Genomic DNA, 54545 nt, shown 5'->3' with positions numbered 1-54545 from the left:
GTTCCCAGCGACGGGCATTGTCGAAATAGGCCTTCAGGTCATCGGACCTAACCATGACGTGGCCTTTCCCCGCAGGACAGGAACGACCGCGAAATGTCGAAGGAGGACCAGGCAGAGGCAGTTTGTGCCACCTTGCGGACGGAAGGATGGCGATTAGCCTGGCCGAGCCGCTTGACCGCAGGCGCGTCAGGCTGCGGCGAAACCGGGGGCGTGGCCTCCCAGTCCCAAAGAGACCGGTTGAGCGGGCGCTTGGCTGAACCGTCGCAGGACGGTGCGCCCTTGTTCCAGCCGGCACAGCCTGTCACCGTCGTTGCCAGCAGGACGCTGAAGATCACGCGACAATTCATCAAAGCAAATCCTTCTCGGCATCCTTGCGCGGACGCGGTTGTTCCTGGCGTGGGTGGACTTAAACGCGCCTGATCTCGCCGCCCTGGCGACGAGCGCGGATGCGAGCGGCTGTCCGATTGGCGGCGGCATGGGCGCCGGCATAGGCGCCGACGGCCGCCGATGCAGCGTTCGCGGTGATGGCGCTGGTCACCACGCGGGCCGCGAGCGACGCACCGCCGCCGGCAAGCCCACCAGCGATCGCTGGAAGCTGCAGCGCGATGTAGGCCGCGAGACCGAGCACGGCGCTGATTGCGACAGCGCCCACCATCAGGCCGCCGCCGGTCGTCGTGCTGGCCCCGTACTTCTCGACGAAGCCCTGCACCGACGTCAGCATGAGCCCGATCAGCGCGACTACGAGTACGTGTAAAATGAGGAAGTTTGCGACCTGACGGGTCCAAGCTTCTGTGAATGGCCGCGTGGCATCGAACAATGCGAGCGCGATGAAGATCGGCCCGAGCGCGATGACGACCGCCAAACCGATCTTGGCATAGAGCAGGATGGCGAACTGCAGGAAGCCCGAGACGGCGGTAAAAACCGCAAGGATGGCCGCAATGAGGGCTGGCGCGATTGTGGTCAGGCCCGCCTGCTCATAAATCTTCTGCGACACTTCGATCCCTTTAGTGAGAAGGCGATCAAAAGGCTGGCCGGAGGACGTGTCGAGCGCGGTTCCGGCCAAAGCGTTCCCGATCTCTTTCGGCAACGACGTGAAGAAGAGGTTGGTCACGTACTGCTGAAACGAGCTTGCATTCGAGGCGAGGAGCACGATTAGGACGAGCCTCATGGCTCGCCATGCGAACTCCTGGATGGGCTCGGCGATGGCGCCGCGCATGACGGCAAAGCCGTACAGCACGACATAAAGCAGCACGGCGACCCGCAACGGGCCATCGACGAAAGACGCGAGATTCGAGACTGACGTCGACACGAAGGTCGTAATCGGTTGTTCGAACTCTTTCAGGAAGTCGTCGAAAATCGTGATGGCCATGTCTGATCACTGCTTCAAGGAACTGAGCGCACGCTCGCGGCCGAGCATCAGCACGCGTTCGTGTGCGTGGCCCGCGTTAATACACGCAGGTTTGGAGCCGTGATCGCCTGGAGTGGACCGACAGAGCTTCCACGTTCTTTCCAGCGCGTCCGGGTTTTCAAGAAACCAGACGACTGTCGGAGCCGTGGCGCGACTGACCAACTGCTCAGGACTGCTGTCGCTACTGATCGAAGTCTTGTCGGACTGCTCGTCGCATCCACCGAGCAGAAGTAAAACGGCCAACGAAACCGCCGGGAGGGCCTTCATTGCAGCGCCGCCTTCATCTCATCGACAAGCTGGCGCTCGCGCTCTTTCTGACGCTGGCCGTCCATGTCGCCGCGCGCCTGCTGGACCATGGCGAGGCCCTGCATGCGCAAGACCTCGTTCTGGAGGAGCGCCTGTTCGGCCTGAATTCGCGCGGACAGGTCCAGAACGTCCTTGGCGTCCTTGGCGGTGGTGATCTTTTGGCGCAGCTCCTCCAGGCCATCGATGCGCTTTGATGCCGTGTCGTAGACGCTCTGGCCGATCGAGTGCTTCGCGCCGGTCTGGCGCGCGATGCGGTCGAGCTCAGTTCGATAGAACGAGTTCGCGTCGCCGCCCTGGTAGGCGCGATTCTGATCGAGATAGCGATCGATGACGCCGGTAAGTGATCCGCTGACGTTGCCGGAGACCAGCTTTTCGATCTCGCTGAACTCCTTCGGTAGGTACTTGCGGAACTCCGAGCTGCTCAGCAGCGAGGCGATATCGTTGACGTCGGTCAGCTTGTTGAAGGACTCGTAGAGCTGCTTGGCCTGCGTGAGCTGCGCCTGCATCGTCTTGATCTGCTCGGTCAGCTTGCCGATCTGCTCGACATGTTTGGCGATCGCGCCGGCGTCGAACACAGGCACGCCCTGCTGGGCGATGCTGTTCGACGGCAGACCGACGATGGCGGCGGCAATCAGGAGCTGGCTGGCTCTCATTGGGCTGTCCTTCTCTCGGCATGGAATTTGGGCAGGAACGCTGCCGGGTCGTCGCCGACCTCGGCGCGGATGCGATCGAGCAGCTCGACGGTCTCGGTGCGGCCCGACAGCACAGCGAGCGCCTCATCCATCCCGCCAAGGTCGAGTTCCGCGACGACGGACTGCCCATTCTGCTTGACCAAAAAGCGCCGGCTCTCGACTGAGAGCTCCTCCTTGATCAGCCGGAACTCGGTCTCTGTGAGATGGAAGCCATCGACATAGTCGGAGCGCGTGCCGCGCGGGTTCGGCATGAAGATTTGCGTCGGGCACTGCTCGACGATGGTGTGGGCGATCGGGGACGCGAGCGCATCGCGCGGCGACTGCGTGCCAAAAACCATGACTCCGTTCTGTTTGCGGATGGTCTTAAGCTTGTCGTTTGCCAGCGCGCGAAAGGCGTCGTCGCCGAGCGCCTTCCAGAACTCGTCGATGTCGATGATGATCCGGCGGCCGTCGATGAGCTGCTCGACGCGATGGAACAGCACCATCATCAGCGGCGTGCGCACGACCGGGTGATCGAGCACGTCCGTCATGTCGAAGCCGATGAAGTTAGCGTCGAGCGCGATCGCATCCTCCTCGGCATCGAGCACCCAGCCGAGTGGTCCGCCATTGCACCAGCGCTCGAGCCTGGCGCCGATGCCCTCGCGATCTTGCTGGCCGAGAAAGGCGCGCAGCGCCGACAGCGAGCGCTCCTGCCGCGGCAAGGCCCGCATCGCTTCGAGAGCGGAGTCGATGCGCTCCTCATCGACGACGGACAGCGCCCTGCCCTCGATCGTGACGAGCTTGCGGACGAGCTCGCCGAGGAAGGCGAGATTGGTCGGTGTCAAGTCGAGTGCCTTCAGCGGCGCGCAGCCGGTGGAGACGCCATTCTTCAGCGTGAGATAGGTGCCGCCGGAGGCGCGCACGAAGATCTCGGCGCCACGATCCTTGTCGAACATGACACGCTGGCAGCCGAACTTTTCCGCCTGGGCGAGGAGGAAGTTCTGCAGCACCGTCTTGCCGGAGCCCGAGGGGCCGCAAATGAAGGTGTTGCCGAGATCGCCTGCGTGGAAGGAGAAGTGATAGGGCGAGCCCGACGCGGTCTTCAGCATCGCCACCGACGGCCCCCAGTGATTGCCCTCAGGCTTACCGGCCGGATGACTGTGAAACGGCGACAGGGCCGCGAGATTGCGCGAGGTGATCGCGCCCGAGCGAGCTCGGTGCTTGAACAGGCCCGGCATCTGCGCCCAGTAGGCGGCCTCAAGCCCGAGATCCTCGCGCGCTACGACCGCGCCAGCTTCAGCCAGAACCCGCCGAGCCTGCGCCATCGTCTCCAGAAGCGCTTTGGGGTTGTCGGCGCGCACCAGCAACGAAAGATGGTGATCGCCCATGACGAAGCGATTGGATTCCAGATCATCCAGCGCATCGTTCAGATCGTCGATCTGGGAGGCGGCGACATCCTGGGTCGAGACGAGCTGGTTTTGCTTGCGGGTTAGCACGGTCTTGGCGTCGGCCTTCGACAGGAAGGCAAAGCTCTGCGAGAGCACGAACTCGAATGGTGCTGAGAGCAGGCCGTTCAGCATGCCGGGCTTGGTCGAGGTCGGATACTCCTTCAGGCCGAACATGCCGGCGAACAGCGAACCGCCCGCCGCGCGAACCTCGATCGCCTCGCGGCCGAAGATGACGCGGTTGGTGTAGACCGCCGATCCGATGCGGCCTTGTGGCAGGGCTGTCGGCAAATCCTCGCTGGATGCCAGCAGGTGCAGGAGCCGCATCGGCTCAGAGAACAGAATGCCGTCTTGCTCGACGAGGCAAAGTTGTCTTGCATCGTAGCGGCCGAGCGCGGCCGTGATGTCGCGAGCCGCATCGTTCAGCCGCTTCAGGGCGGCGGCATCGACCTCCCCTCCCCCGCGGCGCGCCTGGCCCAACCGGGAGACGAACCCAACCGCAGCTTCCGCACGATCCCGGCCGGGATGAGCGACAATGGTGAGATAGAGCTCGTTTCGGAACAGCTTCGTGCCCTTAATCGTCCCTCGATACCCTTGGTCGAGATCGCGGGCGAAGGCGGACGAGAACTCACCCTCCGGATAGGAGCTGTCGCTGCGCCGGATCAGATGCGTCCAGAGCGCCAGACGATCATCGGCGAGATTGCGCAGGGTCAGATTGAGTTTTGCGTGCAGATCATTGAGATCGCCGATGTCAGCGGTCTCGAAGGCGATGCCGTCGAGACAAATCGTCGTCATCAGCGCCCGCGTCGAAAGACTGATCACGGTCTCGGTGGCGTGCCGGACATAGGGCAGATGAACGTCGGGCTCGATCTCGCGAGCCATCAGGCGGGCCGCGTCAGCCATGAGCGATCTCGCGAATGTTGAAGCGGCGCACGAGACGCAAGGGCGTCGGCGACGACCCGCCCCAAAGCGCGCCGTTGCGCGCGCGGCCGCGTGTTTCGAGCCAGGCGACGAGCAGGCGAAACTGGTTGGGATCGTGTCGGCATATCGCGCGGCAGATCAGGTGGATCGGCAAGGCGATCAGCCCGTAGACGATCGATCCGGCCATCAGGAACAGGATGCAGGACGCCATCACATTGATGGCCATCGCCTCCATGGTGACCCCCGCGATCATTGCAGGCCTCGTACAGGCCAGGAACAGCGTGTCCTCGGTCAGGCGCTCGGGTGCGCTCGTCATTGCGGCCGCGCCTCAGGTGCCGCCCGTCAGGGTCGAGACGATCTCGGACGCGCCAAACACGATGGCGACACCGAGCACGACATAGGCCGCCTTGCGCAAATCGAGATAGCCGAACATCCAGGCGATGCCGACGATGATGACTGCGAGCGTCGCCAGCAATCGCGCGACATTGCCCGTCAGCATCGTGACAATGTTTTGCAGGACGCCCTCGATATTGGCGGTCTGGGCCAGCGCGGGTTCCACCGCAACGAAAACAAGCACAGCCGCCATGGCTGCAGGCGCGACAAATGGACGAAGCGGGACAGACATAGCAAAAAGTCTCCAAGGCAAACGGGATCGATGCCGCACGTCACGTGCGGTGGGGGCAATGGAATTGGGCTGGGTTAGCGGCTGTAGATCAGCAGTGATGAGCCGGGCCGTGCGCCGTAGACGCTCCAGGACGGCGAGTCCTTGGCGGATGCAATCTCCTCTTGCCGAGAAGCAGGCTCCTTCGCCGGCTCAGCACTGACCCTGGGCTTGACCTCATGCGGAGGTGTCTGGTCCATCCGAGCTGATGTGAACGAGGCAACCGCCTTGTCGCCTGCGACGGTGTCAGGTACGCCGCGGGCGAACAGTTGTGCCCGGCGCGCTTGGAATACGCGCGCGACGCCGGCGATATGGGCGCACGGGTCGAACGCCGCCGTGAGAGTGAGTCCAGCCGTTTTAAGATCCGCGACATCAAGCTGAGCCATTCCGACCCGGACGGTGTTGCCTGCCACGGCAGCTTCGCTGGCAAGCGCGATCGCCTCAGGCTTGGTGTCGGCCAGAACCCGGATTGGCCGTTTGCCGGAGATTGTCACGAGCAAGGGTTCCACCACGCTCGCCTGGCGCATGATCGCCGCGACCGGTCGTGTGAGCGCGGGCTCTATGCAGCGCTCGATCAATGTCGTGATGTCAGCCGCCTCCATCAGAATCGCACCCGCGTGCTGGCGCCGTCGGCTCCGGTGACATCGATGAAATTGGGTTGGGCGCGATGGCGGACCGCCTGGATGTCATGCGGCTGGCAGGTTTCGTCCGCGCGGTTGCAGTCGCGAACTGGCTTGCTCGAGACGCAGGCCGGCTGCGGCGCGCCATCGCGCCCAAGCTCCCGCAGGACATATCCATCCTGGCATGGCTCGTAAGGGTCGTACCCAACCGGCGAGGTGCTCTGGCCTGCGGCCGAACAGGTCGGAAAGGCCCCTCCCCGCTTGAGATGCTGCCAAAGCCGAGTCACAGGCGGAACGCAGGCCGCGTATTGTGTCGGCCCGCCTGGACTGGCGAGGCAAAGCAGGACGGTGCAGCCCCAATCGTCGGCGCTGGCAGCGCCGGCCGAGAGGCCGATAAGTCCGGCGGCAAGAAGCGTGGTCCTGATCATGAGCGGCGCCGTCACGCGGCCAGCGGCAGCGGCGTGTCGACCGGCAGAACCGGTGACGCCAAGCCGCCATTGTGTCGGATCGCACCGATCACGCCATCCTCGATCGGCAGCAATCCTGCCACGGCGACGGTCGATCCAATGCGCCGTGGCTTGCCGAGGCGCTCGAGTGCCCACCCAGCCCGGCGCAGAATCCGCTCCATACGCAGATCGGTGACTGTTGCGATGGAAGCGATTCCCCTCGCCTCCCCCCATTCGAGCATGGCGGCGAACAGCATAAACGTTGCCCGCCGCAAGCCTCCATCCGTCGTGGCGTCGGTCAGCTCGGTATCAACGCAGAAGCGCGAGCTTTCCACGATCAGATCGGAATTTGGGGCATCTCCGCCGTCCAGAAGCTCCGGAAATGTGTCGGCCAGCATGTTCGGCCCAGTTGTCGGCAGCAGTCGCACGCAGCCGACCACCGTGCCGCGATCGGCAACGATGAGGTAGGTCGCATCTAGCGTGTCGTAGCTATCCATCTCAAGCTCGCCCGTGGTCCCAACCGACCAGTCGAGCCGGTCTTTGAACACTTTCCGGCGCAGCCGGTGCATGCCCATCAGCAGCGAGATGTTGGCGCCATATCCGGCGCGGCTCAGTTCGACGACCTGCATGGCCACCTCCGAATCGCGTTGATCTGGATGCCAATCAATCAGACACGGGCTCCAATCGAACCTGTCGGATCTGACAGGGTGGATTCGCTCTAAAGTTGTGGCCGCTATCTCGCCACATCTTCGCGGCAAAGGCCGTTCTCATCGATCGCAAGAGAATCATCAGGCGCGTGAAGCAAGGCGCCGCAACCCACGGAAACCGAATGAAATCAGTGGAAATGGCCTATCAGGAGCTCGTCGACGGTCTTCACTCGTCTGTTGCGGAAGCGGAATTCGGGCGCGTCGGCCAGCGCGTCGCCGAGAGCATGGGCTTCCGGTACTTTGCCTATCTCGGCTTCGGCGAAGCCGATCCGGTTTTGATCTCGTCTTATCCCAAGCGCTGGACCGAGCATTATTTCACGGAAGGCTACCAGGACGTCGATCCCGTGGTCGCCTTCGCTCGAAGCGGGCGCTCCACATTGCAGTGGACCCGCGAAGGCGCGCGTCAGTTTCCGCTGCGCGCCCAGAAGCGTCTTTTCGACGACGCAGACGAGTTTGGCATCCGCCATGGCGTCTCTGTCGCGATCGCCGGCGGCTTCAATCGTTTTGCCGCCTTCACCTTCGCTGTCGACGAAGTCAGTTCAGCCCATGGAAGGATGGTCACGGAAGCGAATGATATCGTCCAGTTGATCGGGTTAACGTTCCACGCGCACGCCGATGCGAAATTGGGGCTGCGGTCTCCGCGCAATGATGATGCGCTGCTGACCCAGCGCGAGCGGGAGTGCCTGACATGGGCTGCTCGCGGCAAATCGATGGAGGCGACCGCCATGATCATGGGTGTCACGCCACGGGCAGTGAAGTTTCACCTCGACAATGCGCGATCTAACCTCGGAGCCGAGACACTGCCTCAGGCGGTGGCGATCGCGCTGAAAGCGGGATGGGTTGCCTGAACCGATCTCTTAATGCGGGTGTCTAATATTGATGCCGCTCATGGTGGACAATAAACTATTTCCTAAATTAAATGCCAATCAAGCTCAGTCCTTCGTAGCAATAGCCAATCTGAACAGCTCTAATTTAGCTGCCATGTCTTTATCGGCCACAGGCTTAACAATTGTACCAAGGGATACTTGGCTAAATTGCGCCGCAATCTCGGCCTGTCCGGTAACAAAAATCGATGGGATACCTTTGTTCAGTAACCATTCCGCAGCTTGAGGTCCCGTCGGGCCGTCGGCAAGGTCGATGTCGACCAATGCGCAGTCCATCACGAACTCGCCAAAAGACGCTTTAAGTTCGGTGAAGCTACTCAAAGATCCCGAAAATATATGACCGAGATCTTCGATCATGGCCTCGATGTGAAAGACTATAAGTGGGTTATCTTCCAGATAGAAGACGCGAAGGGGGACAGGCGTGGTCATAGTCCCTCATGGCTTTTGCACCAGACGGGAGAGCGGCCCGCGCACAACGAAGCGGAAACCTTCGGGATCGAAGCTGAATTCGGGTCGCTCTCCGAATACGCTCGTCAACGCCGAGCGCATGTAGCGGGTTCCGTAGCCGACCCGTGCCGGCTCGACGACAGGGGGGCCGCCGCTTTCGGTCCAGGTGATCGTCAGGAGCGGGTCGGGACCGGTGGAGAGCTCCCATTCAAGGGAAATCTGGCCGTCGGGCCTCGACAAAGCCCCGTATTTTATCGCGTTTGTGGCAAGCTCATGCAGACAGAGAGCCAGAGTGGTGGCCACGCTGCGGGGCACCATGATGTCAGGGCCGCTGGATCTGATGTTCGAGCGCCCCTCGGCGCGATAGGGCGCAACCGTTGCATCGATGATGTCATTCAACCGGGCTTCGTCGCCACCGGCGTTGAAAACGACGGAATGCACATTCGAAAGCGCCGTCAGACGGCCAGCGAAATCCGCCGCCAGGCCATCAACCGAATCGGCGCCACGGCGCGTCATCTGGAAGATTGAAGTCACGCTGGCGAGGATATTCTTGACGCGGTGATTAAGTTCGAGCCGCAGCTCGGTTTCCCGTTCGAGATAATCCCGAACCTCACGTTGACGGAACCGCGTCAGGAGCGCGGACTGGATGCCGCTGACCAGTTCGAGCGCAGCGACCGGGCGTTGGTAGAAAGTCTGGCGCGAACGAGGCCAGGAACCGGCGAGCGCTGATTGGATCCGTGATTGAGGAGCTGCGCGGTCCAGCAGAATGACAATGGGAATTTCCGACCAGTTGGGCTGGTCCTGCAGAAATTTGGCGATGATCTTGATCGCGTCTGGGTTCAGGGCCTCGTGCGTGACGACGAGAACGCCTGGGAACTCTGCGATGCGATCCGCCAACTCGATGGCGGTCACTGCCTGAGCACGGATACTATGTTCGCTCAACAGCGAGGCCATGTAGGAGGCGTCTTTGCGATAGGGTGCCAGAATCAGCACCCAATCAAGCATCCCAACGCTGTTCTGCGCAGAAGCGCTCACGTGTCGGGAAGCGGATTATAGGAGACGACCGAGACACCGCCGGTTGCGATCAGAAGTTCCCGAACGTCAAGATCATGCGGCCCATGCCGCTTTTTAACGACGGTGATGCTCCGCCGGAGTTTACCCTCGTGTTCCATAATACGAAGCAAAAGCACGGTATCGCCTAGAAAGCTGACATCGACATCGATGCCGACATTTTGTCCGAGCAGCCCGTGCTGTGCGACGATCAGCATCGTCAAAACGTCGGCGCGAGCCAGATGTTTAAGCAGCGACTGGATATCCCGCACGGCCTTGTCGCGATGCGGCAACGAGTTCAGGTAGCCTGTGAAGCTATCGATCACAACCACGCGTGTCTTGTTTTCAGCGACAACCCGCTGAACGATCTGTCCGAATTCACCAGGCGAAATCTCGTTAGGGCTGAAATCGCAGATGACAAGTTGGCCATCCTTGTAAAACTGGCGAAGGTCCATCCCGAGACCTTCGGAGCGTCGGAAGAAGGTTTCGAGCCGCTCCTCGAACAGGAAAAGTGCAACGCTTTCACCTCGCTTCAGGGCCGCGGTCGCGTAAAGCGAGGACATCGTCGATTTGCCGGTGCCGGACTGACCGATGACCAGCGTGATCGTTCCTGATTCCTGCCCGCCGCCGAACATCTCATCGAGCGCCTCGACCCCGGACTTGATCAACTGCGGCTTGGCGACTTCAACGGCCGATCCCGGCACGATCCTGGGAAACACGACAACGCCCTGCCCCTCGCGAATGGCCATGTCATGGTAGCCATCCGCGATAGCCACACCCCGCATCTTGCTGACTTCGATGCGCCGGCGCACCGCCCCGTACTCTTCGAGCGATTTGTCAAAACGGATCACGCCGTGAGCGATGCCCTCGATTTCCTCGCCGCTGCGCTCGCCTCCGTTGGTTTGCGTATCGAGGAGCAGTGCTATGATCCCCTTCTTGGCCAAGAATGCCTTGAAGCCAATGAGTTCCCGCCGAAAGCGGGGAGTGTCGCCGGTGATAAGGCGGATTTCGAGCAAGGAGTCATACACCAGCCTATGGGGCTTATGCTCCTCTATTGCGCGTTCGATCGCCATGCGCGTTTCGTCCAGCCGCAGCTCAGCCGTTTGGAAAATCGTCTGATCCGCGGTGCCGTTAACCGCTTCGGAGGCCGAGAGCTCTTCCACGCGGATGCCATCCAGCGTCCAGCCGTGAGACAAGGCGATTGACTGAAGTTCGCCGGCCGTCTGCGAAAGGCTGACATAGATGCAGCGCTCTCCTGCCTCGACGCCGGCGCGCAAAAACTGCAGTGCCGCGGTCGTCTTGCCTGCTCCTGGCGCGCCCTGCACGATGTAGAGGTTCGACGCCGGTAGGCCGCCGCGGAGGATATCATCAAGTCCCGCAATACCCGAACTTACGAAGGTCTGCTTCTTCCGCTTCGCCATGACTGCCTGTTCGCATTTTGTGAGCATCAGCGCATGGTGCAGCGCCGAAGGATGACGTCTGGCCGTCGCGCACACCCACCCCAGAGATTGTCGCAGCCTCACAGCATCAAATTCAGATTGTACCTATGTCTTTTGACACGATCAGGATAGCGGCGTCCATTTTTGCTCCGAGAAGGCAATTGGCCGTCTCGGACGCTGCCTGACGTCCCTTGAAAAGGCCTAGCTCTGGCTTGCATTTGGTCTCCCGCGAGGGGTGAAAGTTTTGCCCCTAAAATGTCCGAGCCAACTCTGCGCTTAGCCTCGCGCGCTAGGAGCGAGTTGCCGGCCGGCAACTTTGCCAAACGAGGCCAAATGGGCGTTAACCACTCGTTAACCCTTAATCGCTTGCCAGACTCAGGGAATCGGGTGATCTTGTCACGGTATTCGGCGCAATGCGCGCCACTTTCCGTGTTTACGCGAGACGCCCGTGGAACCCGCCCTTAGTCTTGCCCATCCCAAGAAGGCGATCCACGAGCTGGTCGGCGCACATGCGCGAGAATTGTCGTCGAAATTGCAAGCCCATAGGCTCCAGCTGTTTCCGCCGGAAGCCCGCAAGACGCTTCGGCGATTTTCGTCGATCGAAGCCGCAAAGCTGATTGGCATAAACGACGGCTACCTGCGGCGACTTTCTCTTGAAGGCAAGGGCCCGCAGGTCGATGTCGGCCGGCAGGGTCGGCGGTCATACACGGTCGAAGATATCCAGGCGCTGAGGGAATTTCTCGATATCGGCAGCAAGGCAGATCGACGATACGTTCCGCGCCGTGACCGCAACGAGCATCTCCAGGTCATCACCGTTGTCAATTTCAAGGGTGGCAGCGGCAAGACGACGACTGCAGCGCATTTAGCCCAATATCATGCGCTGCGGGGATACCGCGTCTTGGCGATCGATCTCGACCCCCAGGCGAGCCTGTCGGCGCTTCACGGCTTCCAGCCAGAGTTCGACGTCGGCGACAATCAGACGCTCTACGGCGCAATTCGTTATGACGATCAACGCCGCGACCTAAAAGAGATCATCAGGAAGACGTACTTCGCCAATCTCGATCTGGTGCCGGGCAATCTTGAGCTCATGGAGTTCGAGCACGAAACTCCGAAAGCTCTGATGGGTCAGAAGCAGATGGAGATGATGTTCTTCACCCGGATGGATGCGGCGCTGGCATCGGTTGCCGACGACTACGACATCGTAGTTGTCGACTGCCCTCCCCAACTCGGCTTTCTGACCCTGTCAGCCTTGTGTTGTGCTACGGCGGTTCTCGTTACGGTTCACCCTCAGATGCTGGACGTCATGTCGATGTGCCAGTTTCTGATCATGACATCCGATTTGCTCGGCGTTGTCGCCAATGCCGGCGGCAACATGGGATATGATTGGATGCGCTATCTTATCACGCGATATGAGCCTGGTGACGGCCCTCAGAACCAAATGATGTCCTTCATGCGCTCCATGTTCGGAGAACATGTACTGAATTACCCGATGCTCAAGAGCACGGCCATTTCGGATGCCGGAATCACCAAACAAACGCTCTACGAGGTCAGCCGCGATCAGTTCACTCGAGCGACATATGATCGAGCGCTTGAGGCATTGGACAACGTCAATGGCGAGATCGAGCAACTTATCCTCTCAGCCTGGGGGCGAGGCTGATGGCTCGCAAGAACCTCTTGGCCGGACTGCTCGATGAAAAGTTGCCGGCCGGCAACTCCGCAGGCGCGCCTCAGCCGACGGGTCCGATACAGCCAATCCAGGGCCTGCAGTCGAGCGCATTTGGGCCGCGAGGCGGCGCTATCGGCGCGGTGACGCGTTCGATTGAGCAGATGAAGGCGCACGCGGTACTCGATCTCGCCGCCGAGATAATCGACGCGTCTCTGATCGCGGATCGTCTGGCTGACACAAGCGATGACCATCATCTCTTAGTCGCATCCATCCGGGAGCATGGCCAGCAGGTACCCATCCTGGTTCGCCCTCATCCGAGCCACGAGGGGCGCTATCAGATCGCCTATGGTCGGCGACGTTTGAGAGCTTTGAAGGAGCTCGGGCGGACTGTTCGCGCGATAGTGAAGCCTCTGTCGGACGAGCAGCTGGTCGTTGCGCAAGGACAAGAAAACAGCGCCCGGACGGATCTTTCGTTCATCGAAAAAGCTCTTTTCGCAGCTCGCCTGGAAGAGAGCGGTTTCACTCGTGATACGATCATGTCGGCTTTGTCGGTCGACAAGTCGGGGTTGTCCCGTCTCATCTCCTCAGCCGTCAAAATCCCCTCCGACATCATCGAAGCCATCGGGCCTGCGCCGAAGGCAGGGCGCGATCGTTGGATTGAGTTGTCGACACGGCTCGACGGTGCGGCTCCCCTCGAAAAGGCGCGTAAGGCGGCAGGCGGAGTACACTTCTCGGCGCTAAGTTCAGATGAGCGCTTCGGCAAGATTTTCGAGGCTGTAGCGCCGAAGAAGCCCAAGACCCAGCGGCCAACAATTTGGAAATCCGAAGACGGCCTTCAAGTCGCGAGCATCCGTGATGACGCAAAAGCAGTGACCGTTACAATCGACAAGACGGTGGCTGCCGATTTCGGCGCTTATCTCGTCGAGACGATTCCTGAGATCTACGCGGCCTTCAAGCGCCGTGCAGATGCCTGACCCACGTAACTGACCATCAAAAAGGAGCGTTTGAAGCAAAGAAAAAGGCCCCCGAAACGGAGTTCCGGAAGCCCTTCTCATACCTGGCAGTCTGAGAATCGCACTTCCACGAATCACCGTCAAGAGTCTCTTGCGAGATTTAGCGCCGTTTCGGCGAGCCGATTTCCTTTGCCCTAAACGAGGCAAGGATCATGGAACCACGACTCTCGACGACGCCCTTTGGGCGGCGATCGCTGACACTTGCCCATGTGGCAAGCCAGGCGAGCGCGAAAACGCGACCGCCGGAGAAAGCGGTCCACAAATGGAATATCTTCCGAGCGATCTGCACGGCGAAGAACGCCCTCGGCGTGCCCGAGCGCGCATTGGCTGTCCTAGACGCGCTGCTGTCGTTTCATCCGGAAACCGTCCTGACGGGCGAGGGGTTGATTGTCTTCCCCTCGAACCACCAGCTCGGACTGCGGGCGCACGGCATGCCGATGGCAACGCTCAGGCGTCATCTGGCGGCTCTGGTCGACGCTGGGTTGATCGTCAGACGCGACAGTCCCAATGGGAAGCGCTACGCCCGCAAGGGCAGGGGAGGGGAGATCGAGTTCGCCTTCGGCTTCGACCTGGCCCCGCTCGTGGTGAGGGCGGAAGAATTCGAAGCGCTTGCGGACGAGGTCGAGGCGGAAGCACGGGCTTTGCGCCTGGTCAAAGAGCGCATCACGATCTGCCGACGCGACATCGTCAAGATGATCGCGACAGGTCTCGATGAGAGCGTCCCCACGCAACAAGCCGGGCATGGGCCGGCCGGCTGGGCTGATATCCACGAGCTCTACCGAGGCATCATGGCGCGGATTCCGCGCAGTCCGACGCGCTTAGCACTGGAGCCGATCGCCGAGGAACTCTCCCTGCTTGCCGACGAGATCCTCAACCTCTTGGAAACTCATATTAAAACTCAAAATATGAGCGGCAATGAGTCTCAGAATGAGCGCCACATACAGAATTCAAATCCAGACTCCCCTATTGATCTTGAACCACGCTTTCCAGAAAGCAGGGTCGGCGGTTTGGAGATCGTGCCGGAACCGAAGCGGATGCCGGAGGGGACGTTCCCACTCGGGATGGTTTTGGACGCATGCCCCGATCTCATCGACTACTCGAAGGGTGGGATCTTGAACTGGCGCGACTTCCTGGCGTCGGCGGCGGTGGTCAGACCGATGTTGGGCATCAGCCCGAGCGCCTGGAACGAGGCGACGGGCATCATGGGCGAAGTTCAGGCTGCGATCGTCGTGGCGGCTATCCTGCAGCGCGGTGAGGCGATCAGCAGCGCTGGCGGATATCTGCGGGGGCTGACGCGAAGGGCCGAGGCCGGCGAATTCTCGCTCGGACCAATGCTGATGGCGCTGATTGGCAGTCGCAAGCGCGACAAGAAGCGAGCGTAGTGGCACGGATCAGGTCGACCTTCGTCAAGTTTAACGTGCAAAATCAGTCGACAGGGATCTCTCGTTTCGCTTTGCTGTAGGGAACGGACTTCATAGTTCTTCGGTCGGGTTGTTTTGGGGGCGGTCATGAATCAGCGTCGTGTTTCAGAGGCTGTCGAGGCAGCCGCAAAGGCTTTGCACGAGTCCGTCCGCGATCCCCATCAGTTTCGGTGGGAGACCATGACTGAACATTGGCGGGCCGAAATGCGCGCTTATGTTCGTCCGTGCGTCGTGGCGGCACTGAAGGCGTCAGATGATTTCACCGCACGCCCGACCGATCGTCGCGTGCTTGCCAGCCGGCCTCGCTTGGACACAGTTTCACGCTGAAGGGCCGAGCTGCTGATCCGACGAGGGTTTCCCGGGCAAGGAGATCAATATCGTCGTTTTCAATCGTGCTTTGGGCGTTTTCCAGGATTGGGCTTGGGCGGGATTGCCGCCGCCGCCTCGCGCGCTTGCATCTCCTTCTGCAGGCGTAATTCTCTCAGCCGGGCCGTATTGGCGTCTCGCATCTGGGCGATGGTGTCGCTTTCCGACAAGATGCGATCGCGCACCATCGATTGCGTCTGGGTCCTCAGAAACGCATTATCGGCGTCGACACGCTGCTTCGATTTTTCATTCATGCGGTAGCCTTCGGGACATTGCAGTGATCGCGCGCGTCGGGGTGAGGCGACAGCGCGACGAGGATAGACCGTTTCACAGCCTGCCGTCCCGCTGGTTTGGTTAAAATGGCGCGGACCTGGATGCGAGAGGTAGCTCGGGCATCTCCCACGAGCACCTTCGGGGATATTGCCGAAACCGATTGCCCTGGAGAGAGCGCCACGGGCTCGGCGCCGATATGGGCGACGTATCACCGGTCTGAATCAATGCGGGCTGATCGATTCAGGCTTTGCGTTGGACCGATCCTGTCACGGCGCGCGAGATGTCGTGCATGGATGTCGCGCGCGAGACCACCACGGGTAAACTGCAGATGCTAGTGCTGGAGCGCCGGGACGAGGGCTGCAACATGGCGCGCTTCTATGTGCTGGCGATCGAACCGACGTTGTTTGGCGACACGGCTTTGATCCGCGAATGGGGGCGCATCGGAGCCAATGGGCGGCGTCGCCTCGATCTTCACGCCGATCATGCTGCCGCCGCTGAATCGCTCGACGTTTGGCTGACGCGTAAGGTGGCGCGAGGCTACCGACTTCGCTGACTGCGGCCTATGCGGAATAGGACTGCGAGGGGTACGGACCGTCGATTGCGATCCGGCATAATCGCGTGAATGCTTGCCCTCTGGCCAGTTTCAGATATTCGGGGCGCGATTTCCCCTGAATCAGCGAGATTTTCAATGACGAAGAACGAACTCATTGCAGCGGTTGCCGAAGCCACCGGCAAGACCAAGGCTGATGTCGCCGCCGTGCTGGCGTCCCTTGCCGAGGTCGCAGCGAAGACCCTGAAGGAGGGTGGCGACGTCACGCTTGGTGGTATCGGGAAGCTTGCGGTCGCCAAGCGCGATGCGCGCCAGGCCCGCAATCCCTCGACCGGTGCGATGATCGACGTGCCCGCAAAGACCGTCGTCAAATTCAAGGTTGCCAAGGATCTGGCCGATACCGTCGCCTGATCTGATTTCGACACACGTGAGGTGCAGAATCGGACGCGATTATCGCTCCGGTTCTGCACGGCTATTGCGTCTTACACGTCGAATTTAGGTAGACCCTGCTCGGGGTTATAGATATCCCGGAGTTTGAGGAAATATCCCAGAACACTCCGGCGGCCTTGGAGAGAACAATGTCCGAAATCACAGAAAATGCCGAGCTTCTTGAGCTGACGACCTCGATTGTTTCTGCCTATGTCTCGAACAATAACGTTCAGCCGGCCGACCTCGTTAACTTGATCGCGAGCACCTATTCGGCGCTTGCGGGCCTTGGCTCGGAGGCGGCCCCTGCTCCTACCGTCGCTCTCATTCCAGCGGTTCCAATTCGGAAGTCGGTCACGCCAGATGCGATCATCTGCCTGGAAGACGGCAAGAAGTTTAAATCCCTGAAGCGTCACCTCAACACCTCCTATGGCCTGACGCCTGAACAATATCGCGTAAAGTGGGGCCTGCCTTCGGACTACCCGATGGTCGCTCCCGCCTATGCAGAAGCGCGCTCTGCGCTCGCCAAGTCGATGGGTCTGGGTCGCAAGGCTGCGGCCGGCCCCGCGCCGAAGCCGGCACCTCGCGCAAAAACAACCCGCGCCAAAGCATCGGCGTGAGTTTCTGAGCAAGGATCTGGGTTGGAGAGGCGCTCAAGCGCCAGCGCTCATCTGTTATTCGGTCACCGACGCTTGCGAAAAGTGGTGACTTAGATCGCCAGTCTTGCAGCCTTTCCGAGCGCCTGATCGGCGTCGTTATAGTACCGCGATGCCTGCTGAACCGACCGGTGCTGCGACTGGCGCATCGCCGCGGGCAGTGCGACGCCGTTCCGGGCTGCCTCGGTCAGATAGCCTGACCTGAGGCCGTGAGCCGAAAACTCCACCGGATCGAGACCCGCCATAGCGCAGCGGCGCTTTAGGATCAGGTTGACGGCCTGGGGCGTCAGCGCCCGGTCGTCGATCGCCTCCCAGCGGTCGATTGCCCGAAACACCGCCCCCTTCTTGATGTCGGCCCGCTCGATCCACTCGCGCAGGGCCGCGACGGCTGAGCCGATCAACAGCACGCGAGCATCGTCGTCGGACTGTGTCGTCTTGGTTCGGCCGAGCGCGATCGCCATGCAGGGCAGGCGAGGCGAGTTGGGATCGTCGGAATCGAGCGGCACATCGCCTTCCTCGCTCAGCTGCTCGAGCCGCAGCCGCGCCACCTCGCTGCGCCGGCGTCCGCCTGATGCGAAGGCGACGAGCAGGATGGCGAGATCGCGTGTGTCGGCGAGACGGTCGGTCTGGCAGGTCGCGATCAGCCGGTCGAGGATGTCGCGCGTCACAGCGCGCTTGCTCTTGCGCCGGCGCGGTTTTGCGCTGGCCCGGACCGCCAGGCGCACGCTGGTGCGGATCGCAGGCGTGCCGAGCGGGCTTTCAAGCCCCTTCCAGCGGTGCAGCGTCGCCCAATGAGCCAGGCGCCGTTTGACGGTGGAGCTCGCATGGGGCCCGTCGCTGCGCAGATGATCGCCGGCGCGCAGGGAAGCCTCGACGTCGTTCGGCATGCCGTGGGCGGCGTCCTCGGCCCGCCGCGCCGGATCCCAGAGGTGATGGGCGACGAACTTCAGCACCAACCCTTCAGGTGCCGGCCAGGGCAGGGGTGAGCCTGTCGAGGCGACTGACCAGGCCTCGAGATAGGCGAGGTCGGAGGCAAGCGCTCGCAGGGAATTCTCACCCATTCCCTCGCGGGCGAGGTGGCGTAAGGTCTCGACATCGTCGTCGGTCAGGATGGTCGCGAGTTTGTCGCGACGCTCCATCGGCAAAATGCCGGCCAGCGCGTCGAGCTGAAGGGCGCGGCGGTTCTCAAAGCCGCCGAGAGTGACGATGTCGGTCATGGGGAATTCCGTCCGATCAGCGTGCGAATTCGTCATGCTCGGCGTTCGGGGACGATGGAGCCGGGATGGCAGATGAGATCGGTGCGCCCGAAGTCGTTACCCTTGAACAGCAGCGGCGCTTTGGCCGTGACCGCCACCGCATAGGAAAAGCAATCGCCCATGTTGAGCCCGGCGGGGTGGCGCCCCTTGCCGTAGCGCTGATAGGCGATCTCGGCCCCTTGATAATGCTTGGCCTCGAAGGGCAGGGCGGTGACGTTGGGGGCCTCGGCGAGGCGCGCGACGATCTCGGCTGCATTCGCGAACCCCTTCGCGGCCAAAACCACCCGCGTCTCGAACAGGGTCGGCCAGCCGATCAGCAAAGGCTGATGGCGTAACAGGGCCTTGAAGGCGTCGGCCTCGGGTTCGTCGAGAGCGATGGCCAGAATGACGGAGGTATCGAGCGCGATCACCGCGGCAGGCCATGCTCGTCGTAGAAATCGTCATGGGCGGAACTTGCGCCCGCAGTGACACCGATCCGTCCCGCGGCGGCCAGATCCCAAACGATATCGATGGCGGCGGCGGGGGCGCCTGCGCGCAGTTCGCGATCGTAGCGCTCGAGCGCCTGCTCGACGAGGCGGTTCATCGACAGTCCCGTGCGTCGCGAAAGAGAGCGTGCGAGCGTCCTGGCTTTGGCGCTGCGAATGGAAAGCTGTGGTTCGGACATTCTGGGCGCCTTCGATCGCGTGGTCACGCGCCAAACCTAGCACGATGGCGGCTCAGCCAGCAAGAATTTGCTCCGAGATGGCTTACTATAGATAAGAGGTACTTATCGATAGTGAGATATGGCAAATTAGGAATATCGGAGTGAAACAAGGTAATGGCTATTTAGGTTGGTTATGTTAATTTCAGCCGTGTGAATTCAAAGCGATATGAACTCTCTCGTGCCGAGCGTCAGGCCCTGGTTTCGGACTGTGCCGCGGCCGCCGAAGCCGCCGCCATCGCGCTCGCCCGTTTGGACGAGCGCCTGAGCCGGGCGGAGCCTGTTTTGGCCGAGGGGGTGCGCCAGCGCGGCCACGCCTTCGAGGCCCAGGCCCTGATCGGCCTCGGCGGGGCCCTCTGCCCGATCGAGGACCTCGTCCTGCACGACGCCGGCATGGATGTGCGCAGCCCGACACCCGAGATCACCCGCGCCGCCGGCTTCTGGGCCGAGCGCCGACGCCTGGCGCAGCGCCCGCCGGCCGAGATCCTCGAACCCGGTGCGCTCCGGCGGCGGCTCGGGATTGCCGAGCCGCTAGAGCCCGCGCCGGCACCCAAGCAGAGCGTGACCGGCATCGCGGCGCCATGGGGCAGGCTCGGGCGAGACGACGATGGGGATGAGGCCGACGAGGAGGACGGCGACGAGGTCGACGCGGATGACGATTCCGGCAATCCGGCTTTCGCCGAGATCGACGCGCTATTAGCGCGGACGCGCCAAAAGCTCGACGCCTGGAACGATCTGTCCTCCGAGGCGGGGCGCAAAAGCCTGACGCTGCGCGATCCCGGCTATGACGGTGCCGGGCGGGCCGAGTGCTGGCTCGCCGTGCTGGAAGAGGGCAGGGGACTGCCGGCGGCGCTGGCCGCGGCCGTCGCCCTCGATGCCTGGCTCGTGCTCGAGCCGTCCGAACGCGCCGGCGAACTTGGTTTTGCTCTGGCCGCGACCGTGCTGCGGCAGCGGGGGCTGGCGCAGGCGCATTTGCCGGCGCTGGGGCTCGGATTGCGACGGGGGAAATTCAGGTGGAGCCCGCACCAGGCGCTCGGCCTCCGGATCGCGGGGCTGCTCGGCGCTTTTGGCGAGGCGGCCGCGTTCGGGCAGGCGGATCTCGATCGGCTTTCGCTCGCCCGGACCCTCATGATACGGAGGTGTGAGGGGAGGCGGGGGAATTCGAAACTCGGCGAGCTGGTCGAGCTGTTCGTGGCGTCGCCGCTGGTGACCGTGCAATTGGCCGCGGCGCGGCTGCAGGTCTCGCCGCAGGCGGTCGAAGCCATGCTGAAAGAACTCGGCGGCACCCTGCCGCGCGAACTTACGGGACGGAAACGCTATCGTGCCTGGGGCATCATGTGATCAATGACGGCCCTTTTCATTTCGGCAAGAAGCATCCTGCTGCGTCGGGCGAATCAGCTTGCTGTGCCGATCGCCTTGAGGATACGCCGCGTTTCCACCACCAGCAGGAGCTCGTCGTCCTGGGTAACGGTCCGGGCATGCATCGTCGCGATCCGGATCGGATACAGCCGCTGGAACGACTCGCCCATATCCTCCTGGCGACGGAAGATGCCCTTGAAGACCGTTTTCCAGTTGTCGGAGCGCTCGATGATCATTTTGTAATCAGCGAAGTCGGCGTAGTGGATCAGCGGGGCCTCGGTCTGGCCGCCGGCCTTCGCCTTGTCGCGTTTCGTTATCCATTGCTCCAGCATGGTCGGCGGTAGCCGGTGCCGCATCCAGGCATCGCCGAACGCTTCCCGCATCACGCGGTCCAGGAAGAGCCGCACTTCGGCCTCAAAAGACCGCAGCAAGGCGAACGCCTCGCCGGCTAGATCGACGTCCTGATCCTCGTCCGCATCATCGGTCTTGCCATTCCTGAGCCCGGCGATACGCAGGCTCACGTCGAAGGCGGGCGGCGTGAAGTCCGTCAGTTCAACATCGAAGCCGCGGTTCAGGTAGAACGCTGTCCGGACGTCAGGATCGAGCCACCGATTGCTCGCCAGCGGGATCGGATCGCGCCAATCCCCGAGAGGGCCGCGAAGCGCCTTGGCGAAGCCGCCGCCAAAGGGGCTTCGTTCGGCGATGCCGTGGCCGATGGCTTGGATTTCGGCGAACCCGCGCGCGGAGGCCGCTTCCGCGCCGACGCGCAGCCACGGCTGGTGCATCCGGGCCATCTCGGCTTCGAGCGCCGCCGTCGCGAAGGTGCGTCGTGTTAGCTCCGCCGCTTCCGCGGCCCGGCGAGCCAGGGTCTCGATCTCGTTGACCTGGGGGAGCCGGAACGCGGCCACGTGCGCGATTTGATGGAATTGAGCGGGAGTCAATCCACCCCGGACCGCCTCATAAACTCCTGGCGCGAGGGCGCCGACACGCCAAGCGTGTTCCACGGGACCTTCGAACGATTTGCGGTGACGATCCAACTGTTCGTTCAACTGGGTCAGGGCGCTAAGCTGCCCCATGTCGGAGAACGGCTTGCGCCACGCTTGCTCCCTTCGAAGGCTCGCCAGGATCGTGCTCTCCACTTCGATCGCGCGCCGGATATTCGAGAAGGGGTCCGCAACGCGTTGCATGTCACGCAGCGGCTGCAAGGCCCGATTGGCCACATCCAGCTCATTCATCCATCGGAAGGAATCGGTCATGGCACCCTCGCCCGCATGTCGTCATGCTGGCCACGACACAGGCCGAAATATGGCAGTTGTCGCACCTTTTCACTGCGCTTCGCGCTGATGGGTTCCGTTGAACCGCCGCCGGCTGGTATAACTTCGCACGGCCATGATCCGCGGGTTGCGCAGACAGAATGACGAAAACGCGTGACGACTTCAGCGCCCGCACGAGGAGCGACCTCGCGCTACGCGCCAGCTACCTCTGCTCGTCATGCAAACGCTCGGGCTCTGTCGCAAACTGCTGCACGAGATTGGCTGTGGTATGATGGCTGCTCCGCATTGTGGGAGTCGTTCGATGTTCAAAGGCCGCCATTTCGACCGTTCAGTGATCCTGCTGTGCGTGCGGTGGTACCTGGCCTACAGCCTCAGCCTGCGCGACCTGGAAGAGATGCTGACCGAGCGTGGGGTCAGCGTCGATCATTCGACGATCCATCGCTGGGTCGAGCACTTTTCGCCGCGGCTGCTCGAACGCTTCAATCGGCGCAAGCGCGCGGTCACCGGCAAATGGCATGTCGACGAGACCTACATCAAGGTCCGGGGTCGCTGGATGTATCAGTATCGCGCCATCGACAGTGTCGGCGATACGGTGGAGTTCTGGTTCAGCGAGCACCGTGACCTGCCGGCGGCCAAACGCTTTCTGCGGAAGGCGCTTGCGCGCCATGGCCGGCCTGATCGCATCGTGATTGACGGCAGCCAGACCAACCGGGAGGCGATCATCGCCTGCGACACCGAAAGCCGGCTGCTGGATCGACCCCGACGACCGCTGAAACGGATCGGGATCCGGCAGAGCCAATACCTCAACAACCGGATCGAACAGGATCACCGGAGGATCAAGCGACGGGCTCGGCCAATGCTGGGGTTCAAGTCCTTTGGCTCGGCGGCGATCACGCTGGCTGGCATCGAGATGGTTCAGATGATGCGCAAACGCCAAGGACGCTTCGCCTTCAATCCGGCTCCGACGCTGAAAGAACAATTCGAGGCCATCGCCGCCTGAAGACCGTCTTCACCGGCCCTCGCTCCGGCTCGAAACAAAATTTGCGACAGAACCGGCTCGGGCGCTCGGCTTCGAACATCTCCCAGATCGTCCGGTCACGTTGCTCCGGATGGCGGTGGGCCTTTGCGTAGCGAAGCACCTGGTCCAGCAGCCAGGCGTTCAGCTCGTCGTAGTTCTTGACCCGCAGACGCGGAGCGAAGAAGCGTTCGCGTACGAGCCCGACCTGGTTCTCGACCTGGCCCTTCTCCCAGCCCGAGGCTGGCGTGCAGGCGACGGGATCGACCAGATAGTGGCTGCACATCTGCATGAAGCGCCGGTTATAGGCGCGTTCCTTGCCGACGAAGATGGTCTCCACCGCCGTCTTCATGTTGTCGTAGATGCCGCGCGTGCAGGCGCCCTTGAAGAAGGCGAAGCCCCGGTCGTGGGCGTCGAAGACCATCTCCTGGCTCTCGCGTGGATAGGCTCGCACGAACAGCATGCGCGAATGGCAGAGCCGCAGATGGGCGACCTTCACCTTGGTCGTCACGCCGTTGATGACGACGATCTCGTGGCTCCAGTCGAACTGATAGGCCTCGCCGGGCGCGAAGCTCAGCGGGACATAGGCATCGGCGGTGACGGCGGACTGCTCGCGGCGCCAACCCCGCGCATAGCGGCGGACGGCATCATAGCTGCCCTCGTAACCGCGGCCCCGCAACTCCTCGAAGATCCGGATCAGCGTCAGACGCTCACGCGCCGGCTTGCCCTCGTTCGCCCCCAGCAGCCGGTCAAGGTCAGGGCGCCAGGGCCCGATCTTCGGCTGCGGCTGAACCTTCCGCTCGTACTCGAACGACGTCGCGCCCGAGCGCAGCACCTTGCGCACCGTGTTCCGCGAGACGTGAAGCTCGCGGACAATCTCCTTGATCGTCTTCCCCCGGATCGAAAACTCGCGCCGGATCCGCGCAATCGTATCCACGCCCTTCATCCCCCGCCCGCCCGTCTGAAACCAGAACGGGCAGTCTCACCGAAACCGGCTCAAGGGGGTCAAAGTTGGACGCCGATCCCCCGCCTCAAGGGGTCAAACTTGCACGCCGAAACACATTCGACCGCTTGCGCGCCGCGATAGAAGGCCAGGACCGCGAGCTGGCGTTGCTACGCCGTGCAGTGGAAGGCTTGGCGGCCGAGCGGGCGCATATCGACGTGCCGGACTATTCCGAGACGCTTAGCGTGCTTCAGCAGGGCTTGGACGGCGCAACCGGGCGGCTCGATCATATCGGGAAGATGCTTGCCGCAGCCCCGGTAATGGCGATGACGCCCGAACAGATGGCGCAGCGGATCGCGGCAGCGGGCAACGCTGCCCGGCGTGAGGATCAGGCTGCGCTCGCCAAGGCCGGCGAGGACAAGGCGCGCGTCATGGCCGAGCTTCGCAGCCTCGCCGGGTCGGCATGGACGCGGGGGGACCAGAAGAACCGGCAGCTATGGTTCGGACTTGGCGGGGTGGTGATCGGCATCCTCGCATGGGCGATCCTGCCCGGCCTCGTCGCGCGCGAGGTCGCGCCGGAGAGCTGGCAATGGCCCGAGCGCATGGCGGCGCGGACGCTCGACATGCCGATGTGGGAAGGTGGGCAGCGGATGATGCGGACCGTAGCGCCCGAGGCTTTCGCCAACATCGCGGCGGGTGATCGGATCGTCACCGCTAACCGCGTGGCGGTGGAGGCGTGCCAGAAGCGCGCGAACAGGACACGCGAGACGGTGCGATGCACCGTTAGCATCACGGCAACTGCGAAACCAACCCGATAAAAGGGGGTGGCGAACCACGCCACTGTCCAAAGCCGTTGGAGATTAGGTGAAGGGATCAGGCTGGCGGGTGGCGGCATCGTCGGCGGTGGATCGAACACGCCGTCCGCGAGATATCTGATCGCATTGACGACGCCCGAGTATGAAAAGGGCTTCGCGATCACGCCATGAGCACCCGAGAAGTCGGCGGGTAGGCGGATATGTAGATGACCGCCACGCACAAACGAATATCGATATACTTGGTGTCACAACCGTCCGCGCGGCTGTTCAAAAATCCTGTCGAACTTTGGCGGTCTCCGAAATGGGATGGTAATTCGGGCATGCGGACTGGGGTCGAAACGAGGGCCTAGCTGTAAGTCGACAGATGTTTTTTGCAAAAACACCGAGAATGAGCTCGCCTCGACGGTCACACCGCAGCCGGCCATCGATCGAGTGCCATTTTGGCGATGGAGAGCAGTTCGTTGATCGTAGCGCCGTCGCGCGCCTGAACGGACATGCCTTCCATGACCGTATTGATGAATTTGCCTAGCACGGCCGGATCGCCATTGGCCGCAAGCTCGCCCTGCGCGGCGCCGCGATGCAGACGCTCGATCAGGAGGGCCTCCGCCGCGATACGCTTGTCGCGCAGCAGGCATTCGATGGCGGCGGACGCCGGCGAAACGGCTGCCGCTGCCGAATACATGAAGCAGCCGGCCGGCGTTCCAGGCTCCGAGAACGATGACGCCGCTCGCTCCAGCAGGCCTTTGACGGCCTCGAAGGTGGACAACGCCGGGTCGTTGATGGGGGCATAGAGGTGGACGCTGAACGTCGCGGCATAGCGCTCGATCACCGCCGCGAACAGCCCCGCCTTGCTGCCAAACGCCGCATAGAGACTGGCGGCGGCGACGCCAGTCTCCGCCACCAGATCGGCCATCGAAGTCGCCTCGTAGCCGCGCTGCCAGAACAGCCGTACCGCCTTGTCGAGCGCTGCGTTAGTGTCGAACACGCGAGGGCGACCTGCGCCGCGACGTGCTTTCGTCTCTGTCATGTCTGGCGCCCGATATGGAATGATCGATAAATAATATCTTGAAACTGGTGGCCCACACCGATACAGAACGATCATTCTATAATCAAGGAGTGTCCCATGAGCCGCATCGTCCGAATCCACGAATATGGCGACGCAAGCGTCCTCAGGATTGAAGAAGTGGCAGTGCCCGCGCCCGCGGCCGACGAAGTGCAGATCGCGGTCAAGGCGATAGGCATAAACCGCGCCGAGGTGATGTTCCGCAACCATGCCTACCTTCAGGAAGCCGAGTTCCCTAGCCGACTCGGCTACGAGGCTGCCGGCACTGTCGTTACGGTCGGGGCGGACGTGACCGGGTTTGCGGAAGGCGAAGCTGTCAGCGTCATCCCCCCGCTCGATATCGCGCGCTGGGGCACCTATGGCGAGGTCGCCAACGTGCCCGCCCGCCTCGTCGTCAAGCATCCGGTGGCGCTGTCGTTCGAGGAAGCGGCGGGCGTGTGGATGCAGTACGTCACCGCCTGGGGCGCGCTGGTGGAGCAGGCGAAGCTCGGCGCGGGCGATTTCGTCATCGTCACCGCTGCTTCCAGCAGCGTCGGCCTTGCTGCCTTCCAGATTGCGCGGATGGTCGGCGCGACGGTAATCGCGACGACGCGTACCGGCGCCAAGCGCCAGGCCCTGCTTGATGCCGGTGCACATCATGTCGTCGCGACCGGGGAAGAGGATCTGGTAGCGAGGGTGATGGAGATAACCGATGGTGCGGGTGCGCGCGTGGTGCTCGATCCGGTCGGAGGCCCGTCGTTCGAGCCGCTGACCGCGAGCATGGCGCGCGGCGGCATCCTGCTTGAATATGGCGCGCTCAGCGGCGAGCCGACGCCGTTCCCGTTGTTCTCCGTGCTGGGCAAGAGCCTCACGCTCAAGGGGTATCTCTACAGCGAGATCGTTTCGGACGACGCCGCCCTCGATCGCGCCAAGGCGTTCATCGTGGCGGGACTGGAATCGGGCGCACTAAAGCCGCGGATCGCGCGCACCTTCCCGCTCGAGGCCATCCAGGACGCACACCGCTTCCTCGAATCGAACGACCAGATCGGCAAGGTCGTCGTTACGGTCTGACCGGCAAACCTGGGGGAGCAAGCGATGGCTCCCCCCTCCCAGACACAGGATCGGACCCTAAGCGCCCATGCCGTCGTTGCTTGTGGCGCAGGCTTGAGAGCATGACCGCTCCTCCTCCGCATGCCAGACCCGTCTCAGGGTAACATGGCGGCTATGCCTGCCCGATCGGGGGGGCGAATTTGGAGATTGGCTGGCGAAACTCGCCTGATTACAGAAGCGCCAGTCTCTGGACAGGATTGAAACTCCCCCCTGTATAGTATGCTGAAGCGATTTCTCGGGAAAGCGCGATGCCACATTCATCAGAGGACAAGAAGCGAGCCATTACACGCTTGCGGCGTATTAAGGGCCAGGCGGACGCTTTGGAACGCGCGATCGAAGCCGGGGCCGATTGCACTCCCCTGCTGCAGCAGATTGTCGCCATGCGAGGCGCGACAAATGGACTGATGGCGGAAGTGATGGAGAGTCACCTTAGGGAAACATTCGGCGCCGGTGCAGATCCGGCCGTGAAAAGCGAGGGCAGCGATCACGAGGACGACGTGGAGGGCGTAATGAAGATTCTGCGTACATATCTTAAGTAACGATTTCAGCGCTCCTCTTCTTGCCCGTGCTCTCCCGCAGTTAGAGCAAAAGCCTCGTATCCAGCCAACCGCTGTTGTTCACCAGAGCGCAGACTTTCGGCGTTCCGGGCCTGCATTTTGTTGCCGGCGTAGCGAAGCGAGCGCCTTCTCCGGCGTTTTTCACCGCGCCAGGATCGATGGCCTCTTCAAGATCGATGGGCGGGTCGCAGGCTGCGGGCTACACAGAGGTTAAGACCTGCGAAGCGAAGCCACCCCTACATGCCTTCTCTGGTTCGAGATCCTCGCTCGACCACCTCTTGTATACTGGCAGGGAGTATGGCAACGATACTCCCCGCCAGTATAAGAGCGTCAACGAATTTGCGATGGCGCAACGGCCTCGCACCGGCAATCGGCTTCAATCAACGAGGGTATGCCAACATGAAATCTCGCGCCGCTGTAGCCTTCGAGCCGGGCAAGCCACTCGAAATCGTCGAAATCGATGTCGCCCCACCCCGGAAGGGCGAAGTGCTCATCCGGGTGACGCACACCGGCGTGTGCCACACCGATGCGTACACGCTTGCGGGCAATGATCCGGAGGGAGTTTTCCCGGTGGTTTTAGGCCACGAGGGCGCGGGCATCGTTGTCGAGGTCGGTGAGGGCGTCACCAGCGTCAGGCCGGGCGATCACGTGATTCCGCTCTACACCGCCGAGTGCGGCAAGTGCGATTTCTGCGTGTCGGGCAAGACCAACCTGTGCGTCGCTGTCCGCGAAACGCAGGGCAAGGGCTTGATGCCCGATGGCACCACCCGCTTTTCGTACAATGGCCAGCCCCTCTATCATTACATGGGCTGTTCAACCTTCAGTGAATATACTGTCGTCGCCGAAGTATCGCTCGCCAAGATCAATCCCGAGGCAAACCCCGAACATGTCTGCCTGCTCGGCTGCGGCGTGACGACCGGCATCGGCGCAGTCCACAATACCGCCAAGGTCCAGCCCGGAGACTCGGTCGCCGTGTTCGGCCTGGGCGGCATCGGCCTCGCGGCGATTCAGGGTGCGCGCCAGGCGAAGGCGGGTCGCATTATCGCCATCGACACCAATCCGTCCAAGTTCGAGCTGGCACGCCAGTTCGGTGCGACCGAGTGCATCAACCCCAAGGACCATGACAAGCCCATCCAGCAAGTGCTGATCGAGATGACGGGCTGGGGCATCGATCATACCTTCGAGTGCATCGGCAACGTCCACGTCATGCGCGCCGCGCTTGAATCAGCGCACCGTGGCTGGGGTCAGTCGATCGTGATTGGCGTTGCCGGCGCGGGCGAAGAAATCTCCACCCGTCCATTCCAGCTCGTTACGGGCCGCGTCTGGAAGGGGTCCGCTTTCGGCGGCGTCAAGGGACGTACACAGCTCCCCGGCATGGTCGAGGACGCCATGAGAGGCGATATCGATCTGGCCCCGTTCGTTACCCACACCATGGGTTTGGAGGAGATCAACGAGGCGTTCGAACTGATGCACGAAGGCAAGTCGATCCGCACGGTCATTCACTACTGACCCGCCGATCCAAAGCGCCTCTGGCAACACCAGACATCGAGGAAGTTCCGGATGACCACTCCGGTTATCTCGGGTGACGGCATTTTCTTCCCCCTCTTCCTCGACGCCGCCAACGTCGACCGTTCAGTCGCGTTCTAAGACGCGGCGCCAGGCGCTCGGGATCGACAACCTCGCCCCCTTCGGCAACGGTGGGGTGCCATACGGGAGCGACAAGCCAGCCTTCATCATGGCCCGCCCCGGCCATGATGAAGTGCCCTCAGCAACTGGGCAACGCGTCGCTTTGCGGTAACAACCGCCGAAGTGGAATCTTCACACGCCAATAGCGGCATAGACTAGGGCCGCCTGGTCCACGCGATTACCTGCCGGGTGCGTATGTGGCCTCTTCGCGCGACCCAACGAAAAAACGGTTTTCTCGTAACGTTTGTCTGAAGCTGGAAAAATAATTGAAAGGTGTCGAACATCAGGCCAGCCTTGGCCGTTGGAGGTATTGTATCGGCAATACATTCATCTGTTACCCTGACCGTGATGAAACACGGGCCGCACGGGCGGATACGGCAGGAAAACTAAGTTGAAAAACAAGGGCATACACTCGGCAACGCAGGCCTTCGATCATGAACATGCGGTGCCGCCCGCTTGCGTGCAGGCTCGCGGCGCGCGCCAGCGCAGCGGCGGAGGATATGGAATCTTTCTAACTGATCACAGCTTCCTAAACGGCCTGGCGCCTGAGCGGTTCCCCGCCTCGGTTCGGCAATTCTCAGGTCGATTTACAACGGCTCGCCGACAGCCCGAGCTTAAACGGTCTTAAAAAGTGGCAGATTGATGTTATCGAGAAATTCCTGTGAAAATCAACGTGTCTGCCTGATGACGAAACTTGAATGGACTGGTTTTTCCCCTCTCGGTGCGGTCCGCAACTAAGCCTCGCCCCTCCTCTACCTGGCTTACACTCTCTGTATTACCGGTTATGCAGGGATACGGCCTTATCAGCAGCAACATTAAAGGCGGGATAAAACGCAAAAGACAGGCCATCCACTATGGCGGATGGCCTGTCGTGGTCCTTCTGATTGAAGTCCAGAGCCGGCTCGTTCATTCCGGATGGCAGACGTATCTCATCGTGCAGTCGAACGGCAGTTCAGGACTCCAACATCGTACCTCGAGAACGCGGGCGTATGAAGTCCCGGTCTGCCGTTCAGCCAAGCCCGACGGAATGGTGTCGAGCACTCTGCTATTTAGCTGCCAGTAGGGTGAACTTATGGATCTGCGGCGGTTCGGAAAACAGCTCATCCGCCTTGGCCATCAGTGCGGCGGCAACCTTGCCGTCAAGATGCGCCTGCCGATCCTCCTCTGAGTCGAACGTATCGAAGATCGCGTACGCACCGGGACCTTCCTCGATCGCATACCAGGTCAGAGTCCCCGGCTCAGCTTGAACGAGCGGCAGTGCCGAGGTCAGAAAATTGGCAACATCGCTCTCTTTTCCGGGCCTGGCCTTCAGTGGCACATACAGCGCAAGTTTGGGCATCATCGACTCCTCAAGTTAAACGGACAGATATCATTTGGCAAAGTAACGGACAAGCGGGCCGGAACGTTCCCAGGAGGCGGAGCACACGCGGCCCCGCCTCCTCGTCGAAATCAGAACTGCTGTGCGGTCGGCCGGATGACGATCGCGTTGACGTCGACGTCATCAGGTTGTTCGACAGCGAACGCGATAGCACGCGCCACCGATGCCGCCGGGATGGCCTGCTTGTAGAAGTCGAGCACCGTCTCGGCAGCCGTGCCAGACGTCGTGAACTTCAAATCGCTTTCGACAGCTCCAGGCTCGATTGACGTGACACGGACCTTTTCACCCACCTCGTGGCGCAAGCCCTCGCTGATCGCGCTGACGGCGAACTTGGTGCCGGAATAGACCGTGCCGCCCGGTGCGAAGACCTTGATGCCCGCAACCGAGCTCAAGTTGATGATGTGACCGCTGCCCTGCTCGAGAAAGCCGGGAAGGGCCGCCGCGATGCCGTAGAGGGTACCCTTCAGATTGACGTCGATCATCTGGTCCCACTCGTCGGTGTTGACCTCTGCCATCGGACGGATCGGCATCAGCCCGGCGTTGTTGATCAGAACGTCAAGGCGGCCGAAGTCGGCAATGATTGCGGCGACGACGGACTGGACCGCCGACTTGTCGGTGACGTCGAGCGCGTAGCTACGTGCCGTGCCGCCGTTTGCGGCGATTTCCGCGACGACCTCGTCGAGCCTGTCCTTGCGCCGCGCGGCGATGGCCACCTTCGCACCGCGTTCAGAGAGAAGACGCGCGGTTTCCGCGCCGATGCCGGTGCTGCCGCCGGTGATGAGAATGACCTTGCCTTCGATACCCTTGGTCATGGCTGTGTTTCCTTCAATTCAGATGTTGATTTTTCGCCGGATCGCGGCTCCGCCTCAGCGGTAGTCGCGTGGATGAACGAGGCCCATCAGGCCCAGGCGGAGTGCAGGTGCCAACAGGCCGATCATCCGTAGCTCCCCTGTGTAGAACGGCTGTGCGAGCAGCGCCGACCCCACCCATTCTTTAAGCTTGCCCATGGCACCACCCTCAGGTCGCGGAGACGGGGTTGAGGACGAACGCAGCGCGCTCGGCCAGATCGCCGATCTGAGAGAGGTAGTTCTGGAAGTGGGGCGTCGCGCGGTGGGCGGCGACCGCATCCGCGTCCGCGTACAGCTCGTCGAGGACGAAGCGGTTCGGATCGCTCTGGTCCTGCCAGAGATCGTAGCGCAAATTGCCCGGTTCGGCACGGCTCGGCTTTAGCATGGCGTCGAGCAGAGCGCGCAGGCGGTCGACGGTATCCGCACGGGCGGTGAGGACGGCGACGATCTTCACGTTGGCGGTCATGGCACCGTTCCTTGTCTTGGTTATATCCGTGGGAGGGCGCACCCTTAGCGCCCCGCCGGTCATCCTGGTACTCACGCAGCGCGATCAAGGGCTTCGATCAGCGCGTCGGCCATGGCCTGGTCCGACGCCGGATTCTGACCCGTGATCAGCTCCCGGTCCACGACGACATTCGAAGCGAAGTTCTTGTCGGTGACCGAGACGTCGCCACCGGCCGACCGCAGCGCCTTTTCCATGTCGAAGAAGAGCTCGCCCTTCAGCACTTGCTCCTCAGCGATCTTCTCCTCGCTCGCCGAGAAGACGGTCATGCGGTAGCCCGAGTAGATCCAGTCTCGCGCCAGGTCGGCCGCCCCGGCGTCATCGCCTTCCTCCAGCGCCTTGCGGAAGGCCGGAGCATCGTCGAGCGTAGCGACGACGACCACCGGTCCGTGGCAGAGGAGCGCGGTCGGCTTGGCCGCCGCGTGGAAGTGACGGAGGATCGTGCCCGCATCGCGGTCCTGCATCAGGTCGACGACGGGCGCGTGACCGCCCGGTACGAAGACGCCAACGAAGCCGTCCAAACCGGCCTCGACGACCGATTTCAGCGTACGGACGTCGTTCATCGTCGGGTGGTTGATGAAGAAGTCCTTGGCGCGCTCGTATGCCGCCTCGTCGCCGCCGAAGTGATCCACCGTATCGGAGACCGCGTCGATGTGCGGCTTGGTCCCGTTGGGCGTGGCGAGGACGATGTCATAGCCGGCGTCGAGCAGAGCCAGCGAGGGGACCGCCGTCTCGTTGAGATACTGACCGATCGTCGCAGTACCGCCGCCATGCAGCTCGATCTGTGTCGCATTCGATCCGAGAACGAGAACATGACCCTTGCTCATCTGAACCTCCATGTTCGCGGCGTCCGTCGCCGATGGGTGGGAGATGGGCCTCGTCGACATATTCTAGAAGTTTATTTTTTTGATTTCAGATATACGGCCGAAAGGATGACTGCATGCGCTACGATCTAAACCTGCTGCCGATCTTCGTCGCCTTGATGGAGGAGCGCAGCGTCACGCGGGCCGCCGAGCGCATGGGCATGACGCAGCCCGCCTTGTCCAATGCCCTATCGCGTCTACGACTGATGCTTCAGGACCAGCTGTTCGTCCGCGAGCGTTATGGCATCCAGCCGACCCCGATCGCGCTCGAACTCTCACCGCTGATCGCCGAGGCACTCGCACAGCTCGACGACGCGGTCCTCGGTCAGCAGGCCTTCGACCCCGCACAGGCCGAACGGCTCTTCACCATCGCGCCGAACGGCTATGTCGAGTTCGTCCTTGTACCCGCCATCGTGGCGCGCTTGCAGAAGGTCGCGCCCGGCATCAAGCTCCGCCTGACGCCGTACGGCAACGATCTCGTTGAGACGGGCGTCGTGTCGGGCACAACGGCGCTCGTGCTGGGCCGCATCGTCGACCCGCCCGACAACCTCGTCGTCCAGCACCTGTTGGACGAAGGGCTCGCCTGCGCCGTCCGCGCCGACCATCCGGGCGTCGGCGATGCCATGACGCGCGAGCAGTTCGAGGCGATGAAGCACGTCAACATTGTGCCGCCCGGACGGATGCGCGCCGGGCTGTTCCAGGCGCTGGCGCAGCAGCAGCTGAAGCGCGACGTCGCGATCTCGGTGACCAACTTCTTCGCGGTAGCCGAGATGGTGGCGGTGACCGACTACTGCGCCACCCTGCCCTCGCTCATCTGCAGGCGGCTGATGCACGACCCGCGGCTAAAGATCCTGCCGGCTCCGGTCGATCTCGGCAGCTTCCCCGTGGAGATGGCCTGGCACGTCCGCTACCGGCACGATCCCGCACACCGCTGGCTACGGGCGCTGATCGGCGAGGTCATCACCGACCTCAAGGGGAGGACGACAGCGACCGCCACGCCGTCGCCGGCCTGATGGACGCCTGTCGGACCGACGAACACAGCTGCTCACTCTCGGCGATAATCATGCAGCAGGGTTTGAAAACAGTTGCATGTTGGCATCGCCCCACTGCTTGAGCGCTTTCAAAATCGGGCTGAGGCTACGACCAAGGTCTGAGATCGTATATTCTACCTTCGGTGGCACGACGGGATAGACCTTGCGTGTGATGAGCCCGTCAGCTTCGAGCTCGCGAAGCTGGTTAGTGAGCGTCCGTTGCGTGACGTTCGGGACATGACGCTTCAGCTCATTGAAGCGGCGTGTCCCCTCGAGCAGGTGGAACAGCAGCACACACTTCCATTTGCCGTCGATCAGGCTGATCGCAGCCTCAACCGAACACCCCGGCGCGCAGTCGAAAGTAGAATGACGGACCTTGGCCATTCGACGGTATCCTTTATGATACTATAAGCAATGCTTGTGCGTATCCCCGTACGCACCAAGTATCGCTATATAGCCCCTGAAACAACAGGAGTTCCCATGCGCGCAGTCGGCTATCAGCAGCCCGGAACGATCGATCGCACGGAATCGCTCGTCGATATCGAGCTTCCCGATCCCGTCGCTACCGGCCGTGATCTCCTCGTCGAGGTCAACGCCGTCTCGGTAAACCCGGTTGACACGAAGGTTCGCAGTGGCTCGGGTTCCATCCGCGGCGATTGGCGTGTCCTGGGTTGGGATGCTGCCGGTGTCGTTCGCGCCGTCGGCCCTGAGGTGAGCGGCTTCAAGCCGGGCGACGAGGTATTCTACGCGGGCAGCATCGGCCGCGATGGGACCAACGCCGAGTTGCACCTGGTCGACGAGCGCGTTGTCGGGAAGAAGCCGACCAGCCTCGATTGGGCAGAGGCAGCGGCGTTGCCGCTGACGGCGATCACCGCGTGGGAGGCCCTCTTCGAGCGATTGTCCGTGCGGACTCCTGTAGCCGGTGCAGCACATGCGCTGTTGATTATCGGGGGTGCCGGCGGGGTAGGCTCGATGGCGATCCAGCTTGCTCGCCAGGTACCCGAACTGATCGTCATCGCGACGGCATCGCGCCCTGAGACGCAGGCCTGGGTGGGTGAGCTCGGCGCACACCATGTCATCGATCATCGTCAGCCGCTGGCTCGGCAAGTGGCGGATATCGGCATCGGCGCGCCGGCTTTCGTCTTCTCGACCACGCACACCGACGAGCATATCGAGCAGATCGCCGAGCTGATCGCCCCGCAGGGACGCTTCGCGCTCATCGACGACCCCAAGACACTCGATGTCGTACCGTTCAAACGCAAGTCGGTGTCGACCCACTGGGAGTTCATGTTCACCCGATCAATGTTCGAGACCGCTGATATGGAAGCGCAGGGTCAGATCCTGTCGGCCATCGCCAACCTTGTGGACGCCGGCGAGGTGCGCACCACCCTCACCGAACGGTTCTCCCCCATCAACGCCGCGAACCTCAAGTGCGTGCATGAGACGCTTGAGAGCACTACCGCACGCGGCAAGATTGTCGTCGAGGGCTGGGAGTGATGCGGTTCACGGTCGCCCGCAACGTCGGCCGCGCCGGGGCTTTCTAAGCGATCGCGAAAGGCGAGCGGGATACGATTAGATTCGTCGAATACATTCGTTTCCTTGATTTCGATATCCGCACTTGCCTGGGCACGGAACCGGAGCGGTTGGCGGCTCATACTCTTCTGGAGACCCATTGTCGTTCAGGAGTAGTGCTCGACGCCTACACTGCCTGGACTGTGTCAACGATGGATGCCTTCGATGTGCTCCAGTCTGTCTTCGGGACGCTGGTCGTCCCACAGACCGTCATCGACGAAATCAAGAACCTGCGCGACGAGCAGGAGACACCCGCCGGACGGTCGATGACAATGACCTGGCACAATGGCGAGTACATCCGTCAGGACCACACTGCTGAAGATATTGCCGCGCGGCGCGGCTACATCGTCGAGCAACTCAAGCGGATCGAGGCCGCCTGCGAGGTTCGCCCCGTCGTGGCTCCCGACCATCCCCGGGAGGTCGCAACCGTGATCACTCAGACCTTCGGCAGCTATGTTCTTGATGCCGCCAACCTCGCAGGAACGGATTACATCCTCGTATCCAAGGACATGTACTACCGACAATTCGCCGAAGCCGCCTGTGCCGCGAAAGGTCTTTGGCTGCAGCCGATCTTCTCGTTCGCTCACGAGACCGGCGCGATCGATGCTGGCCGCTATGTCGATCTGGTTGTCAAACTCGCCTGGCGTCGTCACGGACACCTTTCCCTGAACGTAGCCACGATGTTCGCGGTTCTCCGCGGAGACCCCAAGAATGGGTTGGAGAACTTCCGGGCAATCGCGAATTTCATCGGGACACGGAACGCCGATCTTCGATCGCATATCGAAGTCACGATCACGTTTCTCAACCAGCTTTGGCGCGAGTCCGATCGATTTGATCTGCGCTGCATGCAAGCGACGAGCTTTCTTCTTGAGCGCATCATTCGTTTCAGATCGGAAAACGTGGCGCTCGTTCTTGCATTCCTCAAGCGCGGCTGTGCTCCTGACGTGCGTCAATACATCGACCGATGGATCACCGGCCATTTCCTTCCCGCTGGAGAGGTAGCGGCCGCCATTCGCGAGATCGAAGATGTTACCCGGCAGTTGCGGGCGAAAGAGACCGAAGGGAAGCGAGAGAACCCGATGCCCGTGCTCGGCAGGAGACGGCGGCATCGGAAAAAGCGTAGGTAAGTCACGGCGTCACCCTTCGGGCCGGGCTGACGGCAAAGCTGAAGCCCCTTGCGGGTCTTCACCCATCCGGGCGTCCATCCCTGACGCGGGACAGGAGAGGCGTCGGCATGTGCGTCTCACTCTGCCCAAAGTACCGATATCGGTGCCGCGCTGAGTTTCTCCCCGAAAGGCAGCACATGCTTTCTATCGTAGAGCACGACCCCTCGTGCAAAACGCGATCCAACACGGCCCTCAATCGCCGCAAACCGCGAAAATCCGACGCCTGCACGCTCGACGACGCTTTCACTTCGATCCTCAGGACGAGACCGGCGCGGTTCAGCGTCCAATCCGGAATTTGAAAGCGTCTGATCCGGCTTAAAATGCCCGAGGCAGAAAGCTGGCCGGTCCAGCGGTTCATTCGAACGGGCGGTCCACCGAGAGCAGCGCAAATCCCGCTCTTTTGCGATGGCGTCCTGGTCCGGTTCCGGATCTTCCACGATCAACCCGCAAGGGGTCGGCTACGCGAGCGTGCCGCCGCTGCGGCTTCGCCTTCGCGGTGATCGCGACCGGAACCAGCCCTTCGAGGAGCCATCGAGCGGGAATTGCCCCGCTCCCGGATGGAGCCTCACGATGTCGAACGATCTTGTCCTTGCCCAGAGCCACGCCTTCGCACTCGCCCGCATGCTGATGGTCGCGGTCACGGTTTTCCAGATCGATGGCGCTTATGGAGTGCTACCGAGCGACGAGATCGACGCCGATGACGAGCTCCACGTCATTCACGAATTCGACCCCCATGATCGCCGGCCGGCTCACTGAGCCGGCACTTAGTGCCGCTGGCGAGCAGTCGCCCGCAAGGGAGGCTGCGCCGCGAACGATTGATCTCAACTTCCCGTCGACCGTCGATCCGCGCCCTTGCACGCGCCGCTCTTCGCGGCGGGGGGGGGTGGTGCCGCGAGATGGGCGGAATGGTGGATGAAAGAGAGAGGCCGGACGGAAGGCGCCGGAAAAGATGATGGAGCAACGAGAACTCGAGGAACTGAAGGGGCGCGTGCTGTGCGCGGCGGTGCTGGAGAAAGCCGGCTTCGCCATCGATCTGAGGGAGAGCACGGGCCGTGCCGTCAAGCATCGGCGCGGCAGCGACATCGTCATCGTGATCCACGAGGGCAGGGGCTGGTTCGACCCGCTGTCGGACGCCAAGGGCGACGTGCTCTCGCTCATCCAGCATCTGGACGGCGTTGCCTTCACGGAGGCACTTGCGCGCGCGGCCGAGCTGGTCGGCTTTCGACCGGCCGAACCTGAGTGGCAAAGACCAAGCCCGCAAAAGCCCATTGTTCCTCTTGCCGAACGCTGGCGGGCTAGGCCAGCCCTTCGGCCCGGCTCTGCCACCTGGCGCTACCTGCGTCACGAACGCCATCTCCCCGAAAGCGTGCTGCGCGCCGCGATCCGTCAGGACCGGCTGCGGGAAGGCCCACATGGCAGCCTATGGGCCGCCCATGCCGACAGCGGCGGCATTGTCTCCGGCTGGGAGGAGCGCGGCCCTGCATGGCGCGGTTTCTCGACCGGCGGTGCGAAGGTGCTGTTCCGGATCGGCGCGTCCGAAGCGCTAAGATTTTGCGTCACCGAGGCGGCAATCGACGCGATGAGCCTCGCGGCGCTTGAGGGGCTGCGGGATGGCAGCCTCTATCTCAGCACCGGCGGCGGCTGGTCGCCTGCGACAGATGCGGCGGTGCGATCGCTCGCCGCGCGTCCTGGCGCCCAGCTCGTCGCGGCGACGGACGCCAACAGCCAAGGTGAGGTATATGCCGGGCGGTTGCGTGAGATCGCCGAGACCGCCGGCTGCGACTGGTTTCGGCTGAGGCCACCCGGCGATGACTGGAACGACGCTCTGAAGGAGAATGCGAGGGAGGAATTGGAAAGACGAGAAAGGAGAGGAGGCCTGCCGCATGCCCGCCGGCCGCATCAAGGGTGACGCTTCGCCCGGCTGCGCCGGCCCTTGACCCGACAGAACGGGACGGCGGCCGCGGGGGAGGGGTCAGGAAGAGCCGAAGATGATGGCGATGTCGCGAGGATGAGCCGCGCTCCGGTCTGACGAGACCACAGGAGCAGCCCATGACCGTCTTCCCCATATGCAAAGTGTTCCAGGGCGTCGCCGACCGGCGGCAAATGTTTCGGCTGTTCGACCGTCATGCCCAGCGGCCCGACCGTAGACCTGATGATGGCCGCTCGCTCTATGCGGGAGAGTGGTTCGAGATCGGGCAGGCCGAGCACGATTACATGTTCGAGGTCCTGCCGCCTTTGATCCTGCGCGTCGACATGTTCGCGCTGCGCGAGTTCTTGACCGGTTCGATCACCAGCGTCTTCTTCACCTTGTGGATCGACGGCCGGGCCCGGTACTTCCACAGCTACTGCGATCTCGCCGACATCGATTCCGGCAGGCGTATGCGCGAGGCGATCATCGAGCGCGAGACCCGCCCGGTTCGGGCGATGACGCGGCAGGAGCGCCTGGAGCACATCTGGTCGAGCACCCATGACGACTATCGCGGCTATGCCGGCGAGCGCTGGCCCGTGCTCGACCGGGGGAAGCGCACCGTCACCGTCTATGGCAGCCGGCAGGGAACCAGTTTGAGGCTCCTCGATGGCCTGACGGATGCGGAGGTCAGCGAAAAGCTGCCCGTGCATCTGCGCTACCTGCCCGACGCGGTCGCGGCGTGATGGGAGGCGACGATGTTCAGCTTCTCCGTCACGGATGTCCGCGCCGTCATCACGCGCGGACGAATCGACGCCGTTCTCAATGGCGGCTTTCGCAATCCGCATGGCCTCACCTCCGGCAAGAACGAGCGGCCCGGTCTCTGGCTGGTCGGCGATGAGGGCGTCTACATTATGTCCAACGGCGAGCTCGCCAAGGATCAGCGTCCGCTCGTGTTCTACGCCCAGGAGTGTGATCCCAAGACCAATCCCAACTCCTGGCACTACAAGCGCCAGCACTTTGGCGGCGATGACGGCGTCGAGTTTCTCGATGCAGCAGACCTCGTGAAGCTGATCGTGGCCGCGCCAACGGCGACGCATCTCACGATCGCGATGACCGACAGCGCTATCTCGCTAGCCCTGGTCCGGCGCTGAACCGCCGGACTGCCCACCCGCCACAAATCCATCGTCCCGCGACCTTCGCAACTTCCGTCGGATCCGATCCGGCGGGAGCGATGGCGCGCGCCTCGAACCCAGGAGACCTCCGCCATGGCGCATGACCACCGCCTCAATCTCGATCCTTTCACCATCGACCTTTTCCACGACACTGCGCTCTCGTCGCCCTTCAGCCTCGGCGTCACGGACTTCGCCGGCGGCGGTCCGGTCAATGACGACGATGATCCCGAACCGATGCCGCCGTCGCCGGCGCAACGGATCGTCCCGCTCGCGCCATCGCCTGCGATCCAGCGGGGCGTCAATTTCCTCCTCGATGGCGATCGTGGCCTCGCCGCAAGCTGGAAGGACCGGGCTCGCGATAGCATTGCGGCGATCCGGCTCGCCGCGCAGATCGAAGCCGAAGAGCGACCAGCGACGCCAGACGAGCAGCGCAGGTTGATCCGCTTCACCGGGTTCGGTGCATCCGACCTTGCCAATGGCGTCTTCCGACGGCCAGACGAGCCGGCGTTCCGGAAAGGCTGGGAGATGATCGGCGGCGCGCTGCAGGATGCGGTCAGCGACGCCGACTACGCCTCGCTGGCGCGCTGCACGCAGTACGCCCATTTCACGCCGGAGTTCATCGTACGGGCGATCTGGGCCGGCCTGCAGCGGCTCGGCTGGCGCGGCGGCCGCGTGCTCGAACCCGGCATCGGCACAGGGCTGTTTCCGGCGCTCATGCCGGAAGCATTTCGGGATCATGTGCATGTCACCGGCGTGGAACTCGATCCGACGACGGCGCGCATTGCCCGGTTGCTGCAGCCCCGCGCGCGCATCCTCGCCGGTGATTTTGCGCGCACCGAGCTGCCGGCGAATTTCGATCTCGCCATCGGCAATCCGCCGTTCTCCGATCGCACGGTCCGCTCCAACCGCGCCTATCGCTCGATGGGCTTGCGGCTGCACGACTACTTCATCGCGCGCTCGATCGATCTGTTGAAGCCCGGTGGGCTTGCAGCCTTCGTCACCTCGCATGGCACTCTGGACAAGGCCGACGTCACGGCGCGCGAGCACATCGCCAGTTCAGCCGATCTGATCGCCGCCATTCGGATGCCGCAAGGCAGCTTCCGCGCCGACGCCGGGACGGATGTCGGCATCGACATCCTTTTCTTCCGCAAGCGAAAGCCGGGTGATCTGCGTGGCGACCCTGACTGGCTCGATCTGGAGGAGGTTCAGCCTGTAACAGCCGACGAAGGCGCGATCCGCGTCAATCGCTGGTTCGTGCGCAACCCGGGCCTCGTGCTCGGCACGCATGCCCTCGCATCGGGCCCGTTCGGCGAAGCCTATGCCTGTCTGCCCCAGGCCGACGTCGCGCTCGATTCCGCGTTGGACGCCACTATCCGTCGTCTTCCAGAAGGTCTCTATGACGGTGAGCCGGAAGTGGTCGACCTCGACGACGACGTTTCGTCCGACGCAAATGCTGCGCTGCCGCAGGAGACGCGGCTCCGCGAGGGCAGCTACTTCGTCGATACGCGCCGCGAGCTGATGCAGCTCATCGACAGCGAGCCGGTTGCAGTAAGAGTTCGAAAGGCTCGAAGCGCCGAAGGCGTCCCGGAAAAGCACGTCCGGATCATCCAAAAACTGATCCCGATCCGCGACGCCGTGCGCGAGGTCTTGACCGCCCAGGAGCAGGATCGGCCTTGGAAGGATGCACAGATTCGCTTGCGCATCGCCTGGTCGGGCTTTTTGCGCGAGTTCGGGCCGATCAACCACACGACCGTCTCGATCTCGGAGGATGAGACAACCGGCGAGGTCCGCGAGACCCATCGCCGGCCAAACCTGCAGCCCTTCCTCGACGATCCCGATTGCTGGCTCGTCGCCTCGATTGAGGATTATGACCTCGACACCGACACCGCCAAACCGGGACCGCTGTTCAGCGAGCGCGTCATTGCGCCGCCTGCCGCGCCCGTCATCACCTGCGCCACGGACGCGCTTGCTGTCGTCCTGAACGAGCGCGGCCGCGTTGATCTCGAGCACATCGCCGAGCTGCTGCATCGGGATGTCGCGGATGTCGTCGTCGAGCTCGGCGACGCGATCTTCCAGAATCCGGCCGACGGCGCCTGGCAGATGGCGGACGCCTATCTGTCGGGGCCGGTGCGCGACAAGCTGAAGGCGGCCGAGGCCGCAGCCGAACTCGACACTGTCGTCGAGCGCAATGTCCGTGCCCTCGTTGCCGTCCAGCCTGCCGACCTCGGTCCCTCCGACATCACCGCGCGTCTCGGCGCGCCGTGGATTCCGGCGGCCGATGTCGTCGGCTTCGTCAAGGAGACGATGGGCGCCGAGATCACGATCCGCCACATGCCGGAGCTGGCGTCATGGACGGTCGATGCACGTCAGCTCGGCTGGCTGGCGGCGGGAACCTCCGACTGGGGCACGGGCCGTCGTCATGCCGGCGAGCTGCTCACCGACGCCCTGAACAGCCGCATCCCGCAGATCTTCGACACCGTTGAACAGGACGGCCGCGAGCGGCGGGTGCTCAACGTCGTCGATACCGAAGCCGCCAAGGAGAAGCTCCACAAAATCAAGACCGCCTTCCAGGCTTGGGTCTGGTCCGATCCCGACCGAACCGATCGGCTGGCGCGGGTCTACAATGATCGCTTCAACAACATCGCGCCGCGCGCCTTCGATGGCTCGCATCTGAACCTGCCCGGCGCGAGCGGCGCCTTCACCCTCTACCCGCACCAGAAGCGCGGCATTTGGCGGATCGTCGCGGCCGGCTCGACCTATCTCGCCCATGCTGTCGGCGCCGGAAAAACCATGACGTTCGCGGCTGCCGTGATGGAGCAGCGCCGGCTCGGCCTGATCGCCAAGGCGATGCTGGTCGTGCCGGGCCATTGCCTGACGCAGGTCGCGCGTGAATTCCTGGCGCTCTATCCCAATGCTCGCATTCTCGTCGCCGACGAGAGCAACTTTACCAAGGAGAAGCGCCACCGCTTCCTGGCGCGCGCAGCGACCGCGGCTTGGGACGCAATCATCATCACGCATTCGGCGTTCCGTTTCATCGACGTGCCGTCGGCGTTCGAGCAGCAGATGATCCAGGACGAACTCGAACTTTATGAAAACCTGCTGACCAAGGTTGAGAGCGACGACCGCGTCTCGCGCAAGCGTCTCGAGCGCCTGAAGGAAGGATTGAAGGAGCGGCTGGAGGCGCTCGCGACCCGCAAGGACGATCTCCTGACCATCTCCGAGCTCGGCATCGACCAGATTATCGTCGACGAGGCGCAGGAGTTCCGGAAGCTCTCCTTCGCCACCAACATGTCGACGCTGAAAGGCGTCGATTCCAACGGCTCGCAGCGCGCTTGGGACCTCTATGTTAAGTCACGCTTCGTTGAGACGAAGAACCAGGGCAGGGCGCTCGTGCTGGCGTCGGGGACGCCGATCACCAATACGCTCGGCGAAATGTTCTCGGTCCAGCGCCTGATGGACCATGCCGCGCTTCGGCAGCGCGGACTGCACGAGTTCGACGCCTGGGCCTCGACTTTTGGCGACACCACGACCGAACTCGAGCTGCAGCCATCGGGCAAATACAAGCCGGTCTCGCGGTTCGCCAGCTTCGTCAATGTGCCCGAACTGATCGCCATGTTCCGATCCTTCGCGGATGTCGTGCTCCCCGACGATTTGCGGCGCTATGTGAAGGTGCCGGCGATCTCGACCGGCCGCCGTCAGATTCTGACCGCCAAACCGACATCGGCCTTCAAATCCTACCAGCGCTTGCTTGACGAGCGCATCAAGGCGATCGAGATGCGCGACCGGCCGCCGGAGCCGGGCGACGACATCCTGCTCTCGGTCATCACCGACGGCCGCCATGCCGCGATTGATCTGCGGCTGGTTGATCCCGACAATGACAACGAGGCGGAGAACAAGCTCAACCTCCTGATCGGGAACGCGCTACGCATCTGGCGGGAGACTGCTGACGCGGCTTACGTCCGACCCGATGGCAAGCCCTATGAGTTGGGCGGCGCGGCGCAGATGATCTTCTCCGATCTCGGCACGATCAGTGTCGAGAAAGCCCGAGGCTTTTCGGCCTATCGCTGGATCCGCGACGAGCTTGTCCGGCACGGTGTGCCCGCTGCCGAGATCGCCTTTATGCAGGACTTCAAGAAGTCGGAGGCGAAACAGCGGCTGTTCGGCGATGTCCGCGCCGGCAGGGTGCGTTTCCTGATCGGCTCGTCCGAGACCATGGGGACCGGCGTCAACGCGCAGCTCCGGCTGAAAGCGCTGCACCATCTCGATGTGCCGTGGCTGCCCTCGCAAATCGAGCAGCGGGAAGGCCGGATCGTCCGGCAGGGCAACCAGCATGATGAGGTCGATATCTTCGCCTACGCCACGCAAGGTTCGCTCGACGCCACCATGTGGCAGAACAACGAGCGAAAAGCCCGCTTCATCGCCGCGGCGCTTTCCGGCGATACCTCGATCCGCCGGCTTGAGGATATGGGCGAGGGGCAGGCCAGCCAGTTCGCCATGGCCAAAGCGATCGCATCGGGCGATCAGCGGCTGATGCAGAAGGCTGGGCTGGAGGCTGAGATCGCTCGGCTGGAGCGCCTGCGCGCCGCCCATCAGGACGATCAGTTCGCCGTGCGCCGGCAGCTTCGCGATGCAGAGCGGGATATCGCGGTTTCGACCCGTCGAATCGGCGAGATAGGACGCGACATTGAGCGTCTCGCGCCGACGGCTGGCGACGCATTCACTATGGTCGTGATGGGTGCATCCTATAGCGAGCGCAAGGACGCCGGTCGCGCCATCCTGAAGGAAATCCTGACCCTCGTGCAGATGCGCCATGAGGGGGAGGTGGTGATCGCCACGATCGGCGGGTTCGAGCTGGAGTTCAGCGGCAAGCGCGGCGGGCGCGACGGCTATCGCTTTGAGACGATGCTGCTGCGCACGGGCCATGAGCACGAGATCGATCTGCCGGTCACCGTGACGCCGCTCGGCGCGGTGTCGCGGCTCGAACATGCGCTCGGGGATTTCGACGGCGAGCGGGAGCGGTATCGTCAGCGTCTCGCTAAGGCCCAGAGCCGGCTTGCGTCGTATCGGTCGCGCGAGGGCGGGGAGTTCGCCTTCGGGACGGAGTTGGCTGAGAAGCGCCGGCAACTGGTCGAGATCGAGAAGGCGCTGGCGATTGATTTCGACGGGCCAGGTGCGTTGAAGACGGCGGCTGCCTGAGGGGCGCTTCAATCCCACCCATCCGACGCGGGGGCGATCATCATCGTTTGCTCTGCAGACCGAACAATCTGGACAATCAAGACAATCAAGGCTATTTATCGGGCTCAGTGAAGGAAGCCGTCATGGTCGTATCTGTCCGAAGAGTCCAAACCGGAGGGAGGATTGCCGTTGATCCGGCAGCCCTCGCCGATGTCCTAAAAGTTCTGGCGCGTCACAATCCGGGGCTGTCCAAGACAGCTCTCGAAGCCACGGGCAAGGTCGTGGCGGTTGTCTCGGCCGCTGCGTCGCGGCTATCCGTCGAGCAACAGCGGCGAGTCGCCGGAAGCGACAACGAGTTGGCCCGCGCCGTCGAAGCCGTCGTGGAGGGCCTCGCAACCGGAGCCGGTCGCAAGCTGATCGAGCTTCCAGTCGAAAAACCCGTCGAAGTCAGCCAAGGCCCCGGCCTTGGGCGCGCGGTTGATCTTGACGAAGGCCGACGCCGTCTCGCCGAGTTCGCGACGACGGTTCGGCTCGAGGATTGGGCCGGTCCGGTTGCGGGCCCTGGCGACATCGAAAAGATGTTCGGCACGAAGCGCTCGACCTTGCACGAATGGCAGAAGCGTGGCGCATTGATCGGCCTGCTCAAGGGCGAGCGCAAGCATGTCTTTCCTTTGGCCCAGTTCGTTGACGGCCGGCCGGTCGAGGGCATGTCGCAGGTGACGAAGATCATCGCCCATCCGCGTGTCGCCTGGCAGTGGCTCATCCAGACCAAGCCGAGCCTTGGCGAAGCGCCGCTCGATGCGCTCAAGAACGGCCGCGTTGAGGAGGTGCTGGAAGCGGCGTCGCGTGATTTTGGCTGAGACGTGAAGCTCGATCCCAGGATAGTCAGTGATCTTGCGCTGGCGTTTCAACCGCGTGCCTATCTGCGCGTGATGCCTGTTGCGCATATGAGGAAGCCGCTCGGCATGGGTTTCGGGCACAGCCGGTTTTCGAGCCCGAGCCAGGCGTTCAAGCTCCTGTATCTTGCCAGAGACCTCGCCACGGCCATCGCCGAGACGATCGTGTGGGATCGTTTTGAAGGCGAGATCGACCGCGTTCTGGATGAAGGCGAGATCGAGAATTGGGCGGTCGCCGAGGTCACGGCGACCGCTCCTCTCACGGTTCTCGATCTGCGAACGACCGGATTGCTGAGGCTCGGCGTCAGCACCGACGCGGCGCGCGCAAAAGAGCATCGCGAGGGCCGTGAGCTGAGCGAGGCCGTCTACGATCCCTTCGCTATCGACGGGCTGCTTTACGCCTCGTGTCTGACCGCGGCCGACTGTGTCGCGGTTTATGACCGGGCCGTAAGCGAGAAACTGACCTCTTCGCCGGCGGTCGAACTGATCAGGCAGGCCGATCTTCTTTACGCGCTTCGCTCGATCGGGGTCTCTATTCGCGCGCGGCGATAGCCACACTAAATGCGGCTCTCCATTGTTTTGCAATCGACCAGCAGCCGACGCGAATGCGATCGCTGTTCAAGCGGCGCTTTGACGAAGTTCGTCGATCAGCTTGGGATGGTGGTCAAGCAGCCGCAGCAACTGGCTGGTCGGACCGCTCGGTTCGACCAAGCCACGCTCATATTTGTCGAAAGCGTTTTCGCCGACCCTGAGCAGGCTGCCCGCCTCGCGCTGCGACAGCTTCAACTTCTCGCGCACCCTGCGAATGGTGGCAGGCGAGGGGATGCCGTCGATCTCCTCCTTCAGAGTCCGCAGCGCGAGGTCGGAGATCGCCATGTCGTCACCGACATGGACCCCTTCACTGCCCGTTTCCGGGTAGTAGCCAGGCAGCTCGACGGTCATGCTCTTGTGCCGATAGGTGACGAGGAAAGGACGAGTGCCACGACGCAACGTCTCGCCCGTTTCCGGCGAGATCATCGTTTTCGGCAATTCCTGCTTCGAGACCGCCATAATCATTTCTCCTTGAAAGACATGACCGTGAACTCAGTGACGACGTCAGCCTGGAACTTCACGTAGAGCATCAGGTCGCGGGCCGGCACATGGTAGACGTCCTGCCAGACGCGATGATCGGCGAAGGTCGTCATCGACTTGAAGAACATGCGTCGCTCGACTTTGGTGATCGTCTCGACCACAGCGGCGCGGTCGAAGCTCAGAGCGATGGCGTCGCGCAGCGCCGTAGACGTCATCGCCAGTGTCTCGACTGACCCCAGCGCCGCCTTGATCGCGTCGAGATCGAGGTCGGCCGCCTTTTCTCCATGCTCCGTTCTGCCACCATAATGGTGTCAGATCAAGACGGCCGTCGGCTGCATCGATGGGCGCTGAGAAAGACAAGGGGCAGAAAGAGAACCTTGCTCGCCAATCGGCCATGCCGCTGACGCTGACGCTCAACCGCCGCCGGCGCGATTTCGGCCCGTCGTCCTGCGCAGGGCTTTGGCCCCGCTTGGCCATCCGGGCCGAGATGCTCGGCCGCAGTTGCACCGGCCTGTCCGCTCCGCGGGCTTGGAGGGGTCTTCGGGAAGAAGACTGAACCGGACAGGTCGAGGCCGTCCGACACCCTCTGAAGGAGCATCCCATGCATCTCATGAAACTCGATCCGCGCGCGCTGAAGGAGAATTCCGATCGTTCGCGCCAGACCAAATCCACGCCGCAGGCCGATGCGCTGCTGCTGGCGACGATCAAAGCGGTCGGCCTCGTCCAGCCTCCGGTGATCGCGCCAGAACCCGACGGCGGCAATGGCTACATCATCGATTCCGGACATCGCCGCGTGAAGCAGGCGATCGCGGCAGGGTTAGAGGAAATCGACGTGCTCGTCGTCGACGCCGCCAACGACAATGGCGCGATGCGCAGCATGGTCGAGAACATCGCGCGCGAGCCGTTGAACCCGGTCGATCAGTGGCGGGCGATCGAACGCCTCGTCGCGCTCGGCTGGACCGAGGAAGCGATCGGCGTCGCGCTCGCATTGCCGGTGCGCCAGATCAGGAAGCTCAGGCTACTGGCGAACGTCCTGCCGGCCATGCTCGACCACATGGCCAAGGGCGACATGCCGAGCGAGCAGCAGTTGCGCGCCATCGCGGCGGCCAATCTCGACGAACAGCGCGAGGTCTGGAAGGCGCAGAAGCCGAAGAAGGGCGACCCGCAGGTGTCGTGGTGGAGCGTCGCCAATGCCCTGTCGAAGAAGCGCATGTATGCGCGCGACGCCAGCTTTGGCGACGATCTCGCTCAGGCCTACGGCATCTCTTGGGTCGAGGATCTGTTCGCGCCGGCCGACGAGGACAGCCGCTACACCACCAATGTGGAAGGGTTCTTGGGGGCCCAGCAGGAGTGGATGACCATCCACCTGCCAAAGCGCGGCGTCATCACCGACGTCAACAACTGGGGTCAGGTCGTTCTGCCGCCCAAGGCCGAGCGCGTCCACGGCAAGCCGGGCAAGGGCGACCGCACGGCGATGTATCTCGACCGCGAGGGCAAGGTGCAGAGCGTCAATTTCCGGCTGCCAGAGCCGAAGAGCAAAGGCGCGGACGACGCCGACGATGGCGTTGACGCCATCGTCATGCCGAAGCCCCGGCCTGACGTGACCCGCAAGGGCGTCGAGATGATCGGCGACCTCCGCAACGACGCACTGCACGAAGCGCTGGCGCGGGCGCCGATCGAAGACGACACGCTGATGGCGCTGCTCGTGCTCGCGCTCGCCGGGCGCAACATCTCGGTCCAGTCCGGCGCGTCCGACGACGTCTATGGGTTCGCCCGGATGGAGCGTCATGCCGTCCAACTGGTCGATGGCGACGGCAAACTTTCCTTCGACCGGGACACGCTGCGCGTCGCGGCGCGCTCGGCCCTGATCGACGTCCTGTCGGCCCGCGAAAACCGGACCAACAGCGGCATCGTCGCGTGCCTCGCCGGCGACGCGATCGGTGCGGACGGGTTCCTGCCGAGCATGGGCACGGAGGAGTTCCTGTCGTGCCTGTCGCGCCTGGCTCTGGAGCGCTCCTGCAAGGACACGCCCGTCCTGCCGCGTGCCCGGGTAAAGGACACGCGCGCCGCGTTGGTCGAGCACTTCAAGGGCCAGCGCTTCGTTCATCCGGCGGCTGCGTTCGCGCCGAATGCTGCCGAGGTTGCGACCTGGCGTAGCAAGAGCGCGCTCGTTGCGGATGAGGACGCGGACGTCACTGTCGGCGAGGCCGAAGACCGAGCCAGCGATGCAACCGGGCTCGACGAGGTCGATCTCGACTCCATCGACGAGGCTTACCGGGTCGCAGCGGAGTAATTCCGACCTCCTCACTTACTTCTGATCAACATCCCGCCGCCGGCCTCGTGCCGGCGGCGGTTTCGTTTCCACGCAGCGCCATTACGGAAGACGAACATGTCCGCGAACTCAATCTACGACAACGCACCCATCGGCTCGATTATCGCCTGGTCCGACGGCACGCCGCGACCGCCGGAGCGCTTCACCAAGAAGCTTTCGGCCTGGCTGACCAGCAACGGCAAGGGCCGCCTGATCCGGAAGCAGCCCAGCCGGAGCATGCGCAATCTTAGCCTGTCCGCGAGCTTCACCCTGCATCAGGCCGATTTCGGCGCCGCCGACGTCGTCGCCATCCGGGTCCATCGCACCTTCTCGCTGGACTCGGCACTGCACTTCAGCGTGTCCGAACGCCCGGCGATCACCTCGGTACGTGTCCTCGATCGGCCCGGCGAGGACGCTGAACTAGTCCATCTCGCGCCGCATCGGCCGGCGGCAGCGGAATGGCTCTCTCGCCATGGCTATCCGCGCGCCGTGCTTGAGGAGGTCACGGCCGACGAGGTCGGCGCCGCTATCGTCGAGGGGAGGGCGGCATGAGAAGCGCTTGCGACCCCGAAATCGGTGCGGTTCCCGAAGCGCCGGAGGTCGAGTTCGGACGATCGGCTGAAGGTTTCTCAGTCGCCCGCGTCGGCGACAGTGCCTTCGCCATGCTGCCTGCGCGCGAAGGTCGGCATTATCTCGCGACGGGCTGGCGGATCGCGCGTCCACTCGCGGAATGGCGTCGGTCCCATTTTTACGGCCATTCCGGCTCACTCGTGGATGAGGCGGCGTTCCGGGTGAAGGTGCTGGAGCATGCGAGCATCTGCGCGAGAAGGGCGCGCTCGTTCGCCGCGAGATTCACAGCAGGGCGCGAACGCCGTGGGGTATCTCGCAGAGCGCGACCCTCTACGCCGACGGCATCGAATCCCATTCGACTGCCGGACATGGCGGCTTCAAGCTCTCGGTCGAGCGAAACGGACACGTCCATCCTCTGCTGCGCGCGAAAGACGGCTGGTACGAAGAGGACTGCGCCTGGGCGATCGTCGCCATCACGTTTCCCGACCTCTTCACCGGCTACGAGCGGCGCTGCGCCCAGCGCTCGATCAAGGATAGCTGGCCTGATGCGTGGGAGACGATCACCGGGACCGTGCTCGCACCTGGCGAATCCCATGAGAAGGATCGGCGGGCTTTTCACCAAGCGCATGTCGGAGACTGGATCGTGGTCTCCGCCATCACGTCGGGTCATCGGAAGGGCTTTGTCGAGTGCGTCGCCACGCCAGGCTGCCACCGCAGCGCCGGGACCGAAGAGCGCTGCTTTCTCGTGCCGGCTGACGAGTACGTCGTCGGCCGCTTCGGCTTCGTCATCGATCCATCCCGCCACGCTGTCTACGCCGGGCCGTCGAGCTTCATCGGCTGGCAGCACAGGACGTCGTCGAGACGATCCTTCCTGAGACGTTGGCGCAGCTCGCTCGCATGGAGGAGGCGCGCCGGCAGGTCCAGCGCCAGCTCGAGCTGATCGACCGACAGATCGCGCGTCGGGCGATCGCTCTGGTCCCGCTGAAGCGCAGGCGCCAGGGCCGGGTGAGAGGCGACGCATCCGGAGCACGCATGGTGCTGGAATGCTATCGCTCGACCCTTGCGGCGCTGACGGCAGAGCGTCAGCCGGAAATCGACGCATTGTCGCGCAAGCTTGCGCGGCAGGACGGGGCCATCGCTCACCTTCGAGAGCGTCAACGGATAGCGCTTTCGGGCGCCGCGTGACCGGGCAACTCGATCAGGCGCTTTGCCAGTGCGTCAGGTCCAGAACGGTCGGCGACGCATGCGGCATGGGCCAGTCTATCTTTTTCGGTCGCATCGCGACAACGGCACGGGCCTGGGCCCTCGTCCTCTCGGGTTGCTGCGGTCTGAACCGTCGGCCAGACGCTTCAAGGCCGCGTGCCGCGCCGCGTGGCGGCCGGCCATCGCCGATCTCGCAGACGGGCCTTTCGTCCTTCGCGAGGGCAAGCCCTGCTTGGCCGCAAGACCCGTCCGCTCGCTTGGCAAAGGCCGGACCTGTGAAGCGCCAGGGCTTTCGACGGTTCGTGTCGACCGCACCCGAGGGGACGACGGCCAGGCGCGATCCGGCTCCGAGGGCGCAACCGAAAGGAAGATCCCATGACCAAGACCGCCCATTCTCCCCGCCAGACCGCCCGCGTCATCCCGCTTCGCAAGGGCACGACCATCGAAATGACCCGGCTCGCCTGCCCCGACACGCAGCAGGCTATCCTGATCTCCGAGAGCTTTGGGCTCCCGGTCCTCGACGGCGAGGGCATCCGCGATCTGCACGAACGGCTGATTGTCGAGACGGCGGCCAGCCTGCAGGAAGGGCTCGGCGAGCGGGCGATGCAGATCCACCTGCAGCGCATCGTCGGCGCTTATGTCGGCTCGGCCCATGGCGCCGGACAGTTCTACTCCCGCGCGGTCACCGAGGCGCGCGACGCCACGGCCAAATCGGCCTGCGACGCTCGCGACGAGGATGTCGATGGCCCGGTCGGTTTCGATGGTCCAGCCCAGCGCAAGCGAGAATTTGCGGCCGACATGGGGGTCCAGGCGCACGCGCTGCTGATGGCAGCCGAGGGCGCTGTCACGGCCTATGAGCAGGTCATCGGCGAATGCTGGAAGCCCTTCGAGCGAGCCACCGAGACGACGGGCCCATCCGTCGATCGTAAGGCTGCGGCAGTTCAGATGGCGGCGTTTGGCTGAGCCTCGGCGAGCGGGGCGCCAGCCCCGCTCGCAATCTCCACCATCCGTGCGATCGGCCCACGATTCACCGTAATCTTTTTCCGGTGGATCGAACCGGAAACCGTTCCGGGTCGTCGTGCCACGGATCGAACACCACGGCGCTGGTCGCGCCGACATCCTTGGTGTTTCGCGTCACGAGATAAAGTTCGTGCTCGATAGCCGTTGCCGCCAGCATCGTGTCGATTACCGGTGGCGGATGACCGCTCGCCCGCCTGATCTCTCCCGACAGCCGCCCCCAGGCCAGTACGACCGCGTTGCTGACCGTGAGCATCCGATTTTCAAACCGTTGCGCCAGAGCGTCGCGGGCGGCCTTGTATCTCGGCCGGTCGGGATGATCAGCGCTCAGATTGTGGATGCCCTTGTCGTACTCGGCGAGCGTCAGGACGCTGATGAAGAAGCTGTCTTCGCGCTGGTCGCGCGCCCATGCCTTGACCGACGGCGCACCATTGGGATTGATCAGCGCGGCGACGACGTTGGTGTCGAGAAGCCAGCCCTTCAAAGTTCGACATCCCGCCCGAGATCCGCTTCGCGGCTTACGTCGAGCCCATCGAGATGCAGGCTCTCCATGAACTCGACGAAGGGCGCCTGCGGCTCTTGGGGAACCAGGCGTTCGAATTCCTCGACGCTCATGACCACGACCGCGTCATGGCCGCGCACGCTGACGCGCTGGGGACCCTCGGTCCGCGCGTGACGCACGACTTCGCTGAAACGCGCCTTGGCGTCTTCGAGCTTCCAGCGTCCCTGAGGCGTTGCCTTGGCCATTCGCGCCACTCTTCTCAATCTAGTCAGATAGTCAGTAGATAGCGATTTCCGCTGCCGCGCGCCAGCCCCATTGATGAGAAGAGCGACGGCCGGTTGAAGTCCTGCGATCGCGCCCCCTCCGGCTGACGGGTCGTAGCCGGGACGGCTCCGGCTGCAACGGCTTTGCCGTCTTCCACTTCGTTCCACCCCTCCGGGTGCAGTCATCGCCTGATCCCCCGGCTTTTCGACCGCCGTGACGGGGTCGCGATCGGCGCGACCTCCACGACGGAGGTTGGACCATGAGCAGGTCAGAAGAGAAGCCGCGCGCGGACATCTATGCGCGGATCACCGACAGGATCGTCGCCGATCTGGAGAAGGGCGTGCGCCCCTGGATGCAGCCATGGCGTTCCGGAAACGGCAGTGGAAACGTGACGCGGCCGCTTCGGCATAACGGGTTGCCCTATAGCGGCATGAACTTGCTCCTGCTCTGGTCCGAAGCCGCAGCGCGCGGCTTTTCCTCCCCGGTCTGGATGACGTTCAAGCAGGCGCTCGAACTGGGTGGCGCGGTCCGCAAGGGCGAAACCGGCTCGACGGTCGTCTTCGCCAGCCGCTTCAAGAAGACCGAGACTGATGCCGCCGGCGACGCGGTCGATCGCGAGATCCCGTTCCTCAAATCCTACACCGTCTTCAACGCCGAGCAGATCGACGGCCTACCCGACCACCATCGCGGGCAGGCTGAATCGTCTCCCGATCCAGTTGAGCGGATTGATCATGCCGATCGCTTTTTCGCCCAGACTGGCGCCGTCATCCGGCATGGCGGCGACCGCGCCTACTACTCCCCGGCGACCGACCACATCCAGATGCCGCCGTTTGCGACTTTTCGCGATGGAGCGTCTTATGTCGCGACGCTGAGCCATGAGGCGACGCATTGGACGGCGGCCCGGCATCGTGCGAATCGCGATCTCAGCCGCTACGGGAAGGATCGCAGCGAGCGGGCGCGCGAGGAGCTGATCGCGGAGCTTGGGAGCTGCTTCCTCTGCGCCGATCTGGGCATCGCGCCGGAGCTGGAGCCGCGTCCAGACCACGCCAGCTATCTCGCCTCCTGGCTCGAGGTTCTGTCCAACGACAATCGCTTCATCTTTTCAGCCGCGGCGCATGCGCAGCGAGCCGTCGCCTATCTTCACGGGCTTCAGCCGCAGACCGGCTCGATCGCGGAGGCTGCATGAGGGATCGATGCTCGGTGCCGAAGCCAGTTCGGGTTTTGCGGCTACCGCCATGCGTTCCCGGGCTGTTTCCAGGACCTGGCATCCACTACGTCCTCGATGGGCATGTCTGACCGGAGGCCGTCGTCGCTGGCGCGCCGTCTCGCTCTCACACCTGCAACGGCCTTCCACGACTTTCTTCCCCTGGGCCCTGCCGTCCCATTCCTCGCGAACCAAGAAAGCCGCTCCCGGCCGTCCTTCACTGCGTTGCGGTCCCTTCAGGATGCAGGTCGATCTCCTCCGGTCTTCCGACTGCCATCGAGGCCGCGATGGGCGCAGGCCTCGAGCAACCAGAAGGAACTCGACAATGGCGATCATCGGCAGCTTCACCTCGAACGGCGACGGCTTCAACGGCACGATCAAAACCCTCAACCTCAACGTCAAGGCCAAGATGGTGCGCCCGGAGCGGCCCTCTGAGAAAGGCCCGGCCTTCCGGATCCTGTCGGGTGCCGTGGAGTTCGGGGCGGCCTGGCAGAAGACCTCGACCGAGGGGCGCGACTATCTCTCGGTCAAGCTCGACGATCCGAGCTTCCCGGCTGCCATTTACGCCACCCTGATCGAGGTCGAGGGCAGCGACGGCCTCCAGCTCATCTGGTCCCGGCCGACGCGCGACTGAGGCCAGCCCAAGATGGCCCCGCCGCGAGGCGGGGCCAATCCTTTCGGCCCCGGCAGCGCCGGCGCAACCATCCTGCCCGTTCCCCTCATTCAGTTTGTGTGGTTCAAACCACAGCGACCCGAGG

General features: G+C 63.0%; 57 protein-coding genes and 2 pseudogenes (1 of these 59 running past the window's edge). 29 read left to right on the top strand and 30 right to left on the bottom strand.

Going from position 1 to position 54545, the window contains the following annotated elements:
• The 9 genes from Q8S38_RS22785 to Q8S38_RS22745 all read right to left on the bottom strand — a co-directional run.
• Window positions 1-55, bottom strand: the start of a protein-coding gene (locus tag Q8S38_RS22785) for a VirB8 family type IV secretion system protein (RefSeq protein ID WP_291820969.1). The gene continues 617 nt to the left of window position 1, outside the view; 55 of the gene's 672 nt are visible here — the first part of the coding sequence; its start codon is at window positions 53-55; its stop codon lies beyond the left edge, outside the window.
• A 351-nt stretch (window positions 56-406) separates the two neighbouring features.
• Window positions 407-1369 carry a TrbL/VirB6 family protein gene (locus Q8S38_RS22780; RefSeq protein ID WP_291820966.1) on the bottom strand — a complete coding sequence of 321 codons (963 nt, stop codon included), beginning with the start codon at window positions 1367-1369 and terminating at the stop codon, window positions 407-409.
• Between the two features lie 6 nt (window positions 1370-1375).
• On the bottom strand, window positions 1376-1675 hold the full coding sequence (locus Q8S38_RS22775) for an EexN family lipoprotein (protein WP_305682624.1): 300 nt from the start codon (window positions 1673-1675) through the stop codon (window positions 1376-1378).
• The gene (gene virB5 / locus Q8S38_RS22770; protein WP_305682623.1) at window positions 1672-2367 is read right to left on the bottom strand and encodes a P-type DNA transfer protein VirB5; all 696 of its coding nucleotides are present in this window, start codon (window positions 2365-2367) and stop codon (window positions 1672-1674) included. Before virB5 ends, Q8S38_RS22775 begins: the two co-directional genes overlap by 4 nt.
• Window positions 2364-4733 (bottom strand): VirB4 family type IV secretion/conjugal transfer ATPase, encoded by a 2370-nt coding sequence (locus Q8S38_RS22765; protein WP_305682622.1) that lies wholly within the window; start codon window positions 4731-4733, stop codon window positions 2364-2366. The genes virB5 and Q8S38_RS22765 overlap by 4 nt, the downstream gene beginning before the upstream one ends.
• Window positions 4726-5067, bottom strand: coding sequence for a VirB3 family type IV secretion system protein (locus tag Q8S38_RS22760; protein WP_054210701.1), 342 nt, complete (start codon window positions 5065-5067; stop codon window positions 4726-4728). Before Q8S38_RS22760 ends, Q8S38_RS22765 begins: the two co-directional genes overlap by 8 nt.
• 12 nt (window positions 5068-5079) lie before the next feature.
• Window positions 5080-5376 carry a TrbC/VirB2 family protein gene (locus Q8S38_RS22755; protein ID WP_305682621.1) on the bottom strand — a complete coding sequence of 99 codons (297 nt, stop codon included), beginning with the start codon at window positions 5374-5376 and terminating at the stop codon, window positions 5080-5082.
• Between the two features lie 74 nt (window positions 5377-5450).
• On the bottom strand, window positions 5451-6014 hold the full coding sequence (locus Q8S38_RS22750; RefSeq protein WP_305682620.1) for a lysozyme family protein: 564 nt from the start codon (window positions 6012-6014) through the stop codon (window positions 5451-5453).
• A 457-nt stretch (window positions 6015-6471) separates the two neighbouring features.
• On the bottom strand, window positions 6472-7107 hold the full coding sequence (locus tag Q8S38_RS22745) for an acyl-homoserine-lactone synthase (RefSeq protein WP_305682619.1): 636 nt from the start codon (window positions 7105-7107) through the stop codon (window positions 6472-6474).
• Window positions 7108-7307: 200 nt separating this feature from the next.
• On the opposite strand from Q8S38_RS22745, the gene Q8S38_RS22740 reads away from it, so the two are divergent.
• Window positions 7308-8033, top strand: a complete 726-nt coding sequence (locus Q8S38_RS22740; protein WP_305682618.1) for a LuxR family transcriptional regulator — start codon at window positions 7308-7310, stop codon at window positions 8031-8033.
• 84 nt (window positions 8034-8117) lie between these two features.
• On the opposite strand, the gene Q8S38_RS22735 is transcribed toward Q8S38_RS22740, so the two are convergent.
• The 3 genes from Q8S38_RS22735 to Q8S38_RS22725 are packed head-to-tail and all read right to left on the bottom strand — an operon-like array spanning window position 8118 to window position 10987.
• The gene (locus Q8S38_RS22735) at window positions 8118-8498 is read right to left on the bottom strand and encodes a response regulator (protein WP_305682617.1); all 381 of its coding nucleotides are present in this window, start codon (window positions 8496-8498) and stop codon (window positions 8118-8120) included.
• A gap of 6 nt (window positions 8499-8504) precedes the next feature.
• Entirely contained in the window at window positions 8505-9521 is a 1017-nt protein-coding gene (locus tag Q8S38_RS22730) for a sensor histidine kinase (protein ID WP_305682616.1), read from the bottom strand.
• Between the two features lie 26 nt (window positions 9522-9547).
• A complete protein-coding gene (locus Q8S38_RS22725) occupies window positions 9548-10987 on the bottom strand; it encodes an ATPase domain-containing protein (RefSeq protein WP_305682615.1) in 1440 nt (479 codons plus the stop codon).
• Between the two features lie 466 nt (window positions 10988-11453).
• Here Q8S38_RS22725 and repA point away from each other — a divergent pair, with 466 nt between their 5' ends.
• The 3 genes from repA (at window position 11454) to repC (ending at window position 15066) form a co-directional block, all read left to right on the top strand.
• Entirely contained in the window at window positions 11454-12662 is a 1209-nt protein-coding gene (repA, locus tag Q8S38_RS22720; protein WP_305682614.1) for a plasmid partitioning protein RepA, read from the top strand.
• On the top strand, window positions 12662-13645 hold the full coding sequence (gene repB / locus Q8S38_RS22715; protein WP_305682613.1) for a plasmid partitioning protein RepB: 984 nt from the start codon (window positions 12662-12664) through the stop codon (window positions 13643-13645). Before repA ends, repB begins: the two co-directional genes overlap by 1 nt.
• Before the next feature lie 191 nt (window positions 13646-13836).
• Window positions 13837-15066: a plasmid replication protein RepC gene (gene repC / locus Q8S38_RS22710; RefSeq protein ID WP_305682612.1), complete on the top strand. Its 1230-nt coding sequence runs from the start codon at window positions 13837-13839 to the stop codon at window positions 15064-15066.
• A 425-nt stretch (window positions 15067-15491) separates the two neighbouring features.
• Here the strand turns inward: repC and Q8S38_RS22705 are convergent, their stop codons facing one another.
• Window positions 15492-15725 carry a hypothetical protein gene (locus tag Q8S38_RS22705; protein WP_305682611.1) on the bottom strand — a complete coding sequence of 78 codons (234 nt, stop codon included), beginning with the start codon at window positions 15723-15725 and terminating at the stop codon, window positions 15492-15494.
• 308 nt (window positions 15726-16033) lie between these two features.
• Between Q8S38_RS22705 and Q8S38_RS22700 the strand changes: the two genes are divergently transcribed.
• The 3 genes from Q8S38_RS22700 (at window position 16034) to Q8S38_RS22690 (ending at window position 17340) form a co-directional block, all read left to right on the top strand.
• A complete protein-coding gene (locus Q8S38_RS22700) occupies window positions 16034-16297 on the top strand; it encodes a WGR domain-containing protein (RefSeq protein WP_305682610.1) in 264 nt (87 codons plus the stop codon).
• Between the two features lie 135 nt (window positions 16298-16432).
• The gene (locus tag Q8S38_RS22695) at window positions 16433-16705 is read left to right on the top strand and encodes an HU family DNA-binding protein (protein ID WP_305682609.1); all 273 of its coding nucleotides are present in this window, start codon (window positions 16433-16435) and stop codon (window positions 16703-16705) included.
• 167 nt (window positions 16706-16872) lie between these two features.
• Window positions 16873-17340, top strand: coding sequence for a Ros/MucR family transcriptional regulator (locus tag Q8S38_RS22690; RefSeq protein ID WP_305682608.1), 468 nt, complete (start codon window positions 16873-16875; stop codon window positions 17338-17340).
• Between the two features lie 89 nt (window positions 17341-17429).
• Here the strand turns inward: Q8S38_RS22690 and Q8S38_RS22685 are convergent, their stop codons facing one another.
• From Q8S38_RS22685 to Q8S38_RS22675, 3 genes are read right to left on the bottom strand one after another with little or no spacing between them, the layout of a single operon-like run.
• A complete protein-coding gene (locus tag Q8S38_RS22685) occupies window positions 17430-18593 on the bottom strand; it encodes a tyrosine-type recombinase/integrase (RefSeq protein WP_305682607.1) in 1164 nt (387 codons plus the stop codon).
• Between the two features lie 32 nt (window positions 18594-18625).
• Window positions 18626-19042, bottom strand: coding sequence for a type II toxin-antitoxin system VapC family toxin (locus tag Q8S38_RS22680; protein WP_305682606.1), 417 nt, complete (start codon window positions 19040-19042; stop codon window positions 18626-18628).
• A complete protein-coding gene (locus Q8S38_RS22675; protein WP_305682605.1) occupies window positions 19039-19296 on the bottom strand; it encodes a type II toxin-antitoxin system VapB family antitoxin in 258 nt (85 codons plus the stop codon). The genes Q8S38_RS22680 and Q8S38_RS22675 overlap by 4 nt, the downstream gene beginning before the upstream one ends.
• Window positions 19297-19485: 189 nt before the next feature.
• Between Q8S38_RS22675 and Q8S38_RS22670 the strand changes: the two genes are divergently transcribed.
• Window positions 19486-20673, top strand: a complete 1188-nt coding sequence (locus Q8S38_RS22670; RefSeq protein ID WP_305682604.1) for an RHE_PE00001 family protein — start codon at window positions 19486-19488, stop codon at window positions 20671-20673.
• 53 nt (window positions 20674-20726) lie between these two features.
• Here the strand turns inward: Q8S38_RS22670 and Q8S38_RS22665 are convergent, their stop codons facing one another.
• Window positions 20727-21947 carry a Swt1 family HEPN domain-containing protein gene (locus Q8S38_RS22665; RefSeq protein WP_305682603.1) on the bottom strand — a complete coding sequence of 407 codons (1221 nt, stop codon included), beginning with the start codon at window positions 21945-21947 and terminating at the stop codon, window positions 20727-20729.
• A 319-nt stretch (window positions 21948-22266) separates the two neighbouring features.
• On the opposite strand from Q8S38_RS22665, the gene Q8S38_RS22660 reads away from it, so the two are divergent.
• A complete protein-coding gene (locus Q8S38_RS22660) occupies window positions 22267-22965 on the top strand; it encodes an IS6 family transposase (RefSeq protein WP_092158315.1) in 699 nt (232 codons plus the stop codon).
• Window positions 22966-23026: 61 nt separating this feature from the next.
• Here the strand turns inward: Q8S38_RS22660 and istA are convergent.
• Window positions 23027-23926, bottom strand: a pseudogene (gene istA, locus Q8S38_RS22655) (IS21 family transposase); the annotation flags it as partial.
• A gap of 65 nt (window positions 23927-23991) precedes the next feature.
• Between istA and Q8S38_RS22650 the strand changes: the two are divergent.
• Window positions 23992-24741, top strand: coding sequence for a DUF6118 family protein (locus Q8S38_RS22650; protein ID WP_305682602.1), 750 nt, complete (start codon window positions 23992-23994; stop codon window positions 24739-24741).
• A gap of 403 nt (window positions 24742-25144) precedes the next feature.
• Here Q8S38_RS22650 and Q8S38_RS22645 read toward each other — a convergent pair whose 3' ends face one another.
• Complete coding sequence (locus Q8S38_RS22645) at window positions 25145-25765, bottom strand: TetR/AcrR family transcriptional regulator (RefSeq protein ID WP_305682626.1); 621 nt, start codon at window positions 25763-25765, stop codon at window positions 25145-25147.
• 96 nt (window positions 25766-25861) lie between these two features.
• On the opposite strand from Q8S38_RS22645, the gene Q8S38_RS22640 reads away from it, so the two are divergent.
• The 3 genes from Q8S38_RS22640 (at window position 25862) to Q8S38_RS22630 (ending at window position 28956) form a co-directional block, all read left to right on the top strand.
• Window positions 25862-26851: a zinc-dependent alcohol dehydrogenase family protein gene (locus tag Q8S38_RS22640; protein ID WP_305682601.1), complete on the top strand. Its 990-nt coding sequence runs from the start codon at window positions 25862-25864 to the stop codon at window positions 26849-26851.
• 287 nt (window positions 26852-27138) lie between these two features.
• Window positions 27139-27429: a metal/formaldehyde-sensitive transcriptional repressor gene (locus Q8S38_RS22635; RefSeq protein WP_293704803.1), complete on the top strand. Its 291-nt coding sequence runs from the start codon at window positions 27139-27141 to the stop codon at window positions 27427-27429.
• Between the two features lie 417 nt (window positions 27430-27846).
• Complete coding sequence (locus Q8S38_RS22630) at window positions 27847-28956, top strand: S-(hydroxymethyl)glutathione dehydrogenase/class III alcohol dehydrogenase (protein ID WP_305682600.1); 1110 nt, start codon at window positions 27847-27849, stop codon at window positions 28954-28956.
• Window positions 28957-30178: 1222 nt separating this feature from the next.
• On the opposite strand, the gene Q8S38_RS22625 is transcribed toward Q8S38_RS22630, so the two are convergent.
• The 5 genes from Q8S38_RS22625 to Q8S38_RS22605 all read right to left on the bottom strand — a co-directional run bounded on the left by Q8S38_RS22625 (window position 30179) and on the right by Q8S38_RS22605 (window position 32688).
• Complete coding sequence (locus Q8S38_RS22625; RefSeq protein WP_305682599.1) at window positions 30179-30472, bottom strand: putative quinol monooxygenase; 294 nt, start codon at window positions 30470-30472, stop codon at window positions 30179-30181.
• A gap of 110 nt (window positions 30473-30582) precedes the next feature.
• Complete coding sequence (locus tag Q8S38_RS22620; protein WP_305682598.1) at window positions 30583-31323, bottom strand: SDR family oxidoreductase; 741 nt, start codon at window positions 31321-31323, stop codon at window positions 30583-30585.
• Between the two features lie 54 nt (window positions 31324-31377).
• A complete protein-coding gene (locus tag Q8S38_RS22615) occupies window positions 31378-31518 on the bottom strand; it encodes a hypothetical protein (protein ID WP_305682597.1) in 141 nt (46 codons plus the stop codon).
• Window positions 31519-31528: 10 nt separating this feature from the next.
• Window positions 31529-31825 carry a putative quinol monooxygenase gene (locus tag Q8S38_RS22610; RefSeq protein WP_075800950.1) on the bottom strand — a complete coding sequence of 99 codons (297 nt, stop codon included), beginning with the start codon at window positions 31823-31825 and terminating at the stop codon, window positions 31529-31531.
• 71 nt (window positions 31826-31896) lie between these two features.
• The gene (locus Q8S38_RS22605) at window positions 31897-32688 is read right to left on the bottom strand and encodes a type 1 glutamine amidotransferase domain-containing protein (RefSeq protein WP_305682596.1); all 792 of its coding nucleotides are present in this window, start codon (window positions 32686-32688) and stop codon (window positions 31897-31899) included.
• A gap of 113 nt (window positions 32689-32801) precedes the next feature.
• Between Q8S38_RS22605 and Q8S38_RS22600 the strand changes: the two genes are divergently transcribed.
• The gene (locus Q8S38_RS22600; RefSeq protein ID WP_305682595.1) at window positions 32802-33737 is read left to right on the top strand and encodes a LysR family transcriptional regulator; all 936 of its coding nucleotides are present in this window, start codon (window positions 32802-32804) and stop codon (window positions 33735-33737) included.
• Window positions 33738-33785: 48 nt separating this feature from the next.
• Here the strand turns inward: Q8S38_RS22600 and Q8S38_RS22595 are convergent, their stop codons facing one another.
• The gene (locus Q8S38_RS22595; protein ID WP_305682594.1) at window positions 33786-34139 is read right to left on the bottom strand and encodes a winged helix-turn-helix transcriptional regulator; all 354 of its coding nucleotides are present in this window, start codon (window positions 34137-34139) and stop codon (window positions 33786-33788) included.
• 96 nt (window positions 34140-34235) lie between these two features.
• Between Q8S38_RS22595 and Q8S38_RS22590 the strand changes: the two genes are divergently transcribed.
• The 9 genes from Q8S38_RS22590 to Q8S38_RS22550 all read left to right on the top strand — a co-directional run bounded on the left by Q8S38_RS22590 (window position 34236) and on the right by Q8S38_RS22550 (window position 46197).
• On the top strand, window positions 34236-35252 hold the full coding sequence (locus Q8S38_RS22590) for a zinc-binding alcohol dehydrogenase family protein (protein ID WP_305682593.1): 1017 nt from the start codon (window positions 34236-34238) through the stop codon (window positions 35250-35252).
• A gap of 191 nt (window positions 35253-35443) precedes the next feature.
• Window positions 35444-36454 (top strand): PIN domain-containing protein, encoded by a 1011-nt coding sequence (locus Q8S38_RS22585; protein ID WP_371125951.1) that lies wholly within the window; start codon window positions 35444-35446, stop codon window positions 36452-36454.
• A gap of 609 nt (window positions 36455-37063) precedes the next feature.
• On the top strand, window positions 37064-37249 hold the full coding sequence (locus Q8S38_RS22580) for a hypothetical protein (protein WP_305682591.1): 186 nt from the start codon (window positions 37064-37066) through the stop codon (window positions 37247-37249).
• Between the two features lie 193 nt (window positions 37250-37442).
• Entirely contained in the window at window positions 37443-38402 is a 960-nt protein-coding gene (locus Q8S38_RS22575; protein WP_371125950.1) for a DUF3991 and toprim domain-containing protein, read from the top strand.
• 140 nt (window positions 38403-38542) lie between these two features.
• Entirely contained in the window at window positions 38543-39145 is a 603-nt protein-coding gene (locus Q8S38_RS22570) for a DUF1419 domain-containing protein (protein ID WP_291820837.1), read from the top strand.
• Window positions 39146-39157: 12 nt separating this feature from the next.
• Complete coding sequence (locus tag Q8S38_RS22565) at window positions 39158-39553, top strand: DUF3085 domain-containing protein (RefSeq protein ID WP_305682590.1); 396 nt, start codon at window positions 39158-39160, stop codon at window positions 39551-39553.
• Window positions 39554-39667: 114 nt separating this feature from the next.
• The gene (locus Q8S38_RS22560; protein WP_305682589.1) at window positions 39668-44770 is read left to right on the top strand and encodes an Eco57I restriction-modification methylase domain-containing protein; all 5103 of its coding nucleotides are present in this window, start codon (window positions 39668-39670) and stop codon (window positions 44768-44770) included.
• A gap of 122 nt (window positions 44771-44892) precedes the next feature.
• Entirely contained in the window at window positions 44893-45609 is a 717-nt protein-coding gene (locus Q8S38_RS22555; RefSeq protein ID WP_305682588.1) for an antitoxin Xre/MbcA/ParS-like domain-containing protein, read from the top strand.
• Window positions 45610-45612: 3 nt separating this feature from the next.
• Window positions 45613-46197 carry an RES family NAD+ phosphorylase gene (locus Q8S38_RS22550; RefSeq protein WP_305682587.1) on the top strand — a complete coding sequence of 195 codons (585 nt, stop codon included), beginning with the start codon at window positions 45613-45615 and terminating at the stop codon, window positions 46195-46197.
• 66 nt (window positions 46198-46263) lie between these two features.
• Here the strand turns inward: Q8S38_RS22550 and Q8S38_RS22545 are convergent, their stop codons facing one another.
• Entirely contained in the window at window positions 46264-46695 is a 432-nt protein-coding gene (locus tag Q8S38_RS22545; protein WP_305682586.1) for a type II toxin-antitoxin system MqsA family antitoxin, read from the bottom strand.
• A gap of 2 nt (window positions 46696-46697) precedes the next feature.
• Window positions 46698-46931, bottom strand: a complete 234-nt coding sequence (locus tag Q8S38_RS22540) for a type II toxin-antitoxin system MqsR family toxin (protein ID WP_305682585.1) — start codon at window positions 46929-46931, stop codon at window positions 46698-46700.
• A 386-nt stretch (window positions 46932-47317) separates the two neighbouring features.
• Between Q8S38_RS22540 and Q8S38_RS22535 the strand changes: the two genes are divergently transcribed.
• The 3 genes and pseudogenes from Q8S38_RS22535 to Q8S38_RS22525 all read left to right on the top strand — a co-directional run.
• A complete protein-coding gene (locus tag Q8S38_RS22535; RefSeq protein WP_305682584.1) occupies window positions 47318-49009 on the top strand; it encodes a ParB N-terminal domain-containing protein in 1692 nt (563 codons plus the stop codon).
• A gap of 96 nt (window positions 49010-49105) precedes the next feature.
• Complete coding sequence (locus Q8S38_RS22530; RefSeq protein WP_305682583.1) at window positions 49106-49579, top strand: hypothetical protein; 474 nt, start codon at window positions 49106-49108, stop codon at window positions 49577-49579.
• Window positions 49576-50441: pseudogene (locus tag Q8S38_RS22525) on the top strand (DUF7007 domain-containing protein); the annotation flags it as partial. The gene Q8S38_RS22530 and the pseudogene Q8S38_RS22525, both read left to right, overlap by 4 nt.
• Here Q8S38_RS22525 and Q8S38_RS25045 read toward each other — a convergent pair.
• The gene (locus Q8S38_RS25045) at window positions 50408-50755 is read right to left on the bottom strand and encodes a hypothetical protein (RefSeq protein WP_371125952.1); all 348 of its coding nucleotides are present in this window, start codon (window positions 50753-50755) and stop codon (window positions 50408-50410) included. The pseudogene Q8S38_RS22525 and the gene Q8S38_RS25045 overlap by 34 nt on opposite strands.
• A gap of 420 nt (window positions 50756-51175) precedes the next feature.
• Between Q8S38_RS25045 and Q8S38_RS22515 the strand changes: the two genes are divergently transcribed.
• Window positions 51176-51763, top strand: a complete 588-nt coding sequence (locus Q8S38_RS22515; RefSeq protein WP_305682581.1) for a hypothetical protein — start codon at window positions 51176-51178, stop codon at window positions 51761-51763.
• A 64-nt stretch (window positions 51764-51827) separates the two neighbouring features.
• Here Q8S38_RS22515 and Q8S38_RS22510 read toward each other — a convergent pair whose 3' ends face one another.
• Window positions 51828-52301 carry a type II toxin-antitoxin system VapC family toxin gene (locus Q8S38_RS22510; protein WP_305682580.1) on the bottom strand — a complete coding sequence of 158 codons (474 nt, stop codon included), beginning with the start codon at window positions 52299-52301 and terminating at the stop codon, window positions 51828-51830.
• Window positions 52298-52564, bottom strand: a complete 267-nt coding sequence (locus tag Q8S38_RS22505; RefSeq protein WP_305682579.1) for a type II toxin-antitoxin system Phd/YefM family antitoxin — start codon at window positions 52562-52564, stop codon at window positions 52298-52300. The genes Q8S38_RS22510 and Q8S38_RS22505 overlap by 4 nt, the downstream gene beginning before the upstream one ends.
• A gap of 278 nt (window positions 52565-52842) precedes the next feature.
• On the opposite strand from Q8S38_RS22505, the gene Q8S38_RS22500 reads away from it, so the two are divergent.
• Together Q8S38_RS22500 and Q8S38_RS22495 are read left to right on the top strand one after the other, a co-directional pair.
• Window positions 52843-53769 carry an ArdC family protein gene (locus Q8S38_RS22500; protein ID WP_305682578.1) on the top strand — a complete coding sequence of 309 codons (927 nt, stop codon included), beginning with the start codon at window positions 52843-52845 and terminating at the stop codon, window positions 53767-53769.
• 343 nt (window positions 53770-54112) lie between these two features.
• Window positions 54113-54421: a DUF736 domain-containing protein gene (locus tag Q8S38_RS22495; RefSeq protein ID WP_305682577.1), complete on the top strand. Its 309-nt coding sequence runs from the start codon at window positions 54113-54115 to the stop codon at window positions 54419-54421.
• Window positions 54422-54545 lie beyond the last annotated feature (124 nt).

Source organism: Allobosea sp., from assembly GCF_030695125.1.
Lineage (GTDB): Bacteria > Pseudomonadota > Alphaproteobacteria > Rhizobiales > Beijerinckiaceae > Allobosea.
This window is presented reverse-complemented; position numbering and strand designations above follow the sequence as displayed.

What these genes read in the sequence shown, in the direction of transcription:
- Q8S38_RS22780 (WP_291820966.1), bottom strand. Translation starts at nt 1,369, where the DNA reads ATGGCCATCACGATTTTCGACGACTTCCTGAAAGAGTTCGAACAACCG.
- Q8S38_RS22775 (WP_305682624.1), bottom strand. Translation starts at nt 1,675, where the DNA reads ATGAAGGCCCTCCCGGCGGTTTCGTTGGCCGTTTTACTTCTGCTCGGT.
- virB5 (WP_305682623.1), bottom strand. Translation starts at nt 2,367, where the DNA reads ATGAGAGCCAGCCAGCTCCTGATTGCCGCCGCCATCGTCGGTCTGCCG.
- Q8S38_RS22765 (WP_305682622.1), bottom strand. Translation starts at nt 4,733, where the DNA reads ATGGCTGACGCGGCCCGCCTGATGGCTCGCGAGATCGAGCCCGACGTT.
- Q8S38_RS22760 (WP_054210701.1), bottom strand. Translation starts at nt 5,067, where the DNA reads ATGACGAGCGCACCCGAGCGCCTGACCGAGGACACGCTGTTCCTGGCC.
- Q8S38_RS22755 (WP_305682621.1), bottom strand. Translation starts at nt 5,376, where the DNA reads ATGTCTGTCCCGCTTCGTCCATTTGTCGCGCCTGCAGCCATGGCGGCT.
- Q8S38_RS22750 (WP_305682620.1), bottom strand. Translation starts at nt 6,014, where the DNA reads ATGGAGGCGGCTGACATCACGACATTGATCGAGCGCTGCATAGAGCCC.
- Q8S38_RS22745 (WP_305682619.1), bottom strand. Translation starts at nt 7,107, where the DNA reads ATGCAGGTCGTCGAACTGAGCCGCGCCGGATATGGCGCCAACATCTCG.
- Q8S38_RS22740 (WP_305682618.1), top strand. Translation starts at nt 7,308, where the DNA reads ATGAAATCAGTGGAAATGGCCTATCAGGAGCTCGTCGACGGTCTTCAC.
- Q8S38_RS22735 (WP_305682617.1), bottom strand. Translation starts at nt 8,498, where the DNA reads ATGACCACGCCTGTCCCCCTTCGCGTCTTCTATCTGGAAGATAACCCA.
- Q8S38_RS22730 (WP_305682616.1), bottom strand. Translation starts at nt 9,521, where the DNA reads ATGCTTGATTGGGTGCTGATTCTGGCACCCTATCGCAAAGACGCCTCC.
- Q8S38_RS22725 (WP_305682615.1), bottom strand. Translation starts at nt 10,987, where the DNA reads ATGGCGAAGCGGAAGAAGCAGACCTTCGTAAGTTCGGGTATTGCGGGA.
- repB (WP_305682613.1), top strand. Translation starts at nt 12,662, where the DNA reads ATGGCTCGCAAGAACCTCTTGGCCGGACTGCTCGATGAAAAGTTGCCG.
- repC (WP_305682612.1), top strand. Translation starts at nt 13,837, where the DNA reads ATGGAACCACGACTCTCGACGACGCCCTTTGGGCGGCGATCGCTGACA.
- Q8S38_RS22705 (WP_305682611.1), bottom strand. Translation starts at nt 15,725, where the DNA reads ATGAATGAAAAATCGAAGCAGCGTGTCGACGCCGATAATGCGTTTCTG.
- Q8S38_RS22700 (WP_305682610.1), top strand. Translation starts at nt 16,034, where the DNA reads ATGGATGTCGCGCGCGAGACCACCACGGGTAAACTGCAGATGCTAGTG.
- Q8S38_RS22695 (WP_305682609.1), top strand. Translation starts at nt 16,433, where the DNA reads ATGACGAAGAACGAACTCATTGCAGCGGTTGCCGAAGCCACCGGCAAG.
- Q8S38_RS22690 (WP_305682608.1), top strand. Translation starts at nt 16,873, where the DNA reads ATGTCCGAAATCACAGAAAATGCCGAGCTTCTTGAGCTGACGACCTCG.
- Q8S38_RS22685 (WP_305682607.1), bottom strand. Translation starts at nt 18,593, where the DNA reads ATGACCGACATCGTCACTCTCGGCGGCTTTGAGAACCGCCGCGCCCTT.
- Q8S38_RS22675 (WP_305682605.1), bottom strand. Translation starts at nt 19,296, where the DNA reads ATGTCCGAACCACAGCTTTCCATTCGCAGCGCCAAAGCCAGGACGCTC.
- Q8S38_RS22665 (WP_305682603.1), bottom strand. Translation starts at nt 21,947, where the DNA reads ATGACCGATTCCTTCCGATGGATGAATGAGCTGGATGTGGCCAATCGG.
- Q8S38_RS22660 (WP_092158315.1), top strand. Translation starts at nt 22,267, where the DNA reads ATGTTCAAAGGCCGCCATTTCGACCGTTCAGTGATCCTGCTGTGCGTG.
- Q8S38_RS22645 (WP_305682626.1), bottom strand. Translation starts at nt 25,765, where the DNA reads ATGACAGAGACGAAAGCACGTCGCGGCGCAGGTCGCCCTCGCGTGTTC.
- Q8S38_RS22640 (WP_305682601.1), top strand. Translation starts at nt 25,862, where the DNA reads ATGAGCCGCATCGTCCGAATCCACGAATATGGCGACGCAAGCGTCCTC.
- Q8S38_RS22635 (WP_293704803.1), top strand. Translation starts at nt 27,139, where the DNA reads ATGCCACATTCATCAGAGGACAAGAAGCGAGCCATTACACGCTTGCGG.
- Q8S38_RS22630 (WP_305682600.1), top strand. Translation starts at nt 27,847, where the DNA reads ATGAAATCTCGCGCCGCTGTAGCCTTCGAGCCGGGCAAGCCACTCGAA.
- Q8S38_RS22625 (WP_305682599.1), bottom strand. Translation starts at nt 30,472, where the DNA reads ATGCCCAAACTTGCGCTGTATGTGCCACTGAAGGCCAGGCCCGGAAAA.
- Q8S38_RS22620 (WP_305682598.1), bottom strand. Translation starts at nt 31,323, where the DNA reads ATGACCAAGGGTATCGAAGGCAAGGTCATTCTCATCACCGGCGGCAGC.
- Q8S38_RS22615 (WP_305682597.1), bottom strand. Translation starts at nt 31,518, where the DNA reads ATGGGCAAGCTTAAAGAATGGGTGGGGTCGGCGCTGCTCGCACAGCCG.
- Q8S38_RS22610 (WP_075800950.1), bottom strand. Translation starts at nt 31,825, where the DNA reads ATGACCGCCAACGTGAAGATCGTCGCCGTCCTCACCGCCCGTGCGGAT.
- Q8S38_RS22605 (WP_305682596.1), bottom strand. Translation starts at nt 32,688, where the DNA reads ATGAGCAAGGGTCATGTTCTCGTTCTCGGATCGAATGCGACACAGATC.
- Q8S38_RS22600 (WP_305682595.1), top strand. Translation starts at nt 32,802, where the DNA reads ATGCGCTACGATCTAAACCTGCTGCCGATCTTCGTCGCCTTGATGGAG.
- Q8S38_RS22595 (WP_305682594.1), bottom strand. Translation starts at nt 34,139, where the DNA reads ATGGCCAAGGTCCGTCATTCTACTTTCGACTGCGCGCCGGGGTGTTCG.
- Q8S38_RS22590 (WP_305682593.1), top strand. Translation starts at nt 34,236, where the DNA reads ATGCGCGCAGTCGGCTATCAGCAGCCCGGAACGATCGATCGCACGGAA.
- Q8S38_RS22580 (WP_305682591.1), top strand. Translation starts at nt 37,064, where the DNA reads ATGTCGAACGATCTTGTCCTTGCCCAGAGCCACGCCTTCGCACTCGCC.
- Q8S38_RS22575 (WP_371125950.1), top strand. Translation starts at nt 37,443, where the DNA reads ATGATGGAGCAACGAGAACTCGAGGAACTGAAGGGGCGCGTGCTGTGC.
- Q8S38_RS22570 (WP_291820837.1), top strand. Translation starts at nt 38,543, where the DNA reads ATGACCGTCTTCCCCATATGCAAAGTGTTCCAGGGCGTCGCCGACCGG.
- Q8S38_RS22565 (WP_305682590.1), top strand. Translation starts at nt 39,158, where the DNA reads ATGTTCAGCTTCTCCGTCACGGATGTCCGCGCCGTCATCACGCGCGGA.
- Q8S38_RS22560 (WP_305682589.1), top strand. Translation starts at nt 39,668, where the DNA reads ATGGCGCATGACCACCGCCTCAATCTCGATCCTTTCACCATCGACCTT.
- Q8S38_RS22555 (WP_305682588.1), top strand. Translation starts at nt 44,893, where the DNA reads ATGGTCGTATCTGTCCGAAGAGTCCAAACCGGAGGGAGGATTGCCGTT.
- Q8S38_RS22545 (WP_305682586.1), bottom strand. Translation starts at nt 46,695, where the DNA reads ATGGCGGTCTCGAAGCAGGAATTGCCGAAAACGATGATCTCGCCGGAA.
- Q8S38_RS22540 (WP_305682585.1), bottom strand. Translation starts at nt 46,931, where the DNA reads ATGACGTCTACGGCGCTGCGCGACGCCATCGCTCTGAGCTTCGACCGC.
- Q8S38_RS22535 (WP_305682584.1), top strand. Translation starts at nt 47,318, where the DNA reads ATGCATCTCATGAAACTCGATCCGCGCGCGCTGAAGGAGAATTCCGAT.
- Q8S38_RS22530 (WP_305682583.1), top strand. Translation starts at nt 49,106, where the DNA reads ATGTCCGCGAACTCAATCTACGACAACGCACCCATCGGCTCGATTATC.
- Q8S38_RS22515 (WP_305682581.1), top strand. Translation starts at nt 51,176, where the DNA reads ATGACCAAGACCGCCCATTCTCCCCGCCAGACCGCCCGCGTCATCCCG.
- Q8S38_RS22505 (WP_305682579.1), bottom strand. Translation starts at nt 52,564, where the DNA reads ATGGCCAAGGCAACGCCTCAGGGACGCTGGAAGCTCGAAGACGCCAAG.
- Q8S38_RS22500 (WP_305682578.1), top strand. Translation starts at nt 52,843, where the DNA reads ATGAGCAGGTCAGAAGAGAAGCCGCGCGCGGACATCTATGCGCGGATC.
- Q8S38_RS22495 (WP_305682577.1), top strand. Translation starts at nt 54,113, where the DNA reads ATGGCGATCATCGGCAGCTTCACCTCGAACGGCGACGGCTTCAACGGC.